General features: G+C 62.9%; 44 protein-coding genes and 2 pseudogenes (2 of these 46 cut by a window edge). 16 read left to right on the top strand and 30 right to left on the bottom strand.

Going from position 1 to position 57,671, the window contains the following annotated elements; translation table 11 throughout:
• The 3 genes from BN3385_RS27525 to BN3385_RS07430 all read right to left on the bottom strand — a co-directional run.
• Positions 1 to 897, bottom strand: partial view of an AAA family ATPase gene (locus tag BN3385_RS27525; RefSeq protein ID WP_082690324.1) — the 5' portion only. Its footprint begins 1,146 nt before the window's first position; only the first 897 of its 2,043 coding nucleotides appear in the window; its start codon is at positions 895 to 897; the stop codon falls past the left edge of the window.
• 3 nt (positions 898 to 900) lie between these two features.
• Positions 901 to 1,338: a T3SS (YopN, CesT) and YbjN peptide-binding chaperone 1 gene (locus tag BN3385_RS07435; protein WP_059015916.1), complete on the bottom strand. Its 438-nt coding sequence runs from the start codon at positions 1,336 to 1,338 to the stop codon at positions 901 to 903.
• 232 nt (positions 1,339 to 1,570) lie between these two features.
• Entirely contained in the window at positions 1,571 to 2,410 is an 840-nt protein-coding gene (locus tag BN3385_RS07430; protein WP_059015915.1) for a hypothetical protein, read from the bottom strand.
• A gap of 1,020 nt (positions 2,411 to 3,430) precedes the next feature.
• Between BN3385_RS07430 and BN3385_RS07425 the strand changes: the two genes are divergently transcribed.
• From BN3385_RS07425 to BN3385_RS07415, 3 genes are read left to right on the top strand one after another with little or no spacing between them, the layout of a single operon-like run.
• Entirely contained in the window at positions 3,431 to 4,501 is a 1,071-nt protein-coding gene (locus BN3385_RS07425) for a hypothetical protein (protein WP_156432627.1), read from the top strand.
• Between the two features lie 19 nt (positions 4,502 to 4,520).
• Entirely contained in the window at positions 4,521 to 5,651 is a 1,131-nt protein-coding gene (locus tag BN3385_RS07420) for an AAA family ATPase (protein ID WP_059015913.1), read from the top strand.
• A 1-nt stretch (position 5,652) separates the two neighbouring features.
• On the top strand, positions 5,653 to 6,918 hold the full coding sequence (locus tag BN3385_RS07415) for a vWA domain-containing protein (protein WP_059015912.1): 1,266 nt from the start codon (positions 5,653 to 5,655) through the stop codon (positions 6,916 to 6,918).
• 26 nt (positions 6,919 to 6,944) lie between these two features.
• Here the strand turns inward: BN3385_RS07415 and BN3385_RS07410 are convergent, their stop codons facing one another.
• From BN3385_RS07410 to BN3385_RS07400, 3 genes are read right to left on the bottom strand one after another with little or no spacing between them, the layout of a single operon-like run.
• Positions 6,945 to 7,649 carry a hypothetical protein gene (locus BN3385_RS07410; protein WP_156432626.1) on the bottom strand — a complete coding sequence of 235 codons (705 nt, stop codon included), beginning with the start codon at positions 7,647 to 7,649 and terminating at the stop codon, positions 6,945 to 6,947.
• 5 nt (positions 7,650 to 7,654) lie between these two features.
• Positions 7,655 to 9,184 carry a hypothetical protein gene (locus BN3385_RS07405; RefSeq protein ID WP_156432625.1) on the bottom strand — a complete coding sequence of 510 codons (1,530 nt, stop codon included), beginning with the start codon at positions 9,182 to 9,184 and terminating at the stop codon, positions 7,655 to 7,657.
• A gap of 54 nt (positions 9,185 to 9,238) precedes the next feature.
• Complete coding sequence (locus BN3385_RS07400; RefSeq protein WP_059015909.1) at positions 9,239 to 11,470, bottom strand: type IV secretory system conjugative DNA transfer family protein; 2,232 nt, start codon at positions 11,468 to 11,470, stop codon at positions 9,239 to 9,241.
• A 1,205-nt stretch (positions 11,471 to 12,675) separates the two neighbouring features.
• Here BN3385_RS07400 and BN3385_RS28060 point away from each other — a divergent pair.
• The 7 genes from BN3385_RS28060 (at position 12,676) to BN3385_RS07365 (ending at position 20,097) form a co-directional block, all read left to right on the top strand.
• Entirely contained in the window at positions 12,676 to 13,359 is a 684-nt protein-coding gene (locus BN3385_RS28060) for a hypothetical protein (RefSeq protein ID WP_156432624.1), read from the top strand.
• Positions 13,356 to 15,170, top strand: coding sequence for an AAA family ATPase (locus tag BN3385_RS07395; RefSeq protein ID WP_059015908.1), 1,815 nt, complete (start codon positions 13,356 to 13,358; stop codon positions 15,168 to 15,170). Before BN3385_RS28060 ends, BN3385_RS07395 begins: the two co-directional genes overlap by 4 nt.
• A complete protein-coding gene (locus tag BN3385_RS07390; RefSeq protein ID WP_059015907.1) occupies positions 15,167 to 15,814 on the top strand; it encodes a 4Fe-4S cluster-binding domain-containing protein in 648 nt (215 codons plus the stop codon). The genes BN3385_RS07395 and BN3385_RS07390 overlap by 4 nt, the downstream gene beginning before the upstream one ends.
• The gene (locus tag BN3385_RS29305) at positions 15,802 to 16,311 is read left to right on the top strand and encodes an FHA domain-containing protein (RefSeq protein WP_082690322.1); all 510 of its coding nucleotides are present in this window, start codon (positions 15,802 to 15,804) and stop codon (positions 16,309 to 16,311) included. Before BN3385_RS07390 ends, BN3385_RS29305 begins: the two co-directional genes overlap by 13 nt.
• Positions 16,308 to 16,742, top strand: a complete 435-nt coding sequence (locus BN3385_RS07380) for a PP2C family protein-serine/threonine phosphatase (protein WP_082690321.1) — start codon at positions 16,308 to 16,310, stop codon at positions 16,740 to 16,742. The genes BN3385_RS29305 and BN3385_RS07380 overlap by 4 nt, the downstream gene beginning before the upstream one ends.
• 292 nt (positions 16,743 to 17,034) lie before the next feature.
• Positions 17,035 to 18,669, top strand: a complete 1,635-nt coding sequence (locus BN3385_RS07370; RefSeq protein WP_059015903.1) for a protein kinase domain-containing protein — start codon at positions 17,035 to 17,037, stop codon at positions 18,667 to 18,669.
• A 519-nt stretch (positions 18,670 to 19,188) separates the two neighbouring features.
• A complete protein-coding gene (locus BN3385_RS07365) occupies positions 19,189 to 20,097 on the top strand; it encodes a hypothetical protein (protein WP_059015902.1) in 909 nt (302 codons plus the stop codon).
• Positions 20,098 to 20,483: 386 nt separating this feature from the next.
• On the opposite strand, the gene BN3385_RS27515 is transcribed toward BN3385_RS07365, so the two are convergent.
• Together BN3385_RS27515 and BN3385_RS28055 are read right to left on the bottom strand one after the other, a co-directional pair.
• The gene (locus BN3385_RS27515) at positions 20,484 to 21,413 is read right to left on the bottom strand and encodes a phosphotransferase (RefSeq protein WP_197415140.1); all 930 of its coding nucleotides are present in this window, start codon (positions 21,411 to 21,413) and stop codon (positions 20,484 to 20,486) included.
• Positions 21,386 to 24,019 carry a hypothetical protein gene (locus tag BN3385_RS28055; protein ID WP_156432623.1) on the bottom strand — a complete coding sequence of 878 codons (2,634 nt, stop codon included), beginning with the start codon at positions 24,017 to 24,019 and terminating at the stop codon, positions 21,386 to 21,388. Before BN3385_RS28055 ends, BN3385_RS27515 begins: the two co-directional genes overlap by 28 nt.
• 1,316 nt (positions 24,020 to 25,335) lie before the next feature.
• Between BN3385_RS28055 and BN3385_RS29180 the strand changes: the two genes are divergently transcribed.
• Positions 25,336 to 25,458: a hypothetical protein gene (locus BN3385_RS29180; RefSeq protein ID WP_286141670.1), complete on the top strand. Its 123-nt coding sequence runs from the start codon at positions 25,336 to 25,338 to the stop codon at positions 25,456 to 25,458.
• Positions 25,455 to 25,811 carry a hypothetical protein gene (locus BN3385_RS29410; RefSeq protein WP_156432622.1) on the top strand — a complete coding sequence of 119 codons (357 nt, stop codon included), beginning with the start codon at positions 25,455 to 25,457 and terminating at the stop codon, positions 25,809 to 25,811. Before BN3385_RS29180 ends, BN3385_RS29410 begins: the two co-directional genes overlap by 4 nt.
• A gap of 480 nt (positions 25,812 to 26,291) precedes the next feature.
• Here the strand turns inward: BN3385_RS29410 and istB are convergent.
• The 5 genes and pseudogenes from istB to BN3385_RS07315 form a co-directional block, all read right to left on the bottom strand.
• A pseudogene (gene istB, locus BN3385_RS07345) lies at positions 26,292 to 27,090 on the bottom strand (IS21-like element helper ATPase IstB).
• The gene (locus BN3385_RS07340) at positions 27,090 to 27,293 is read right to left on the bottom strand and encodes a hypothetical protein (protein WP_082690318.1); all 204 of its coding nucleotides are present in this window, start codon (positions 27,291 to 27,293) and stop codon (positions 27,090 to 27,092) included. The pseudogene istB and the gene BN3385_RS07340 overlap by 1 nt, the downstream one beginning before the upstream one ends.
• Before the next feature lie 9 nt (positions 27,294 to 27,302).
• The gene (locus BN3385_RS07335; RefSeq protein WP_059015898.1) at positions 27,303 to 28,289 is read right to left on the bottom strand and encodes an IS481 family transposase; all 987 of its coding nucleotides are present in this window, start codon (positions 28,287 to 28,289) and stop codon (positions 27,303 to 27,305) included.
• A 106-nt stretch (positions 28,290 to 28,395) separates the two neighbouring features.
• A pseudogene (istA, locus tag BN3385_RS07330) lies at positions 28,396 to 29,415 on the bottom strand (IS21 family transposase); the annotation flags it as partial.
• An 885-nt stretch (positions 29,416 to 30,300) separates the two neighbouring features.
• Entirely contained in the window at positions 30,301 to 31,644 is a 1,344-nt protein-coding gene (locus tag BN3385_RS07315; protein WP_059015894.1) for a hypothetical protein, read from the bottom strand.
• Positions 31,645 to 31,942: 298 nt separating this feature from the next.
• On the opposite strand from BN3385_RS07315, the gene BN3385_RS28050 reads away from it, so the two are divergent.
• Positions 31,943 to 32,752, top strand: coding sequence for a hypothetical protein (locus tag BN3385_RS28050; protein WP_156432621.1), 810 nt, complete (start codon positions 31,943 to 31,945; stop codon positions 32,750 to 32,752).
• A 136-nt stretch (positions 32,753 to 32,888) separates the two neighbouring features.
• Here BN3385_RS28050 and BN3385_RS27510 read toward each other — a convergent pair whose 3' ends face one another.
• Positions 32,889 to 33,944, bottom strand: a complete 1,056-nt coding sequence (locus BN3385_RS27510; protein WP_082690317.1) for a BadF/BadG/BcrA/BcrD ATPase family protein — start codon at positions 33,942 to 33,944, stop codon at positions 32,889 to 32,891.
• Complete coding sequence (locus BN3385_RS28045) at positions 33,926 to 34,408, bottom strand: hypothetical protein (RefSeq protein WP_156432620.1); 483 nt, start codon at positions 34,406 to 34,408, stop codon at positions 33,926 to 33,928. Before BN3385_RS28045 ends, BN3385_RS27510 begins: the two co-directional genes overlap by 19 nt.
• Positions 34,409 to 34,632: 224 nt before the next feature.
• Between BN3385_RS28045 and BN3385_RS07305 the strand changes: the two genes are divergently transcribed.
• Positions 34,633 to 34,971 (top strand): hypothetical protein, encoded by a 339-nt coding sequence (locus tag BN3385_RS07305; protein WP_059015892.1) that lies wholly within the window; start codon positions 34,633 to 34,635, stop codon positions 34,969 to 34,971.
• Between the two features lie 94 nt (positions 34,972 to 35,065).
• On the opposite strand, the gene tuf is transcribed toward BN3385_RS07305, so the two are convergent.
• The 5 genes from tuf to BN3385_RS07280 all read right to left on the bottom strand — a co-directional run bounded on the left by tuf (position 35,066) and on the right by BN3385_RS07280 (position 40,310).
• Positions 35,066 to 36,256, bottom strand: coding sequence for an elongation factor Tu (tuf, locus tag BN3385_RS07300; RefSeq protein WP_059015891.1), 1,191 nt, complete (start codon positions 36,254 to 36,256; stop codon positions 35,066 to 35,068).
• 81 nt (positions 36,257 to 36,337) lie between these two features.
• Positions 36,338 to 38,440 (bottom strand): elongation factor G, encoded by a 2,103-nt coding sequence (gene fusA, locus BN3385_RS07295; RefSeq protein ID WP_059015890.1) that lies wholly within the window; start codon positions 38,438 to 38,440, stop codon positions 36,338 to 36,340.
• 88 nt (positions 38,441 to 38,528) lie between these two features.
• Positions 38,529 to 38,999 carry a 30S ribosomal protein S7 gene (rpsG, locus tag BN3385_RS07290; protein ID WP_059015889.1) on the bottom strand — a complete coding sequence of 157 codons (471 nt, stop codon included), beginning with the start codon at positions 38,997 to 38,999 and terminating at the stop codon, positions 38,529 to 38,531.
• Positions 38,999 to 39,373, bottom strand: a complete 375-nt coding sequence (gene rpsL, locus BN3385_RS07285; RefSeq protein WP_007167812.1) for a 30S ribosomal protein S12 — start codon at positions 39,371 to 39,373, stop codon at positions 38,999 to 39,001. The genes rpsG and rpsL overlap by 1 nt, the downstream gene beginning before the upstream one ends.
• Positions 39,374 to 39,677: 304 nt before the next feature.
• A complete protein-coding gene (locus BN3385_RS07280; protein ID WP_059015888.1) occupies positions 39,678 to 40,310 on the bottom strand; it encodes a TetR/AcrR family transcriptional regulator in 633 nt (210 codons plus the stop codon).
• A gap of 119 nt (positions 40,311 to 40,429) precedes the next feature.
• Here BN3385_RS07280 and BN3385_RS07275 point away from each other — a divergent pair, with 119 nt between their 5' ends.
• Positions 40,430 to 40,843 (top strand): DUF3060 domain-containing protein, encoded by a 414-nt coding sequence (locus BN3385_RS07275; RefSeq protein ID WP_059015887.1) that lies wholly within the window; start codon positions 40,430 to 40,432, stop codon positions 40,841 to 40,843.
• A gap of 12 nt (positions 40,844 to 40,855) precedes the next feature.
• Here the strand turns inward: BN3385_RS07275 and BN3385_RS07270 are convergent, their stop codons facing one another.
• From BN3385_RS07270 to BN3385_RS07255, 4 genes are all read right to left on the bottom strand, one after another.
• Positions 40,856 to 41,647: a crotonase/enoyl-CoA hydratase family protein gene (locus BN3385_RS07270; RefSeq protein WP_059015886.1), complete on the bottom strand. Its 792-nt coding sequence runs from the start codon at positions 41,645 to 41,647 to the stop codon at positions 40,856 to 40,858.
• Positions 41,644 to 42,360, bottom strand: coding sequence for a PaaX family transcriptional regulator C-terminal domain-containing protein (locus BN3385_RS07265; RefSeq protein ID WP_059016482.1), 717 nt, complete (start codon positions 42,358 to 42,360; stop codon positions 41,644 to 41,646). The genes BN3385_RS07270 and BN3385_RS07265 overlap by 4 nt, the downstream gene beginning before the upstream one ends.
• Positions 42,361 to 42,383: 23 nt before the next feature.
• Positions 42,384 to 43,292 (bottom strand): crotonase/enoyl-CoA hydratase family protein, encoded by a 909-nt coding sequence (locus tag BN3385_RS07260; RefSeq protein WP_156432618.1) that lies wholly within the window; start codon positions 43,290 to 43,292, stop codon positions 42,384 to 42,386.
• A gap of 85 nt (positions 43,293 to 43,377) precedes the next feature.
• Entirely contained in the window at positions 43,378 to 45,006 is a 1,629-nt protein-coding gene (locus BN3385_RS07255) for an acyl-CoA dehydrogenase family protein (protein WP_059015885.1), read from the bottom strand.
• A gap of 50 nt (positions 45,007 to 45,056) precedes the next feature.
• On the opposite strand from BN3385_RS07255, the gene BN3385_RS07250 reads away from it, so the two are divergent.
• Positions 45,057 to 45,404: a cupin domain-containing protein gene (locus BN3385_RS07250; RefSeq protein WP_059015884.1), complete on the top strand. Its 348-nt coding sequence runs from the start codon at positions 45,057 to 45,059 to the stop codon at positions 45,402 to 45,404.
• Here BN3385_RS07250 and BN3385_RS07245 read toward each other — a convergent pair.
• The 6 genes from BN3385_RS07245 to BN3385_RS07220 all read right to left on the bottom strand — a co-directional run.
• The gene (locus tag BN3385_RS07245) at positions 45,401 to 46,243 is read right to left on the bottom strand and encodes an extracellular catalytic domain type 1 short-chain-length polyhydroxyalkanoate depolymerase (protein WP_059015883.1); all 843 of its coding nucleotides are present in this window, start codon (positions 46,241 to 46,243) and stop codon (positions 45,401 to 45,403) included. The two genes, BN3385_RS07250 and BN3385_RS07245, sit on opposite strands and share 4 nt — an antisense overlap.
• A gap of 2 nt (positions 46,244 to 46,245) precedes the next feature.
• Entirely contained in the window at positions 46,246 to 47,001 is a 756-nt protein-coding gene (locus tag BN3385_RS07240) for a deoxyribonuclease IV (RefSeq protein ID WP_059016480.1), read from the bottom strand.
• Positions 47,002 to 47,123: 122 nt separating this feature from the next.
• Positions 47,124 to 47,768 (bottom strand): dihydrofolate reductase family protein, encoded by a 645-nt coding sequence (locus BN3385_RS07235; protein WP_059015882.1) that lies wholly within the window; start codon positions 47,766 to 47,768, stop codon positions 47,124 to 47,126.
• An 82-nt stretch (positions 47,769 to 47,850) separates the two neighbouring features.
• On the bottom strand, positions 47,851 to 51,807 hold the full coding sequence (locus tag BN3385_RS07230; RefSeq protein ID WP_059015881.1) for a DNA-directed RNA polymerase subunit beta': 3,957 nt from the start codon (positions 51,805 to 51,807) through the stop codon (positions 47,851 to 47,853).
• Positions 51,808 to 51,867: 60 nt separating this feature from the next.
• Positions 51,868 to 55,365 carry a DNA-directed RNA polymerase subunit beta gene (rpoB, locus tag BN3385_RS07225; protein ID WP_059015880.1) on the bottom strand — a complete coding sequence of 1,166 codons (3,498 nt, stop codon included), beginning with the start codon at positions 55,363 to 55,365 and terminating at the stop codon, positions 51,868 to 51,870.
• A gap of 365 nt (positions 55,366 to 55,730) precedes the next feature.
• Positions 55,731 to 57,671, bottom strand: the 3' portion of a protein-coding gene (locus BN3385_RS07220) for a lipocalin family protein (protein ID WP_059015879.1). The gene runs 1,167 nt beyond the window's last position; the window shows 1,941 of its 3,108 coding nt (coding positions 1,168-3,108); its start codon lies beyond the right edge, outside the window; it ends in the stop codon at positions 55,731 to 55,733.

The raw sequence follows: 57,671 nt of genomic DNA, 5'->3' as shown, positions 1-57,671 counted from the left end.
CAAGGCCTGTGGTGTGAGGGCATCTACGCGGACCTGCACAAGCTTGTCGACAAGGCTCTCCGCATGCATCTCGAAACGACGATAGTAGCGACTGTTGCAGACCAGCACCGATCTAGCATGGGGGTGCGACAGAACGCTGCTCAACGCACGCAACACTCCAAACTCTGGATGTGCACTGTCCAATGCAGCAATGCGGTCGATGTCGTCGATGACGAGAACTGCTGGAGATTCGCAGTCTTCGAAGATGCGCACAAGCGATCCAGTATCTGCGACCAGTGTGTCTGGGTCGACTCGGTAGACGGGCACCGGGTTAACATTCGACGTCATCGCAGTGGCGAGACCACCAAGCAGAGCTGTTCGGCCACTGCCTGGTAGGCCGGTGATCACTGGAATGCGGCGGCGAGTGCGGCCCAGGATGCTTGCCAGTTGCGCGATGGACGCGTCCCGCTCGATCAGATCGATGCGAGATGGCACCAATTCGACAAAGCGCCTTGTTCGCTGGGGCCATTCGTTTCCAGGATCGGCTGACGGGGTGGGATCGACGGAAGCCTTTGGCCGCGTCAATTCAACACCTTGTTGCTCAGCCGTCGCAGCCATCGCCACCGACTGAATCTGATCAAGCAGTCGGCGATGCAACTCGGCAAGTACAGCCTTCTCGTCAGGGCTGCCGGCCAGTAACTCTCGGACATCAGATTCGTTGCCGACGAACTGGCTGCGATTCAAGAGCAACAGGACGCTTCCCGACCCATCATCGCCGAACACCTCTGCGAACTGCTTCTTCCATTTATCGCTGAGCACATAAGCGAGATGTGCGAAAGTCGGACCGGGGCCGCCGAAGCGCTTAACACACGATCGGGTGGCTTCGATCAGGTAGTCGACTTCACTCGCCGCCAGCATCGACTAATCCTCGTGGAAGCGGGAACCGCCGAACTGCGTTTTTAATTCGTCGTCGATCTCATCGGCGACCCCGAGAATCCCTCCAACTGCACGGCCCAATTCGTCTTCGTCAAGGTAGTCACCAAGCAAATTGTGGGTGAGCCCGATCGCGAGCCCACCGTCAACCCGCAGGGCGTGGAGGTGTCCGAAGATGTAGTCATCGGCATGGAGCGCAATGTATTCGAAGACCTCAGGCGTCTCTTTTACCTGGAGAAGGATCGGCGCCCACAGCGACACGTGGGTCCAGTCGACACCCTCCCTTGCGACCACCCTCACGAAGATTCGCGCCGACCCCTGACGAAGCGAGAAGTCACCGTGTTCGTCGATATTGACGTTGCTGAAGTTGCGCGTGAGGTACTGCTGCACCTTGTTGCGCGTCGCAGCCGCCAATTCTGCACTCATCGTTCATCTCCTAATGTCGTTCGAGGGCATTCGCGTAGACAACCAATGCGGTAGGCGATCGCAACTTTAGCGTCGGCACATGATGTTCACATCGAAATCAATCTCGACTCGCGAGACTCTTGCGGACTTGATCAGCGGACTGGGCCCGGATATAGCTGGAAGCGTTTAGGCCGCACGACTCCCGACACGACTCCGAACGCCAAGTCACAGACACTGAGCAAGCACAGATAAATCAAGAGCCGCGACGCAGTCTGGCAAGAGTCAGCCTGCTGACCATTGCGGCGGTAACAAAGTAGCCGAGAACCATCGCGACTGGGACGCTCGAGCCGGGACCATTGCAATCGAGCGGCAGCGGGGTATAGGTCGAGACGACCGTAAGCAGTGCGAGCGCCAGCGCGCAGGTCAGCATGACCAGTTCAGGCATAACCCCGGTTAGCAGGCCGATGCCGGCCACCCCCCAGAAGATGATGGCGACCCCTGTGTCCCCCACTCCCAGACCGACGGGTCCCGCAGCGATGACGATCACGTCCAACGCGCCGAAGAGGGCTAGGCCAGAAGCAGCGTGCCAACGGGAGAACACCCGGCTGAGGGCAACCGACACCAACCTGAGGCTGAGAATTCCAAGCACCAAGCCCAACGCCCAGACGACGACTAGCGCCACGACGACTCCAGTACGCAGGGCAGGATCGACGCTTGAACACAGACCGTCCTCTTGGAACAAGCCTCCTAGCACTATTCCGGAGGCGATGAGCCCCACAACGCTGTACGCGGTCTGAATGAAGAACCGACCTGCCCCCGAAACCAGGCCGGCGACAGCCGCCAGCACAGCTATGACTAGACCAAGGAAAACCGCGGACAATAGGTCGAATCCACGGCCGGCGATCGCCGCGACCGCGAACACAAGAAGCAGCCCCTCGACAGCACCACGCCAAAGGTCGCCCCTCCTAGTGAATTTGGTTCCGAACCTAGTCGGATCGCGGTCGTCGGCAGAGAAGACACGACGACCGAAGAAAAGGGAGTAGATCCCCAAGATCAGGAAGAGCGCCACCAAGATTCCGACGGCTGAACCCACAGCTTCACCCCTCAGCTGGAAACTCGGACCGGACGATCATAGGAAATCCAGATCAGTGATGTCTGCGGAGAGGGCGCACGTGGCTCCCGGCGGGACGAGCAATTGTCTTCCAGCACCATGGGCGAATACTGGTCGTTAATCGGCATTGCCTCAAGACAATAGAACCCTTGGACATCCAATTAGCCTCATAAGCGCGGAATCGGTAGCCATCCGAGTACGCTGCACCGGCCACTTTCACCTTCGACCGGTTTCTGCCCTGATGACACGTCAAACAGGTGACGTGTATCTACAGGCAGGAGCAAATATGTTGGAAGACAACCGGATAGCCTTCGCCCTCGGGCAACTCGAGGGCAGGTTGCACTCGGCGACGGGCGGCAAGCGCTGCGGGTGCGGGCCTTGCGCCCACTGGGTCGCCTTGGCCGCTCGAGCCGCCGGGGTTTCGCGGCGCAGGTTAGTGAGCCACCTTCCGCCACCGGCTAAGGCCGACCTCAAGCCTTCACGCCGGCCCTCGCCGATGAGGGTTCGCATCTCCGACTCCAGCACGGTACGAACCCGAGGCGGGAGTCGCGAGGAGGTCGGCTTAGCCGTCCTGCTCAGCCGCCTCCACCAGGCGAACTGAGCGTTCCTGCTGCGGCGGGTGGCGCCAGAGTTTCCGCCACCCGCCGACCGCGGGACCCAGACCATGACGTCGAAGTAATCCGTTCGACCGACACCCCCCGGCATCGAACAAATGTACGATTAAAGGCGTCTTTGCATCACATCAATCCCGCCGGAAGGGAGGACATCGGGGATGCGAACTCCGGTGGCTGGCGATCGACCTCCGCGCAGCCTGCGAGCGACTCGATGTCAGTGCTCCCGACACCCAGTTGGATTTGGACAAGCCTTCAACCGCGGTATTCCGTCGCTAAACACTGGAGGCCACTGATTACACGTATTGGACCGGGTCCCGGTGGCCAACCCCTCGTACTACGGATGGAGTGCCTCAACGGCACGACAGGCCCGAGAGGTGCGAAACATGAGGTGACCGTCGATCCCGACTGGACCGTCACAACACCGCACGATGAGGAAGCGGAGCGTATCGCTGAGGCGTTCGGCAGCTACGAATCGTGCGTGACGCACATCGAACGCACCGTCAAGGCGTTCCAGGCTTCGCTCAGCATCCTCGTCCGTTCAGAGCGTGTCCCGCTGAGCATCGGGCGGGGCTCTAGCTGGCTGTTGGCCAAAGGCTATTCCATCGCTGGATGTTGCCGTGGCAAGCAGTTCAGGAGTGCCGCCATCGCAGCCCGGCATACGCGGTCACCCGGTCACCTGGCCAGAAAGCACCGGGTGCCCGTCAACGACATCGAGATGTTCCTCGACGCGGCCGCGGCCACCTGGGGGCGTTGGGAAAGCACTCCGAAGGTCTGTCAACGCACCGAACGGCTCGTCCGGGAGCCCGGCGGCGTCGACGAGCTCTGGCAGGCCGGGATACACATCGACGAGATCCCGAACCTGGCAGCCGTAGCGTCAGTTGTCGACGATCCACTACCGATCCGCTTCTACTTGGGCTTGGTCTACGGCAACACGAATCGTCAATGGGTGACCGATACCCTGGCTCACCAACCCGACCCCGACGCCGCAGCGTGGCTGGCGTGGCTTGATGAGCCGCAGAAGCTGGCAAGTCCGCAACAGTGCGGTGCGTGGCTACAGTTCGGAATAAGCAGAGCCGACGTCCTGAAAGCGATCAGCGGCGGGATCGCTGCGGAGTACGTGCACGAGGTCGCGGCTTTGACTGGCTGGCCGATCAACTCAGTGGCGCTCCAATTAGTGAGGTGGGGCAACGCGGGTTGCAAGCTCACCGGTGAGCATTTTCGCGCGCTCGCACGGCACCGCATTGACGCACCTACGCCATCGGTCAGGGCGATCGACGAGTTGTGCGAGCAGGTGAACCACGAATCACGGACGCTGGACGACCGCCCAGGCCGGACCGAACTGGCGCTGATGTTGGAGATCCTGGGAAACCGTCCAGAGGTCCTCAGGGCACTCAAACACGGGGTGCGCACTATCGACGACCTCGACACCTACACCACAAGCTACGAGCAGACGGCGTGATCACAGAAAGGGACGGGGCATGACCATCCGCACCAGGAGCGAGTACGAGAATGCCTTGCAAGCGTTGGGAATCTGCGTGTCGGCACGTATCCCCGTGCTGTTGTGGGGTAACCCAGGGGAGGGTAAAACCGCTGTAGTCGAATCCGCTGCCCAGATGGGCTGGCACGTCGAAACGGTGATCATCACCCACAGCGAGCCCTCCGATTTCGCCGGCCTGCCGATCATTAGTGCCGGCTCGGTGAGTCTGGCACCGCCCGCCTGGGCGAAGCGACTGGCCGAGTACGCTGGCCCCTCCATCGCCTTCTTCGACGAGTTCAGCACCGCGCCACCGTCGCTGCAGGCGGCCGCGTTGAGACCTCTCACCCACTATGAAGTGGGCTCCGTCCAACTGCCGAAGACCGTATCGTTCGTCGCCGCCGCCAACCCTTCCGATGTGGCTGCCGCGGGGTGGGAACTCGCAGCGCCGACGGCTAGTCGCTTCGTGCACCTAGATTGGGCTATGCCATTCGAGGTTTACTCGGAGGGGCTCGTCACCGGAAAGTGGCCCGCCATGCCGGTTTACCAAGATCCCCCCACATACCCGAGCAAGCTTCAGGAAGAGCTCGTGCTGATCTCGGGGTTCTTGCGGGCGCGCGAGTCTCAGCTCAGCGTGACACCAAAGAACGCCGAAGACCGTGGGCGCGCGTTCCCAACTCCACGCACTTGGGACTACGCCGCCAGGCTCTCCGCGTTCGCGCGAGCTGTGGGAGCCAATGCCGACGTGCGCCGCCTTCTGGTGTCCGGTTGTGTCGGCGCGCCGGCCGCCCACGAATACCTCACGTGGGCAAACATCCAGGACCTGCCCGACCCCGAGGCCCTGTTCGCAGACCCCTCGTCAGTCGACTTCAAAGGCATGCGCGCCGACCGCGTGTTCGTCACACTGCAGGCGGTCCTCGGTGCGTATTCGCGGCAGCCTTCAGCTCTTCGCTGGGAGACAGCGATCGACATCTGCGCGCGGGCCGCCGCCAATGTGAGCCTTGACCCAGCCGTCCCGGTCGTACGCGCTCTGATGCGGCCCGATACTCGGCCCAACGGCACAGCTGTTCCCTCGTCAATCAAGGTCTTCGCACCAGCGCTGGCGCTGGCCGGTCTACTCCCGAAGGCTCGTTGAGATGGACCACCACAAGCTCGCTGCTGCGAAGCTGTGGCTGATCAGCTCGCCGCCGCCAACCGCGGCCGGGCGACCCGACGCGCCTCGCGACCTTGTGTACCTCTCCCAGGCGATCTACGCATTGATCCCGATTGTCGACGATGAGGTCGAACGGCTGACCTGCGACGAGTGGTGGCGCATTTACATCAACGAGGAATGGTTTGACTCCGCCAGCGTTGCCGAGATCGGCGCGGAACTCACGCACGTGACATGGCATCTGCTATCGGAACACGCGGAACGCGCAAGAATCCAACACGTCGACCGCACCACTGCCTCCGCATGGGAAAGGGCAGCCGACATCGCCATCTCCCACACTCTTCTCCTCGACAAGTTGAAGCCCCCGCAGTTGCCGACTGCTAGGAGCTTGAAACTGCCAGATGCGTGCTCTGCGGAAGAATACTTCGCACTCATCTCACGATTGCCTCCCCCATGCGCCGATGGCGATGGCACATGGGGGCCGAGGGACGGTTGCGGGAGCGGCGCTGACGGGCTGCGCCGTCCCAATGAATTCGGTCCAGACGCCGACATCGGCACAGTCTCCAAACACGACGCCACCGAAATCCGCCGACGGGTTGCAATCGAATACGAAGGGCATACCGCTAGTCGAGGCGCCACGCCCGGCGACGCCCTGCGTTGGGTCAAAAGGACATTGGAGCCTGAAATCCCCTGGGAACCATTGCTATCCGCAGCAGTCCGTCGAGCCTTCGGCTGGGCGGCCGGGCGCGGGGAGTACACCTATACCAAACCCTCACGCCGCTCCAACGCGCTTCCCGGCGTCGTGCTGCCGGGTCAGCACAGGCCGGTACCTCGGGTCTCGATCATCGTCGACACGTCCGGCAGCGTCGACGACACCCTGCTGGCTCGCGCACTTGGTGAGGTCGATGGCGCCTTGATGGCGCTCGGAGTACCGGGAGCTCAGATGACCATCTACTCCGTCGACGCCGCCATACACACCGCCCAGAGGATACGGAATGCCAAGGACGCCAAGCTCGTCGGTGCCGGCGGTACTGACATGCGCCTTGGATTCGGCGGTGTTCAAGACGAACGCCCTCGCCCGGATGTCGTGATCTGCTTCACTGACGGCGACACGCCCTGGCCAAGTGGCCCGCCACCGGGAGCCGCCGTCATCGCCGCCATCCTTGGGCGCCGTGGCTTCGACTTGCCTCCCACGCCGAAGTGGGTCACCCGTGTGGAGTGCGTAGTCGACGACAAGTGGGCACGCATGTGAGCCCGCCGAAAACCCGACAAACGGAATCACCTGTAGCGCAACACCTGCCAGTCCATCAGGCCTTCGGAGGCGAATGTGGCAGCTTCGCGGTCATCATGAGCGATCAATGCTGCTACCCCGTACTCGAGCCGGCGATCGATAATTCGAGTGCATCCGATATCCAAGGACAATCGGCCAGCCTCAGGTGTTAGGAACGGCGCATCGTCGGACGCCACGAAATCAGCGCCCGGATCCCGTACCTCGGCCGAATCGAGCGGCGGCGCAGCAAGTGCCTGTTGAAGGTATGATTCGACGCCAACGGGCCGGCTTCCGAAGCGTTCCGAATCCCACGACAACCCGTCTTCGACTGCCGTGATCGAGTAGGTGGTCGTGCATGACTCGCCAGCGCGGCCAACTATCGCCACAACCACGATCTCCTCCACCCATCCTCTGGATATCCCATCATGCTGCAGGCGTACCGCGTCAGCCTCGCCGCGCTCCCAGGGCTGCCCGGTCAGCGGATTCACGTCCGCGACGGGAACAACTCCCTCGAACGTCAGAGCCAGGAAGTCAGCGTCATAGCCACGGGCGGCCAACTCCGACTGTGCGAGCAACCCTGAGACATCGGTGGATTCAACCAACGCAGTGAGCCGATCCCCGCGAATCACGATCAGGAGGGGATCGGTGTCCCCGTTCGCGAGTTCCTTGCGGCGCCGAACGAACTGGTCCACGGACGCGAAGACGGGATCCATTGTCGTCACACTCGTTTCGGCTTCGGCGTGACCAGGCCAGGATCATCCGACCACAGCTGCCGGTACCACTTCTCGTCGATCCACCAAAAGCACTGGCCGGTTTCGGGCTCTGGAAGATAACCGAGACGACGAAGTCCCGCTGCGGCTGCAGTCAGTTCATCCGCCGACACTCGCGATACCTCGAGAAGACCGCGAACTCGATCCCATTCCATTGGACAGGGGAAGTGATCACTGATTAATCGGAAGCCAACGTGATCGATGGCCTGGGCCAGGAAGTAAGCCGCCAGCTCGGGCTGATCAAGAGCAATGTACGCATCGGCCGCCATCAAAGCACAGCGGGCTTCGAGTGGTCCGCGGAACTCGTACTTGTCGTAGCCACGCTTGAGCATCAGCACGCGTGAAGCGGGATCTGGCTCCGCGGTAGCCAGAATCCACGCCGCCGCCTTCGGTAGGTACCACGAGTCGACCTCATACCGGTCCGCTCCGGCCGCCCACCGGGAAGAAAGATGCGCACAGACCTGCGCACTGCGCACCGCTTCGTCGCGATCCCCGAGCGCATAATGGATGACCGATGCGAGAGCATGCAGCTCGACGTGCAACCTGCCCCTGAGATTCCATGCCCGGACGTAGTTGTCGTCGGTATCGCGGGGAGGGACCGCGGTGTCGAGTTGGGCCATACCGAGCAATGACCGAGCGATGGCAGCATGCCCGCCGGCCGCGGCGTTGGCCGCCGCATACATCACGGCAGTGTCATCACCGTCAGCCAGAATCTGGTCGCGGTGCGCCTCGAGGGCTGCCATCAATTCCGGCCAGCGCCCTGAGTCGGCGTGCAGCCCTCGCGCCATCTCCAGCAGAAGCCGGCGAGCATCAGTACCGAAGCCAGATGCGAATGTCAGCGCCCGGGCATGATCACCCTTGTCGACAAACCGGTGCACCAATGTCGTGGCGATGCGCAGTTTATGGGGGAACTCATCGCCAGGCCCTTCGGCGGAGATCGACAGAGTTTCGTAGAGCAGCGGCGTGGGCAATAGATGATCGATGCCACGTGCGGCAGCCATCCCGACCCGGTCCGTCCGAAGATCGCCGGGCGAGGCCTGGATGAAATCGACCAACTGCTCTGCCCAATGGCCACAGAAGGCCCGCGCCAATCCCGGATCGGCGCCGGGGTGGCGCGGAAGTTGTAGATCGCCGATCCTGTAGATCTGTGTGTTGAGTACCATCGCCACGAGCACTTCTGCGGCGGCTTGCTCTCGGCTCCACGGGCCGTCACCCCAATGGTCGAACGCTTCGCTGTCCAGCAGCCACCGGTACAGTTCAGCGGTGGTCGTAACCCTCTCGCCGTCATCCAATCTGGTGTCGAACGGGTAGAGCTCACAGACGACGGCTTGATCGCAGAGTTCGTCGGTCGTCAAAACGCCGCGCTTGTACTGCGACAATGAACGAGCCATATCACGCAGATCCATTCCGAATGCCGCGTCAACCAATTCGCCGTCCTTCGCTTTGCCAGATGCTCCCAGGTTAACGTCCAGAGCCATCAACTTGGGGGAGGTCTTTGACGGCGGCCACCATGATTGTGTGAGGCAGAACGATTAGTTGTCGCCGCCCAACGCGGTTTCGCCATCCGTACTGCCACCGTGGTGCCCAGTCGGCCGGCTGGACCCGCTGGCCGCTCGCTCGGCCAACCACTGGTCAAGAAAAGAGGCTGATCGGCCGGCAGCCGGCGTCTTCTTTGCCTTAGGCGCCTTCGCCGGAGAATTCACGTCGCTTGCCACGGCTTCTAAGGGCAGCGGTAGCGCAGTGACGTTGGAAACGCCCGCCGTGGCGGCTTGGGTCAGATCGCGATATGGGTTAACCAATGCCTCCATCGTGCGGCCCATGATCTCGTCTAGGCGAGTGGCAAGTGCGGCACCGTCGAGGGCATCTGCAAAGTCGTTATGGTCGACAACGAGCGTATGCGGTCGGCTAATGTCACAACTGGCGGTACGCATGATGGTCGCCGACAGATCTGGCTGTGTCACAAGCACCGACGCGTCAATGAGGCCAGCGAACCGACGCTGCAGCTCGACCGCGTCCGACACTGCACTACGGAAAGCGATTGTCGTGGCGACATTTCCATCCACGGCGGGCCGCAGATTGCTGTCGAGCTGGTCGAGGAACTGATGGGCCAGAACAACCGAGAGACCGAACTTCCTACCCTCTGACAGCATGTTCGCCAGGGACCCGGAGATCACTGTGTGCGCCTCGTCTACCATCACGGTGAACGGGCGATCGCGCCGGCGGCGGAGGGCGGCGGCCCACACCCTCCCAAGGTATAGGTAGCCGAGCAGACAACTTGCTTGCTCACCGAGTTCGGCCTTAGACAGGTCTACGAGAATAATGCGATCATCATCCATGGCTTGAGTGAAATCCATAGCGTTACAACCGGATCCGAGAACTGCACGAAGCGCGGCAGTGTTGGAGAAGCGTTCGAACTTTGAGTTCACCCAGGCCAGCACTTCACCGAACTCGTTGGACCTCTTGGCCAAACCGTTGACCTTCCACCATGATTTGAGCCTGTCGTCAGATGAATACCGAACCGCTGCAGCCATGAACAACTCATTCTCTGAGGCAATGGGGACATCGAGCAGTGATGCCCGCACACCATGCACGGCGGCCAACGCACGCAACGTCATACCTACACGTTCGTGAAAACGCGGACCAACAATGCCGGTCTCCTTGGGGTCGAAGATGTACTGAAACGTCGCGCACAGGTCGGCGATAGCGATATCGCGGCGAACCGGGTCATCCTCGGCCAGCGGGTTGATGGGTACCGGGTTCTCGACGTCGCCACATCTGATCAGCCATACCCGGTCGATTGCATGATCCGGCAACTCGGCCAGGATCCGGTCGCACAGCGAACCATGGGGATCCATGATGAGCATCCCTTCCCCGCGCTGAGCTATCGCGTGAGCCATACCAGCCAACACGGTTGATTTCCCTGTTCCTGTTCGACCGAGAACATGGATATGCCTGAGTCGCTCTTCCGCCTCGAGTTCCACTGAGATCGGCCGACCGCCGCCGGTGACCGCATGTCCGATGCGGACGCCGCCCGCGGCGGGGCGGCGCGATGGAGTCACTGGGATCGGTGCGGATGGCGCGACATAGGTTCCGGCAAGCGGTTCGACATCGCCCACTGGCACGGCAAACACATCGGCCAGCCCTCTCTCATCTAGCACCAACCGCGCCGCCCGATCTTCCTTCATCAGCGAGATCTGGAGTCCGGGGAACCGGTTCCGGATCATTGACCGTGACCGCAGTGATGGTGCCTGGCCAGCGGTGACGATGCCTAGTTCCGCAGACCATCGCGCCTGCTGCCGACATGTTGGCAGCAACCGGATACGCAGACCATGTCCCGGGAGCGTCGAGAGCTCCTCCAGCAGTTGCGGAGTGGGGACCTCGGCGCCGTGCCATGCCACTGTCGGCGGTGCCGGCTCCGGATCGGGAGCGAATCCGAGTGCCCTCGGTCGGGCGTCGGCGACCAATGGCCACTCTGATAGCACCGGATGCTCGTACTCGTGAACCGACAGCTCGGCAATCGGATGCATTAACTCGGCGATCTCGGAGGCGATCGCATCGGTTTGTTGACCACCTGAGACGACAATGTCGACGTCGACCATGCCGTCCATGTTGGTGAACATGCCGAGCTCGAGTTCTGTTCCGGTGGCTTCGGCGGCAATCGCAGCCAACCGCAACGCCACCGACTTGCGTAGCCGGGCAGCCGACTCGGCTGATTGGGGCCGAAGTGCCGTCAACTCAATGACGCTTCGCCGCTTGGACTCCATCTCGCATCGTTCCATCGAGACCAATGCTGTCTATCCCTCCTGCCGGGTCTTGGCCACTGTTCGAAGGATCTATTCGACACCGAAGTAGAACGGGCAAATTGCCTCTGAACAATCGGCTGGCAAACCGCTGCGGAGAGACCCCCTGATTGTCTGTCTCTGTGTCTCCGCGCGCCAGCCGCTGCAATGCCCAGCTGAGCCCCGTGCTCGGAGCACTTTGTAAACAGAACCATCTCGGCCGAAATCGGCCGTGTTCAGCACATCAACGCGGACTTCGCGCCTGTGCGTTGTCAACGTCGAGTTCAATTTGCTACGGGCGCCCAACCGACATGCAGCGACGAAAACGAGCGCCGGTTCATGGCTTGCATCGGCGCCATTGCATCGGCAATTCCCGTCCGTCACGCGATCGACAGCGGCCGGCGAATTGCAGGTGTATCTTCTCGGCAGGAACACCACGATCTCGCTGGGCTAGTAAGGGGCGCTCCAATGGGCTACAACGATCGGTGCAAAGACTGCCGACATGGCCGCTGTTCAACCTGCAAGGGCGCCGGCAAGGTGCACGGCATGTTCGGTAACTGTACAAAGTGTCATGGCCAAGGTGGCAATCCGTGCGCGCAGCATCGATAGGTCATCGCGCTTCACACACTCCTTTGGGAAACAGCCGTTGCCGACGCTCGGCAAGAAACAACTCATTAGCGCATTGACGGCGGGGTCAAACAGTAAACATGAGCGGCCCAAAGGCTCTCGACTACCGGGCTGTCGAGAGGCACCGTGCTGAGTCAGCTCGGCGCCGGTGGCTTGCCATTGGCGGCCGTGTCGAGGCGTTGAACGAGCAGTGCGTCTCTAGCGGATACCCCGAGTGCGCCGTCGTAATCGGAACGCTTTCCGACACATCCTCGGCCGAACTCGAACGGCTTTGCGACGAACTCGAGGCAGAGTTGACCAGCGCCACCGAAAATCTAGCCCGACGCAAGTTCGCGGATAGGACCCGTCAGGTAGCCGCAAACCTGAAAGATGTTCTGGCAGAACTCGAGAGAAGAGAACAACGGCCCCCGGACCAGGCAAGCCAACGGAGCGAGTCGGCGACGCATCGAAGCCGGACCTCAAGCGAAACAAAGAGAAGAAGTGCTGAACTGGCCGCCAAGGTTGCCAGGCTACTCACATCGTTGCAGTCTCCGTCGGCCGAGTTGGAGCAAGCTGCTCACGCTGTGCTCACCGAGACCGATCCTGACCGTTCACGGTTGCTTTACCAGGACTTGAGCGAACGAATTGCATTGGCTAATGCACGCGATGCCGAACGTGCTCGGTACCTGACCGAGATCGCTGAGTTGCGAGCACAAGCTGAGTCAGTGTCCGACCCTGCCCCACTGCGAGCTCTGCTTGATCACGCCGAACTCATTGCAACGAGTGGCGGTTCGGCCGACATCGACCTACGGCAAGCCAAAGCAGCCATCACCGAACAACTCGATGCGGCCGCAGCGGCTGCAGATCGCGACTATGTGCGCAACGCGGTCGCCGAATCCTTGCTTGAGTTGGGGTATGAGACGGCCGACGTCGATCTCGAGACACCAGAGACGTTGGTCTTTCGACAAAGCAACAGCCACGGTGTACGCGCCGATGTGCGCAATGGACGAATCGACATCCGCGCCGTCCGACTCGGCCCGATAGCACGCGGTGATGCCGGATCCGCGGACCGCGATGCCGAAGACGAGTTCTGTAATCGAATTCCGATCCTGCTCAGCGCACTTCGGGACAGAGGCGTTTCCGCGGACGTTGCGGAACGTAGGTTGCCCGGGCTGTCTACCCCAGAGACCTTGTCGTTGCGCAGCGATCCAGACCGGTCGTCGTCTGCAGGTGAGCGGCCCAATAAGCGTAGTCGAACGGCGCGATGAACCTCGAATACCCGGGCTGGCTCCGCGAGCTTGACATCGCCCTTCCCGCCAATCCGCAAGTCCTGATCACAGGGAATCTGCGCGACACTGTGCTGATTCCGCGCACGGGGGTCGCGCCTCGGCAGGCCTCCGTGGTCGACGCAATACTGCTCGAACTCGAAGGCGCCGGACATCACGACGTGATCGTCTACGACCCGGTCGACGGCGCAAGCGCCGCGCGCAATCAGAACGGGACAGCGGCCGCTCTTATCGAAACACGAGCTAGTGCTGGGGGCACATCGTCTGTTGACGAGCTGACGGCGCTACTTCGGTCAGTGGTGACCTCTGCGGCCCCGTGTGTCCTGTTGCTCAACAACGCATCTCGGCTGGCGCCCAGCGGCAACTTGTCGGCTGAGCACATGCACCGCCTGCTGGCCACCGCAGAGAAATTGATGCTCACGGCACCGACGCGGCACGTGCAGGGACGCCACAAAGCCGCGGTCTACAACACGGTGATCTGGCTTGTTGATCGAGAAAACGACTTACCGTCGTGGCTTGCCTCGTCTGAGTTGGCACGAGTGATATCGGTGCCCGACCCTACGATGGAACATCGGTCCGCCCTCGCTAGCAGCCTAGTGTTGTCCTTGCCCGAGCCGCCGGAACTCGACTCCCCTGAGTTCACAGATATCGTGCACCGGTTCGCAGCGCACACGGACGGGCTGACGTTGCGATCGATGTCAGAGATATGTCGGCTCGCCCAGGACCGCCAGATCGGTGCGAACCGAATCGATGACGCGATACGGACTTTCCGACACGGCATACCCGATAATCCCTGGCAGTCAATGGGACTCAGGCAGAGGGTCGGGGATGGCGTGGGGATTCTGAGCAGAAAGGTCCTTGGCCAGCCCGCAGCAATCCGAAAGGCCGTCGACATTCTGATTCGTTCCTGTATGGGGCTCACCGGCGCGGAGTCACGCAGCTCGAGCGCACGACCGCAAGGCGTCCTGTTCTTCGCCGGCCCAACCGGCGTGGGCAAGACCGAACTCGCCAAGTCGATCGCCGAACTCGTCTTCGGCCAGAAGGATTCGTTTCTGCGCTTCGACATGAGCGAGTTTCGCTTCGACCACACCGAAGCAAGACTGATTGGCGCCCCTCCCGGCTATGAAGGCTTTTCGGGAGGAGGTGAACTCACCAACGCCATTCGCCAACAACCATTCAGGCTCATTCTGTTCGATGAAATCGAGAAAGCCCATCCCCGGATACTCGATAAGTTCCTGCAGATCCTCGATGACGGACGACTTACCGACGGAACCGGCGCCACCGTGTTCTTCAACGAGACGTTGATCGTCTTCACCTCGAACCTAGGTGTCTACGAGTACAGCGACTCAGGGAAGCGGACACCCGTTGTAATGCCCGGCGCACCGTACGAGATCGTCGAGCGGGAGATTCGAACAGCTGTCGAGGAACACTTCAAGACCGAGATCGGTCGGCCGGAGATCCTCAACCGAATCGGCGACAACATCGTGGTTTTCGATTTCATCACTCCGGAGATCGTCGAGCAGCTGATCCCGATGTTCGTCGGCAATGTCGTCGACCGAGTCCGCGAGCAGTTGGGTTTTGATATCACAATCGCGGCCGAAGCAAGTCGCAGCCTGGTGGACGGTGCGCTCTCAGAGATCGAATTCGGTGGGCGCGGCGTACGCAACGCCGTCGAGTCGATGTTCACCAATCCCCTAGCTCGTGCATTGTTCACACAGGATCTCGGGTCCGCCTCGCTGACGGTCACTAGCATTAGGAGGTCGGTTGACGGCTGGACGGTGGTGCTGCAGTGACGTCCGTGCTGTTGTCGCGATTGCACTATCCGGTGCAAAATCTCGGCTACGGAGTGCGCGCCGGCATATGGTTCCAAGGCTGCAGCATTCACTGTCGGGGCTGCATCTCGCGAGATACCTGGCCATTCGACGAAAAGAAGCGAACCGATATCTCGATGATCGTCGACTGGCTGAATCAGCTAGACGGAAGGCTCGACGGGATAACGATCTCCGGTGGGGAACCGACCGATCAGCCTGATGCCCTGCGCGCACTGCTGCATGCTTTGGCGCCAATACGGGCCCACGTGGACGTGCTTGTGTACTCAGGCAGGCCTTCCCAGGAGCTCCGGCGCGACCTGCCGTGGTTGTGGGATCAGGTTGATTTGTTGATCAGCGACCCTTTCAACTCCGACCTTGCCGGGGACTATTCGCTACGCGGGTCCGCTAATCAAGGCGTTCACCGGATCACTCCGCTGGCCGAAGAGCGTTACGCGCAGACAACATTTGAGGAGAGCTACGCCGCGCAGCGACAGAGGATCGCCATTCATGTTGACCAACGCTCGGTGTGGATGGTCGGTATCCCCAAGCCGGGTGATCTTCGACGTTTGGATCAGGCCCTCGAAGAGCGCGGCATCTCGATAGGACGAACATCATGGTTGACATGACTGGGGATAGCCCGATCGGAACCGATGTCGTTACGTGCGTGTGCGGTGCGAATTGGGACCGGAACATCTACTCGCAATGCAACACATGCCTCACCAACCTGTGGGAGCTCAATCGGACCACGGCGGCGCCAGGCCCGCCCGCGACTCCTGGATCAGACCACACCAAATTGGACGACGACCCAGCGCTTCGGCGGAGTGTGGATCTACTGGTCTGTGGGAGGCGCCTCACTCTGACTGAGGGCGACACCTTACGCCTCGGGAGAGACGACGCGCTTGAGACGGCCAGTGTGTTTCGCGAGGCGCCGAACGTGTCGCGGAGTCATGCTTTACTGCGATTTGAGAACGGGCGCTTGAGCATCACCGATATGTGCTCGAGCAACGGCACATTCGTCGATGGACAACGGCTCCCTGCTGACTGTGAATACGAGATTCGGCAAGGCCAGGCACTCCGGCTGGCCTCCAACGTGGATATCGAGATTCTTTGGGAGAGAGGATGAAGGCTCGAATCACCGCTATCACTCATCGCGGCTCGGTGCGCGACCACAACGAGGACTGCGTCGGGTGGGGTGGCTGGGCCTTTACCGGCGAAATCACCAGGCCGATCTCCGTTGTCGTCGACGTCGTCGCCCCGGTGGTCGTGGCGGTCTGTGACGGTATGGGTGGGCACGCCGGCGGGGAAACTGCGAGTCGCCTCGCGGCGACTTTGGTCGGTGGTCTCCCAGCGGAGCCGGCGCCATCCGAGGACTCGCTGCGAGTCCTACTCCAGCGGACCTCCGATGCGATTAATGACGCGGCTGATAAGCAACCGGACTTGGCCGGAATGGGCTCCACTGTGGTTGGTCTGGTGATCTATCCGGATGGGCACGTTCTGGTATTCAACGTCGGGGACTCGCGCTGTTATCGCGTAGAGGGCCGCTATCTGGCCTAACTATCCACCGACCATCGGCATCCGGATTCGGGTTCGCTAACGCAAGCGCTCGGCGGGGGAAGAAGATTGATCCTTGTGCCCGACTTCTTCACCTGCCCCCTCCCTCCGGACCCCGGGTTGATACTGAGCACCGACGGACTCGACGACTACGCGAACTCAGACAAGATCGAGGAACGGGTCCTCATCGGAGGGCCCGGCCTTGTGGCCGACTTACGGGATTTGGCGCTCGCCGGCGGGGGCGGAGACAACGTTTCGGTCGTCCAAGTTTCTTTGACCGACGATGGAGAACCCTATGGCCGATGAGACATTTTTGGAGGACGCCAGCGGAATCCCCCGAGCGGGCGAGACCTTCATTGAGGACTCGAACGCTGGCCCGGCTCAGGGCGCCGGCTACCAACCCCTTCCCCCGACTTTGATCGCCGAGGGTTACCGCGCCATCAAAGAGCTGGGCGCCGGGGCGGAGGCTCGCGTGTGGCTATGCACGTCCAGTAGCGGGCAAGGTTACGCTGTGAAGGTCTACTTTCGGCCGCCCAAGTACACCTTCGAACTTGGTTCTCCCGAGTACCGAAGGCACTTCTCCCCCAAGTGGGCGGTCGAAGTTGTCCGACGCGGCTGTGATTATGTGGCCGGCTCCCCACTGCATTACGAAGTAATGGAGTACTGCGCACACGGGACCCTCGAAGAATTCATCGCTTCGCGTGGCCGCTCCGATGAGCTTGCGACCACCATTCTTGGGCGACTGTCGTGGTGCATCAAGTCGCTACAGGGAGAGCGCGGAAAAGTTGTCCACGGAGACATCAAGCCTCGTAACGTGCTTGTCCGCAACGCGGATGAAACAGAGCTTGTGCTAAGCGATTTCGGGCTTACGCTCGACTTGGGCGAGCGATCTAATCTGAGTAACTTCGGCCATGGCACCACGGCATACAACGCGCCGGAGATCATGCGGGTCAAGGGAGCGCCGGCCGACTGGTGGAGCCTGGGAATGGTGATGTACACCGTGCTCGTTGGCCGAGGGTACTACCAGGTCAGCGAACAAGGTTGGGCCAACCAACGCACGATCGAAGTTGATCTGATCTCCAGGGACATCTCACTTTCCGCTGTCGACCAACTCGACGTGCCCCCAGTTCGGCGCCGCCGCTGGAAAATGCTGCTGGCCGGGCTGCTCACCCGCGACCCCGACCACCGCTGGGGTTCAGGGCAGGTCGAGTCTTGGCTTGCAGGAGGGAACCCCGAGGTACGCCGCGCGATCGACAGTGAGACCGACCTCTCGACAACAGCGGCACCTTCGCCGCCTGTCGAGCCGTTTGCGTTCGCCGGTGTCGCAGAGTTCGACTCGCCAGCGGCGTTGGGTCAGGCCATGGCGGATCGGCCAACCGACGCGGCGCGTCTGCTCAGCGGACGAGGTACCGACCGCCTTATCTCTTGGCTACGTGACGAAGCACGCACGGGCGACGACTATTCCGAAATACGGCAGCACAACTGGGATCCCGACGCGAAGGTCGCCTACTTCGTCAACCGCCTGTCACCGACGGCGAATCTGACCTTCCGCTCGAAGCCGATCGGTTCACCAGCTGATCTTCGCCGCCTCGTCCAGGACGGCGACACGGACGTTATAGATGCCCTCTTTGGCGCCGAAGTAATCGGCGCAGTGGCGAACAATGGCACCCGGTCGGGATATCGAATGATCGAGGCGAATTGGCGAGACCTGGTCGACCGGGCCACCGAAGCTGCACAACAACGGGGTATACCGCTGTCGACGGATGCCTTACTGCACCTCCGGACGTGGGCACTGCTGCTCGCGGCCTCGGACAGCACGGTGGCGGACAGATACATCACCGATGTTCGAAGCCGCGTGGCATCCTCGGCCATGTCGGCTGCGAACGAAGTGGAGTGGTTCGTGAGACTACGGCGCGACGCGGGGCTTTGAATGCCAGCTTCGAACGAAGAGATTGCGTTGGTGTTGCTGGCAGACGCCACCGTTCAGCCCGCGGCCGACTTGGGTAAGAGCACTTTGCTGCGGAGGGAGGGTGAACAGCGCCAAGCAGTTCAGCGCGCGGCGCAGGCCCGGCAGCAGGAGGTTCGAGATGCGTTCAGAAGCGCGCGTACTCGGGCTTTCTTGCTGACACCGCTCTGGTTCATCCTCTCCGTGTCGCTCGGACTCGGGGTTGCCGGTGGTAGTTGGCAGGCAACGACGTTGATATGTGCTGCCCTCGTGATAGGAGCACTAGCGGTCGACGTACGTATTGGGCCTGGCAGGAACGGAGCGCTCTTGGCCGGCGCGGCGTGCGGATGGTTCGCAATGCCACTTGTCTCCTCAATGTGGGGAAGCACGCCGCCGCGCGGACAACTAATCGATCTTTCCTTCGTCTGGCTTCCGTGCTTGTCTGGTCTCATCGGGTACCTAATCTCGTCTCTGCATAACAATCGACATCGGTGATCGACTGTAATGTCTTCAACACAGCAGACTTTGGCGCTCACATTGCTCGTCGACGCTACCGTGGAGTCAGCTTGTGCGCTGGGCCAAGGCGAACGCGACAGGAAAGCCGAGGAGGCTGAACGCCAAACCCAGGCCGCCGCTAGCCTTCTCCGCGCCGGGGATATTCGTGCACTGATGCTGGCTGGTTTCCTCGCCGTCACGGTATTGGCGCCATTCTTGATCGGTCATTTCCTCCTGACGAAGACCTTCCTTCTTAAGCCCGACCCGGGTGTCTACTACCCGGAAGTTCGCGGTGTTCTCGACCACTTTCTACCGACATACTTGGCAGGGCTTGTTCCGATCATGTTCGGTGTTGGCCTGTTTCTAGTGGTTAGACGGCCCTGGCGAGGAAGAGTCTTCACCGTCACTTTGGGGTGGATCAGCATCGTAGGATGCCTGATCGTCCTCATACCTAGCACGCAGTCAAAGTGGCGCGACGCTGAACTGAAGACGATCGCCAAGCTGCGCGAGACGCCTTTCCCCTTCAGCGACAGGTTCTATAACTGCGCAAGCTGGGACTTACACGCAGAGAACGGGATACATGAACCGGAACTCTGGCAGGTGCACCTGGGCCAACGCAAGGGCAGTAACGTCGACGGGTGCAACCGAGTCCTGGTGTATAGAGGCTGGGACTTCGTGGGCAGATACGATCTGCCTGACAGTGACACATTCACCGGTGACGTCGTGATTAATCACGTCGACTGGACTGAGCCGTTCGAAACCAAGGGCTCGGCAGAGATCTGGGCCCAGAACAGCAAGACGGGCATGAGGTATCCGATGAATCCTGTAGCAACCAACATCGACCTATCGACGACAAACGGGCGGAGGCTGAACTTTTCCTTGGATGGCGCCGGAGCCGGCCGATTCGATCTTCAGTGAAGCCCGACTGAGGGAAGATACCAATCCGGCTGCAGGTTCGGCTGATTCAGTTGCAGGACAGGAACTTTCGCGTATCTACACCCCGAAACTCACAACATTCCGCGAGAAACCCTCAGTAGCTTATGGACTAAGCCCAAGCATCACCCCAGGTCAATGCACTGCGCTCGCCGGAAACTGACCAAAGTGACCCAACTCAGATCAAACCGGTGACGGTTCAATCTTCCGCGCGATCCCTGCATAAACGCGACCGCCGACCCTCTCCGGCAACCGACGAACTAAGTCCACCCGCAGTTGGGTTCGGATTGCTTCATCCGGACCCAATTGATTTGCAGACACGTGAAGTGCGGCTACACCTGTCTGCTTGCGCGGTAGAAGCCTGCGCGCGTTCATTCAAGTTCACGAAAGCAATCAGCGGAGTCAAGGCGCTGAGCGAGATCGACCAGACTACGGTAGGAGTCCTTCTTGGCGGGATCAGGATGTCGCACGTTGTGCCGGACAAAGCGGTGAAACGCCAGCATTGCGAGCCCATAGAGTGTGGCATCCTGAAGCATCGCCATTTCGGAGCGCTGCAATGATCGGACCGACTGGTAACCGTTGACTAGTTCCCTCACAGTTAAGGACATCCTATCCGGATAACCCTCGATGTAAGCCACACATGCTATTCCGACATCAAGAATGAACGGTTCGACGGAAGCCGTTTCCCAGTCAAGAAGGATCAGGCCTTCATTAGTCTCAAGTAGGTTGTCCCCGAAGAGATCTCCATGACAGAAGCCGGTCGGCAAAGACCTCCAAGTGTCGTTGTTGACAATCGCGTCTGCACGAGTCATCAAACGACGGAGACCGACGACTTCCGGCGCCCGTCCAATCAGGCTCCACCGATCGTCCGGCAGCCGCCTAGTCCCGATGTGAAGAAAGCTTGGCGGAGAGACTTGATGGACTTTGGCCAGAGTTGCTCCGATACTGTGGATCTGACTCGCCGTCGGGTTGCAGAGATCATGACCGCGGAAAAATTCTTTGACGAGCACAGGCACGCCGCTTTTCGTCATACTTACGCGAGCGCCCTCACGAGTAGAGATGAGTCGGTCCACCGCGAGACCGTTTCGAGCCGCGTACTCAATAGTCGAAGCCAACGCGATTGCAGACTCGAAGTCATGGTTGTCGAGAAGCGTGAGTACGTAGTCCCTTTCGGCATCATGGACTACAAATGAGGAATTTGCCGCACCACCCGAAAGCGGCGTGATTGAGTCGGGAGCTACCGCGAAGGGTTCCAGCAATTCCTTCGCTTCCACTAATGTGAGCTCGCTGTAACGGGCCAATCCAAGTTCCTCCTCTGAGCCGGCAACTCTTTCCATCGCGACAGCGCTTCAGGGTCGATCCATTGCGCCCGAGGAGTATCCACTTCCCCTCCCGTCCACGTGTCGATCACCTCAACTAGGTAATCGAACTGACCATTCTGGCCGCATTTATCAATAAGATCCCGCCGCGCCGAAAGTATCAAATCCTTGTCACCTCGCACCGCGCCACTAAAGGCACGAGCTAGGCCCGCGTAGGCGAGAAGCGAAAGTTGTTGCAGTCTAGCGGTTTCAAAACGGATATGTGCGTAAATCTGCTCAGATAGATCATGATTTTCTACTGATGCCAACAACTGAGCAACATCACAGAGGCTATGAGAGAAACTATGAAAGCGCGAGCCCAGCGTTGCTCGGACACCTTCCACGACCTCGGGTACGGACCCCGGATTAAGCCAGGCCCTAACGAAGGCTATCGATGCCAGGCTCGTCACCTGCTCCGAAACGGAACCGCTCGATGTGCCCGCGTTCACCGCCATTTCATAGTGCTCTTCGGCCTTTACCAACTGTCCCTGAGTCCAGGCCAGGTCACCTCGGAGGCGATGGACGTGCACGAGCTGTTCAGAATTGGTGTTCAAAAGCTCTGCGACATCACGAAACCTCCCGAGCCTCCGTAACAAATGGGCCGTGCCATGAATTGCCTGTAATCGTAACGGTCCGTCCGTTGCGCGAATCCGGGCGAGCAACTGCATCGATTGCTCGATGTCCCCCATATCTCTTGCAGCTTCGGCTTGGTAGTAGCGGAGGATGTCGAGCTCGCTGAAGCTGGGGGCGCATTCCGCCAGGGCACTAAGTCGTCGATTGACCTCTTCGCGCGGAATCCGCTGCCGTTGCATGACGACACCGGTTCCACGGCATAGCGGTGACAGCCACGGCGACTCGGGCGCTTCCGGCTCCCGCAGACCTGGCAGGAGCTTGGGGTCCCAATCGAGTTTGACGCTGCCACCACCGGTTAGCGAGATAGCAACGCGGGGAAGTTGGTTGTCCGCGATACCGAAAGTCCAGGCGATCTGGAATAGCTGAAGTGCCAGGAATTCTCGCCGTTGAGTGTCGGCGGTGGCGATATGACTGTTCAAAACGTCCATCGCCTGTCGCGCTATGCGACGCCAATCGGCCCTTGTCCATTGATCGACCCCCAAGTCTTCCGATGTTAGAAGAGTCTGACGCAGTGTTCTGTGAATACTCCACCGATAGAGTTGGCATGGGTTCGCCTGTACGAGTGGCTTCTCGAAAAGCATTTCGATAGGGCCGCTGTGGCGCAGTCCAAGCGTGTCGCGAATTAGATCAACGTCGAATGCGTCGAAAAGGCAGCAAGCGAGTAGGGCATGTCGTTCATCCGGAGAGAGATCCCGCAAGACACGGCTGGCCAATTGAGAGAAAGTCGCTACAAAATCTGCAGCTTTGGGCGGCCGAGAAACCGCAATCTGGCGGAATCGTTGAACGGACAGGTCTAAGTGAAGCGGATACCCACCTGAAGAGACGACGATCGAGTCAACCGACTGCAAATCTATTGCCGTGCCAAGCGACGCAAGAAGATAGGACCGCGCATCGACGTCGGACAAATTGCCTACGAGATGCTGACGGGGTTCCTCCGTCGCAAGGTGGTCAAGAGAGGACCAATTTAGCGTCCTGCCTGTGATTACCGGCACGCCACCAGCGTCGCCATCCCATGCCAGTCGATTTCGCCCCGCAACGACAAATAAAACGTTGGGTAGTAGCCAAACCACGCGTTCAAGCAGTGCAGATGTCGCCGGCGAGGCCTCCTCAAACGTATCAATGAAGACAATAATCAGTCGTGGTGCAGCAGATTGAATGCGCTCCAAGTCCCACGCGAGCAGGTAGGGGCTGTAGGAGAGTGATTCCTCGTCCTTCGGGGCATCTAGCAAACTCTCAAGCAAGGCACACTCGCTCAGCGCTGTCTTTCGCAACCTCCGCTCTGCGACTTGCCGACCAAGTTCGGTTGCCAAGCGAACTGCAGACATCCCTGCTGTTGAAGCCCCCGTGAGAACGCCAACTACATCGCCTACCGCTGATTCGACGTGCTCCTGCAAACCCAATCTTCTCACGGCCCGCCTCAGTGCACCACTTCTTTGAGCAAATTCGTTCAGTGGTTCATTAGGATGATTGTCAACCCAATAAAGAGCCAAATAGAGATCGAAGGCGGTTGTCCGGAATCCATGAAAGGAAAGCTCAGCACGAATAGTGATGAGTAACTGTTCGATACCGCGGGTATCTCCATGCCGCATGTCAAAGCGGACAACGATAGGGGCAACACTTAGTTGAGGCGGCGGCCCCCAGTGTGCCGGCTGGCGAATCGCTTTCTCCAGTCGATCAGCCAAACGGTCTAGGAGCGTGGATTTGCCGATTCCCCCGACTCCGTAGTAGCTAAGGACGTTACGTCGTGGACGATCTAGATCTTGCGAGCTCCACCCACCAGATCCTAGAAGCGCAACATCCGCCAGGTGGTTAGCTACTGCAGCGTCGAAAGCTTCCTGTTCGTCCATCCGATCGGTGAAAACGTCCTGCGCGCTGACTGTCGCCAGTTTGGGCGCAAATAGATCGCCAATGCCCATCGGCCTAACCTCCACTAAACCGCAGCAACACTCGTGCCCAAATACGCGATGCTCAGCCGCAGACTATAGCGCTAATGCGGTAGCTGAGCGATCCCGGCAAAACATGGCGGCCAAACGCCCGTGCTCAGGCCCGACCCTGCCAGCCCGGCCCGACTTGTAGCAAATGCTGAGGATAGGGCTCCCTTGCGTGCGCTGCGCCGACTGCAAAGGTTCTGCCCTTCCCAATTGGTTGCTAATCAGAAGACTATGTCTTCTGGGGAACTCGGCCGGCACCAACGGTAAAGCCGCCCGGGAAGGAGATCGCTGTTAACACCGGACATCATTATCATGGCGGGGACTCGGCAGGCCCACTTTCTTCGAGGCCACCGACAAGCGCGAGCGTGCCCGATCGGGACTGGGTGAACACTTCTCCGTTCCTGTCCGACCGCGCTAGGCCTTTCGAGGCCAGCCCCACAGCCGCATGTCGGCGTCGCCTGAGAGGTGAACGGAACTCGGGCTATCGACGTTTTGGGGCTTGGTGCGCGTGCAATCTCTTGGACCGCATCCGCTCGCGAATGCCCACCACGAGGATGACAACTCCCAACACTGTTTGTATAGCTGGCAACAGGAACGGCCAAAGACTAGCGCCGCTTAGCTCTAGGAATGGCAAGTACAACCCGATAACAGCCGCGCCCAACGTTGCGAGCACGGATCCCAACACGATGCCAACGACGCCGGCCGGAACGCGACCCATCAACGCCCCAATAGACCGACGACATTTTCGCCACCTCGCAGATCGCAATAGGAGGCGGCTGGCTGGTTTGACCAGCATCCCCGCGGCGAAGCCCATCGGAATGATGCAATACCACCTCCACGGCAAGAATCCGACCGCGAAACCTGCCAATCCAGCGAAAAACAGTCGCATCATGTCCAACCAATCCAGAAGCACGGTGGTCAAAAGCTCCATCTGCAAGACAACTTTGCCACGGTGTGAGTGCGACTCTGAGCCGCAGATTCTTTTGACATTGGGTTCTGCTGGACCATCAGGCGACAGTTTTGCCTTGCCCTACCGTTTGGTTCCAAGATTCGGGGACTAAAAAGACGGCCTGTAAGAAACGCTGACTGTCATGCCAAGCCCAGTCCGGAAGTGCTAGTAGATTGCCACGAATACAGGTCGTGTCGATGAGCTGAAACGGGCCCCCGGTCGGCAGAGGATGCAGGTGCGCGGCCCCACATCGATATACCTGCCGGGGAGCCCTGCGCCTAACTCTACGTCACTCTACGTCCTAGCAAACTGCTGTTGTCGCCGATACGGTCGTGCCGATTGTCGGATTGGGGTGACCATCACCGACGCCGCCGTCGACGACGATGTCACGGCGGCGTTCTGCGATCTGCTCGACGACGGGAACAAGGACTGTTCCGGGTGCCGGTCCCGAGCGGCCGCTACCGCGACGGCGTGATCCGCCGGGTCACTGATGTGCCGGTGGTCGGGCACCCGTTGCGGCTGAATATTAAGGTCACGGACTGCCGGTGTGTCAGCATCGAGTGTGATCGAGAGGTGTTCGCCCACAACACTGATCGCCTCGCGCGCCGCGGCGCCTCAACCACCCGCCGGTGTGCCCGCGGCATCTGCCGGCGACTGATGATCGTGCCCACCGACACCACCCGGCTGGATGCAGGCCGCATCCTCGATGTTGATGAGCACCGCTGCACACACACCCGCCGCCGCGTGGATAATGGCTACGTCGCCGTCATCGTCGACCTGACCCTGGTGCTCGACGGCACCGGACCCGCCCGACACTGGACCGGGTAGCGGGCCGTTCAGCGGCAGTGTCACCTGGCTCGCTCAGAGAGCCCGGCACTGCCGACCTAACCTGCGGTCACCGCGGCCGCCACTTCTCAGCGCTCGCCGAAAAGCCAAGCTGGAAGACGTGTCCGCCGATGGGAACCGCCTAGCCGGACTGCCACCACCCACCAGGCAAGACCACACTTGCAGATCAGCAAGCCTGCGGGAAGCCGAATCAGTCTGAGTTTCAATTTGGGCGTGCGTATGGTTTCGAGGGCCTCATACCCTCTCGATGACCAGACGGCTCGGCCGCCGATGTGGTACCGCACTCCTCCAGCCGAGACTCGCAAACCGTATTCCGAACAGATGAAATCCGGAATGCCGCCATGGGACAAGTGATGTCTGCTGCCGGTTGGTCGCGTATCGGCGGCACGCATCCTTGCCACTGTCAACGGCAACTGAAAACTGATCAGCTGTCGGCAAGTGAAAATTGACCAGCTTGGCTCGTCATTGGTCCTCGGCGGCGGCTGTGGGGACGCGGCCGAGGTCCCGGTCTTTGATTCGGTAGCTGTCTCCTTTGAGTGCGATGACTTCGGCGTGGTGCACGAGACGGTCGATCATGGCGGCGGCGACCACGTCGTCACCGAAGACCTCGCCCCAGCGGCCGAACGGTTTGTTGGAGGTCACGATGAGACTGGCACGTTCGTAGAATGAGGACACCAGCTGGAAGAACAGGGTTGGCAGCTTCGGGCTCGAAGGGGATGTAGCGGACTTCGTCAATGACGAGCAGCGGGTAGCGGGCCAGCCGAGCCAGTTAGGCTTGCAGGGTGCCGCCGTGGTGGGCTGCAGCGAGCCGGTCGACCCATTGGGAGGCGGTGGCGAACAGGACGCGGTGGCCAGCTTGGCAGGCGCGGATCGCGATGCCGATGGCCAAGTGGGTCTTGCCGGTTCCGGGCGGGCCCAGGAAAACCACGTTGTCTTTGGCGGTAACGAAGTCCAGGGTGCCCAGGTGAGCGATGGTGTCACGTTTGAGGCCGCGGGCGTGTTCGAAGTCGAACTCCTCCAACGACTTCCGTGACGGGAACTTGGAGGCACGGATGCGCCCTTCCCCACCGGGGGATTCGCGGGCAGAGACCTCACGTTGCAGACAGGCCGCCAGGAACTCCTCATAGCTCCAAGTCTCGGTGCGGGCCCGCTCCGCGAGACGCTCGACGGCCTCGCGCATCGTCGGCGCCTTCAGTGCCCGGGTCAGGTAAGCCAACTCGGCGGTCACGTCGCGGCGGGCGGCGGTGGCTCGGGCGGCCATCACGCCACCGGCCCATCGAGGCCGAGCAGGGTGTCATAGTCGCTGAGGGCCCGTTGCTCGACCTCGACATGGGCTGGGGCGCCGATCACGTCGAAGCGGCTGCGCCGCAACACCGCCGCAGCGGCCACATGCTCGGGGTCACTGATGGTCTGGTGTTTGGCCCAGATGCGGTCGTGGTCGGCCACCACCGCACCGCCGCACACGAACGCGGTCTAGATGTACTGACCCGAGAGGTTAGGTACGCGGCTGGCGGGGGGTTGTCCTCCGAGTGCGGTGTGGCCGCGGTGGTGATTGTAGGTGTGCAGCCAGATGGCGAACTCCGAGCAGCGTTCGGCGTCTGTGCGATAGAGCCTGACGTAAGCCCATTCGTCGGCCAGAGTGCGGTGAAATCTTTCGACTTTGCCGTTGGTCTGCGGTCGATAGGGGCGTGTGCGACGGTGCTCGATGTCACCGAGTGCGTCATGGAAAGCGTGGGAACGGTAGCAGGAACCGTTGTCGGTGAGGACTTTTCGCACGGTGATCCCGTGGTGGGAGAACCAGCTGTTGGCGCGCCGCCAAAACCCGGCGGCGGTCTCTTTGCGTTCGTCAGCCAGGATCTCGCTGTAGGCCAATCGGGAATGTCCATCCAAAGCGGTGTGCAGAAAGTGGTATCCGCGCACTGGGTTGCGGTGGTTGTTGGTCAGACCGGTCTTGTCGGCTTGGGAGTTGCGGTGGCCCATTGATCGGCCGACCATGCGCCATCCTCCGCCGGCGGGGATCTTGCCAAGCTTCTTGACGTCGATGTGCACCAGGTCCCCGCAGCGGGCCGGTTCCATGCGCCGGATCACCCGGCCGGTGGGCCGATCCAGCCAGCTCAGCTTGGCCAGGCCGTAGCGGGTCAGTACTCGGTGCACGGTAGACGGATGGATTCCGAGCAGATAGCCGATCCGCGCCGGCCCCCACCGGCGGATAACCCGCACCTTGATGATGCGGCGCTCGGTACGAGTAGGAGTCTGGTGGGGGCTGTGATGCGGACGTGAACTGCGATCAGCCATGCCAGCTTCACCCAGTGCGCGGTAGCGGCCAGCCCACCGCGACGCGGTGGTCACCGCCACCTGGAATCGTTCAGCCGCTCGCCGAAGCGGCCAGCCGTCCTCGACGACGCAGCGGGCCAGACGCAGACGCCCAGTTTCCGACAAAGGGGCATTACGGTGGGACACGAAGACCTCCGAGGTGAGTTGGTGCGTTCCTAGACAGCTCGCACTTCACTCGGAGGTCTTCGTCATGTCACCACGCCACGCCGTCACCAACGTCCGTGGTCAGTACATCTAGATCAGCGACGATCTCGATACGCCGCCCAACCGCGGCCGGGTGCACCGAGTAGTCGTTGGCATCCAGGCGGATGTAGTGATCCCGCGGCAGCCGCGAGGAGCTTCGCCACCCGGTGCTCGGCGCCACCGGCGGCAGTGCCAGCATCGCCGCGGTATCGGCCCCTACCCGATCGGCCGGCCGGCACCCCAGAACCCGATGCTGGCGGTGGTTGGCCCGCACCAGCCAGTCCTGCAGTTGGGCGTTGAAGTCCTCTGGCGAGGCGAAGACCCGGCTTAATAGGAACGCCCGCTCCAGGTAATCATGAAAACGCTCCACCAAACCCTTGGCCTCGGGGTCAGCGGGCTTGCAGATCAGCACCTTGGCCGCCAGGGTTCTCCGGAAGCTGTGACAGGCCGCGGTCAGCTCCGGTTGGCGGGCCCGCCACCGGCCGATCGCACCTTCGCCGTCCCACACCAGCACCCGGGGCACCGCACCCAACGCCGAAAGCAGTTGCCACCAGCCGGCATACAGATCCTCCGCACCTCGGGTGGGAATCAGCACCGCCGAGGCCCACCGCGAATACCCGCACACCGTGGTCAACACCGGCAGTGCGGTGGCAGTGCGAACCTGGCCGTAGCCCACAGGCACCACCACGTTTGGGAACCAGAAGTCGCACTGGGCGATCTCCCCAGCCGTATAGGTGGTGCGTGAGGCCGGATCCGGCGGGATATACAGCGGCCGTAACTCCGCCACCTTCGCACTCAGTGTGCGGATCGAATACGACTACCCGATCCGCTCGGCGATCACCGTCGCCTGCATCCGCGGATACACCTGGAGCAACTCCCGAATCCGAGGCTCAACGACATCGGCCACCGACCCCTTGACCGCCCGCTGGTATTTAGGTGGCCCATCGCACGCCAGCGCCGACTTCACAGTGTTCCGGGAAATCCCCATTACTCGCGCGATCTCCGAAATCGGTAACTTCTCCGACCGCCGCAACCGCCGGATCTCTGCCCAATCCTCCACGCTCAACACCCGCTTCCTCCTTGGCCCATAGGCCAAGGCTCTCTAGGAAGCTGGTCAATTTTCAGTTGCCGCGCACTGGTCAGTATTCAGTTGCCGCCGACAACCATCTCGAACGACACCTGCCTAAATCTTCTGGAGTCTCTGCCCAGTAATGCTTGCCATAGTTTGACCTAGCGCCAAGCCGGTTTTGTCGGGGTCGTCTCCATCGAAGACGATCGGAGGTGCGTAAGGGAACAGCGTCTGCCACCGAGGAGCGGTCGTGATTCCCTTGCCTGGAACCAAGAGGAAAACCTCGCTAATTCCCGCCTCCTTGAACTCGGCTCGACCAACCGCCTCACTGGATGGAAGGTCCCCGAATACCCCGTCTGACAGCAGCACCAACGAGACGGTGCAATTTGTGGGAACCATGGCACGCACCGCTCCGATCAATGCAGCTAAAGAGGTACCGTCCGTCGGCCCTGGCGTGACACCCATTGTCGGCCGGCCAGAGACCGCAGTAGGTGGCATCGCCGCGAAAGCATCCCCGCTGAAAACTAAAACCGCTAGCTCGTCGTCTCCGCGCAGATTCCGCGGAGCCCACGTCAACAACTGGACCAGAGCCTGATCTCTCGGTCGGACGAACTTTCGCATGGAGCCGGATTCGTCGCTCGCGATGATTACACGCACGCATCCAGGCCCCCGTTCACCAACGAGGACAGTGTCGTTCAACGACTTTGGAGCGTCACGTCCGACAATCCACCATGCCAGGCCACCAACCAGCAGCAGACAGGCCAATAGCGCGGAAAGACGCCACCAGGAGAGCTTTTGAGATCCGCCCAGCGGACGCAAATCGCGTGCAGGCTTAAGGCTGTGAACCACCGACCGACTCTCTATCCGGATCTACTGGGCTGACATTCAACCCGAGAGGACATTCGGGCGTACGTCAGTTGCGGCAGCCTTACCATTTGCTTGAGGCGACACCTTATCCAGCCGAGACATGTCGTGCGGTTGCGGGGCACTCGCTCCGCCAAGTGCTTCTGCAGTCGCGAGCCCGCGATGAACAGTTCTGACGAGGTCGGCACTGTGGTCACGGCGCTCTTGCTTCGGGTCCTCCGGGGGACGAATGACTTCCAATCGCGCAATCGCGAGACGCAGCAGTCGGTGTGGCAGGAAAACGTGGGAGTTCTCCTCGTCAAGCTGTTCGTCCGGCGCGCCAGCGTTGCGAAGCACGTCGCCTGCCCACTGGCCCTCTGCTTCTGGCCGCTCGCCGGCGTATGGCTGGGTTAGTCGGGAAGCGCGCAGCTTGCTGCCGGGTCTACCCGCATCACCGCGGCCGATGAGAATGGCGACGGTCGCGCTCAGCAACTCCTGATCCGCGTCGTTCTTCAACCTCTCGACCAAAGCCTTGGCTGCGAACCACTTCTTCTGCCACCGTGCCAGCGCATGGGACTCCCGCAGCAACAACCACCAGTCAATCGTTCGGGTATAGCGGGCCTTCCAGCGACGACCGATGCTCGTGCTCTCGGCCGGATCAAACATGAACGCTCGTGTCAAAGCGTCCACGAGAAGGAATACAGCAAATACGACTGCCATGATGGTGCCCGGCGGGTGATCCGCGGCTCCAAACGATGCTGCATCTTCGGCCCGATATCGCCACTCCACGAGGCGAACCGTCGCGAAACAAGCGGCGAGCAACAGAGCAGTGGAGACGACCACAAACAGCCACGCCCAACGCGGCGACTCATTTCCATCGGCCGGCGACCGCAGATAGTGGATCGAGCCCGCGAAGAATCGAGCGGTCATGATGCCGACAACCGGCACCAGCAATGCCATCACCGCCGTGAGTATTCGTGTGACGAACGGCGCGTCGTCCTGTTGGGAACGTCCGAAGATATCGAAGTAGAAGGCGAACTCCGCAACCAGGAGGATGAATTCGGCAAGTAAGACCGTTACGGGACGCACGCGTGGAGTGCTCCGGTCAATCTCGTGAGCTGCCTTCGACTGAGCGCGAGCAGCCTCCTGCTCCTCGTAGGCCAGCAGCGCCCGCACCGAAGCGCCCGTCTTGAATCTGTCGACCCGAGCATTGGCGATCCGGTAGCGGCGTTCCGCATTCTCTACGCGATTGACAGCGCGGATGAGCTTCCTTCGGCTCTGTGAATCGACACGCTGCGACGCACCGAGTTGAAGCGCTAGCGCCGCTCTCTCGAAGTCGTGCGTCTCTGCGACCGACCGGTCAATCGTGTTGAGCTTAACCACCATCGCCTTGGTGGTTGCGTCATCACCGAGAATCTCCCGCCGACTTTCCAGCCACCGTGGTACCCACCGAGTCAATAGTCTCGCCCCTCCTTAACCACAAGCAGCCTCGCAAACCAAAGACCCGGATCGCGTCTCCACCACCAGCCTGGACACGAGTCCACCGCTATCATGTGGTGCTGGTCCTGATTACGCAACCGTTTGGCGTGTAATTCAGCCGAATGTTCGATACAGCGTGCTAAACAGCCAGACCAGCAACTAAGCTGGCTCGATCCTCTAGCTTAGTGGGAAGGACGCCAATCCTATGGGTCGTGTCGCCAGAACTAGTGGGTTTGATGACCGATCGAATTGGCGCACCGTCATCGCATTCGTAATGTGTTTTGTTGCGCTTGCCGTATCCGGATGTGGCAGCAGCAGTGGCGGCGGCCAGGGGGCTACTCACTCAGGGGAAGCAAATCCAGATGACGCAATATGCGCTGCCGCCAAGAAGGAAGCTGCAAAACCGGACGCGTTGCTCGTGTCGCTCGTCGTAGATCGGACCGCTTCTGCCAGAACCGACCTGAAGCAGCCACCCGACCTGGCCGCGACCGTCGCCAAAGTTCAGGAGAAGGGACTCACCGAACACAAGGGTTCGCAAATTCAGACCGTCGCGGTCAGCGGAAGTTCCGAATTTCCGCCGATCAGCCCACCACTCAACCTGGATCCACGGCCGACGGACACAAGCCAGAACGCCGACAGCGTTAGGGCAAAAATCCTAAATGACTGCGTTCCGGGCCTGTTGGCGTCTGATGGAGAGTCACCGAAGGGCAGCAACACCGATCTGATCGGGGCATTGCTTGCAGCACAGCAACAGAAGCCCGCAGAAATCCTCGTTATCTCGAGCGGCCTAAACAGCTCCCCGGTTATCGACCTCCGGACGCCGCCTACTGACCCGTCAACTGCCGCGACCTCGGTGAAGGCTCAGGTACCCGACTTTGCCAACTGGTCCATCCCCGTTATCTGGTACAACCTCGGCGAGCCGAATCCGCCGTTGAGCGCCGAAGACCGAGATAGAACCATCGCATTCTGGAAGGAACTCCTAGGCGACAAGTTGACGATCGATACACGGGAATAGCTCGACGCCAGCACAGATAGTCTGTCGGCCGCTGACTGGCGCATCTGGCTATATCGATACCCGGTGTCAATCACGCCGAAAACAATCCGTCGGGTCTGGCTTGAAATCCACTCTGCTGCAAGCAACCTCGGCCCTTCTACAGCTGAATCACAGAAGGCCGAAACTCCACTGGCAACCGCAGCATGTCCAGATGGGGTTTCGTTAGACGTTGGGCTAAGGCGACGCATGCCCCACTGCCTGTTAGTGCTCTATCCCATGTGATTGATACCGGCTTTTCTTGGCCAGAGCGGAGTCGCATCTCAATCTGTGCTTCAAAAGCTGAACGGTAGAAGAGATTGTTGAGCAAGCTGCCACATTCGACAAGCCGCACACCGCTCGCCAACTCGTCAGAACTCAGGCGCCGACGAACCGCAACGGCAGCCACGTCGGCAAGGTCCTCTGCGGCACCTTTAACTAAGTTCTGGGCCGCGAGATCGCCCCTCTCGGCAGCGCCACAGACACTTACGGTGAAGCGGGCAATCTCAGCCTTCATCTCGGGGTCCGCGATAGCCAGGTCCCGCATCTTCGCAATGAGACCGCGATGGTCGCTTGGGCGCACACCATAGGCCTCACGAAGCCGTTGCAGCAGCACCGAGTCGGTTCCGGCCTCATAGTCACGGAAAGCGCAGCGGATCGCATCTAGACCGATCCAAAAGCCACTACCGTAGTCACACGCGACCCACTCGTGCCCGCCAGCCTGATGCATCACGCCGTCCGATGAACGCACGATGACGCTTGATCCGGTCCCAGCGATGATAATGCCGTTAGCTTCACTACCAAGCAGTAGCGAGACCGCGTCATTTCCTGCACCCACAGCGACAACACAATTCGCGAGTGTGGGACCCACTTCTAGAATCGCAGTGTTGAATTCATCGCGGGTCCACGGTGTATAACCTGCCGCGCTAATCCACACATAGGTCGGCAGTTCTTCAGCGCCGATCTCGTCAAGCTTAATGGCAAGAGGAGCCAGCACTCTGCCTACTACCTTTGGAATCAAGCCGGGATCAAGGGCTCCCGATAGGCTCTCGCCCGCCTCATAGCTCGAACGACGTTCATGGCCGTTCTCGCCCCTTACTAAAACCTCGACATTGGTTCGAGTACCGCCGGAATCTACACCTACGAAAACACCAGGAATCACTTGATCACCAGCCACTTGCCGTTGGCTATGAGATCGCCCCGATCACAGAGTTCACCAATAGCGTCATCCACATCCTTCGCCGAGTAGCCCTGCGCGCAGAAGTGTGACCTGAGTTGAAGTCGGCTTGTTTGGCCGTCGACCCCTTGGATGTTGCGAGCACGCCGATGGACTAGACCCACCAAAGCCTCGTCGAATGACGTCTTCGAATCTGGCAATCGCTCTTCCCCGCCAATATTGTAGATCGAGCTTCTCAGGGAAGCGAGCTCGCGTTCGAGTTCCGCATTGTGGGCTTGAGCAGATTTCGTATTACGGCGTTCAAAATAGAAGCCGGACAGCAATCCAAAGACGACGCCCAACACAGTGGTGACCACGTCGTGCCACAATTTTCCGCCTCCAACCGACTGAGTTGCACCCGTGCTCAACAATCCTGCCCCCACATCAGCGTAATCGCGATCCGAGTTGAAGGTCTTCAATTCCAAGTCCCCCAGGCGGATTCCTACGAACAAGACCATCGATCCGCCAGCAAGCGCCCTCTCAACTCCAGGAGGCACCGGTGTCGTTACCCCCTATCAACACCAAGTCAGTACGAGGTATCGATCGACCAGCGCGGTTGCCGCAAGGCAATGAGCCACCGGTTCTCGATGGTCTAGTAGTCCACATCGCAGGAGTCTCGACGGCTCCGGAACTCAACCAAGGAGATCGCATGAAGAAGAAGATGATCACCGCCGCCATCGTGCCGGCAGTACTCGCAGGAAGCTTGGCGCTGGCAACTCCCGCTGAAGCCACCACGGGGGGATGTAAAGACGGCCGCTGCAACATCTACCTATCGAAAGCCGAGACGAGGCAGATGGCGAACGGGATGCAGTTCATGGACATCGCAATGGCGGCAAAAGGAAACCCCGTGCTGATCGCGGCAATCACGACGATGATATTCGGACACCAATTGATTGCGTCTCAGTACGCCAATCGCGGGTGGTGCTCGAAGTTCTCGGTTTCCATCTATCCCTGGGAGAACCAGGGTTACCAAGGTTACCGATGCTGACGGACGATAGCCGGTAGACCTGCCATGCCCGACAACGAAAACGGCGCCCACCCGAAGGTGAGCGCCGTTCTCGTGTTGGTACTAGGTACTCAGATCACTTGATGATCTTGGTAACCCGGCCGGCGCCGACGGTACGGCCGCCCTCGCGGATCGCGAAGCGCAGGCCCTCGTCCATGGCGACGGGCTGGATCAGCTTGACGGAGATGTCGGTGTTGTCACCGGGCATCACCATCTCGGTGCCCTCGGGGAGGGTCACCACGCCGGTCACGTCCGTGGTCCGGAAGTAGAACTGCGGACGGTAGTTGTTGAAGAACGGCGTGTGCCGGCCGCCCTCATCCTTGGACAGGATGTAGACGCTGCCCTCGAACTCGGTGTGCGGGGTGGTGGTGCCGGGCTTCACGATGACCTGGCCGCGCTCGACGTCCTCGCGCTTGACACCACGAACCAGCAGACCGACGTTGTCGCCGGCCTGGCCCTGGTCGAGCAGCTTGCGGAACATCTCGACACCGGTGACGGTGGTCTTGGTGACGCCTGGGCGGATGCCGACGATCTCGACCTCTTCGTTCACGTTGATCACGCCACGCTCGACGCGACCGGTGACCACGGTGCCGCGGCCGGTGATGGTGAAGACGTCCTCGACGGGCATCAGGAACGGCTTGTCGGTCTCGCGGACCGGGTCCGGGATCGACTCGTCAACGGCGTCCATCAGCTCTTCGACGCTCTTGACCCACTTCGGGTCGCCTTCGAGCGCCTTCAGCGCCGACACCCGGATGACCGGGGCGTCCTCGTCGAACTCCTGGGCGGCCAGCAGTTCGCGGACCTCCATCTCGACGAGCTCGAGGAGCTCTTCGTCGTCGACCATGTCGGACTTGTTCAGCGCCACCAGGATGTAGGGCACACCGACCTGACGGGCCAGCAGCACGTGCTCACGGGTCTGCGGCATCGGGCCGTCAGTGGCGGCGACCACCAGGATCGCGCCGTCCATCTGGGCGGCACCGGTGATCATGTTCTTGATGTAGTCAGCGTGACCGGGGGCGTCCACGTGGGCGTAGTGCCGCTTGTCGGTCTGGTACTCGACGTGCGAGATGTTGATGGTGATACCACGCTGACGCTCTTCGGGCGCATTGTCGATCTGGTCGAATGCGCGCGACTCGTTCAAATCGGGGTACTTGTCATGCAGAACCTTGGTGATTGCTGCAGTCAGCGTGGTCTTGCCGTGGTCAACGTGACCGATGGTCCCGATGTTGACGTGCGGCTTCGTCCGCTCGAACTTCGCCTTCGCCACTTCTGTGTCCTCCTGGACTGTGTTGGTGCTTTTAAAGCAGGTTGTTGTTTTTCAGTTGTGTGGTCTGCCAACGCGGCCGGGCTACTGCCCGGTCGCCTTGGCGATGATCTCCTTCGACACGTTCGCCGGAACTTCGGCGTACGAGTCGAACACCATGGAGTAGTTCGCCCGGCCCTGGGTCTTCGACCGAAGGTCGCCGACATAGCCGAACATCTCCGACAGCGGCACCTGCGCCTTGACGACGCGCGCACCGCTGCGCTCCTCCATGGCCTGGATCTGACCACGGCGGGAGTTCAGGTCGCCGATCACATCACCCATGTAGTCCTCGGGCGTGGTGACCTCGACGGCCATGATGGGCTCCAGGATCACCGGCTGGGCCGCGCTGGCGGCCTTCTTCAGCGCCTGCGAACCTGCGATCTTGAACGCCATCTCCGAGGAGTCGACGTCGTGGTACGCGCCGTCGAGCAGGGTGACCTTCATGTTCACCAGCGGGTAGCCGGCCAGCACGCCGTACTGCATGGCGTCCTGGGCGCCGGCGTCCACCGACGGGATGTACTCACGCGGGATGCGACCACCGGTGACCTTGTTCTCGAACTCGTAGGTCGCACCGTCCTCGCCGACGAACGGCTCGAGGCTGATGATGACCTTCGCGAACTGGCCGGAACCACCGGTCTGCTTCTTGTGGGTGAACTCGACGTTCTCGACGGCCTTGCGGATGGTCTCCTTGTAGGCCACCTGCGGCTTGCCGACGTTGGCCTCGACCTTGAACTCGCGGCGCATCCGGTCCACCAGGATGTCCAGGTGAAGCTCGCCCATACCGCCGATGACGGTCTGGCCGGTCTCCTGATCCAGGTGCACCTTGAAGGTCGGATCCTCTTCGGCGAGCTTCTGGATCGAGAGGCTCAGCTTCTCCTGGTCGCTCTTGGTCTTGGGCTCGATGGCGACCTCGATGACCGGATCCGGGAACGTCATGGACTCCAGGACGACCTGATCGTTCGGGTCACACAGGGTGTCGCCGGTGGTGGTGTCCTTCAGACCGATGACGGCGTAGATGTGGCCGGCACTGGCGCTTTCGACCGGGTTCTCCTTGTTGGAGTGCATCTGGAACAGCTTGCCTAGCCGCTCCTTCTTGCCCTTGGTCGAGTTGATCACCTGAGCGCCGGAGTCGACCTTGCCCGAGTACACCCGGACGTAGGTGAGCTTGCCGAAGAACGGGTGGGTGGCCACCTTGAAGGCCAGCGCGCTGAAGGGCTCGTCGACGGCCGGCTTACGGCTGATCTCGACGTCCTCGTTGCCGGGCTTGTGCCCGACGGCCGGCGGCACGTCCAGCGGCGACGGCAGGTAGTCGATGACCGCGTCCAGCATGGGCTGCACGCCCTTGTTCTTGAACGCACTGCCGCACAGCACGAGGTAGGCCGAGCTGCTGATGGTCAGCTTGCGCAGGGCACCCTTGATCTCCTCGACGGAGAGCTCCTCGCCACCGAAGTACTTCTCGAGCAGCGCCTCGTCGGTCTCGGCGACGGCCTCGAGCAGCTTGGTGCGGTACTCGTCGGCCTTCTCCTGCAGATCGGCCGGGATGTCGACGACGTCGTACTTCTCGCCCAGCTTGGTCTCGGCGCTCCAGACCTTGGCCTTCATCTCGACCAGGTCGACGACGCCGGCGAAGTCACCCTCCGAACCGATCGGGATCTGGATCGGGATGACGTTGGCGCCGAGGCGGTCCTCCATGGTCTTCACGGAGAAGTAGAAGTCCGCGCCGATCTTGTCCATCTTGTTGACGAAGCAGATGCGCGGGACGTCGTACTTGTCGGCCTGCCGCCAGACCTGCTCGGACTGGGGCTCGACGCCCTCCTTGCCGTCGAAGACGGCGACCGCGCCATCGAGGACACGAAGGCTGCGCTCCACCTCCACGGTGAAGTCGACGTGGCCGGGGGTGTCGATGATGTTGATCTGGTTTTCGTTCCAGAAGCACGTGGTGGCAGCCGAGGTGATGGTGATACCCCGCTCCTGCTCCTGCTCCATCCAGTCCATCGTGGCGGCGCCGTCGTGGACCTCGCCGATCTTGTAGCTGATCCCGGTGTAGTAGAGGATGCGCTCAGTCGTCGTGGTCTTGCCGGCGTCGATGTGCGCCATGATCCCGATGTTGCGGACCTTGTTCAGGTCAGTCAGCACGTCCTGTGCCACAGAAGTCTTCCCACTCTTTCGCTTGCGTGATTGCTGTCAGTTGCGCCCGTGCGCCGAGGCGTCCAGCCCTAGGGCCGGGCGCCCGGTGTCACCAGCGGTAGTGCGCGAAGGCCCGGTTCGCCTCGGCCATCTTGTGGGTATCCTCGCGTCGCTTGACGGCGGCACCCAGGCCATTGCTGGCGTCCAGGATCTCGTTGGCCAGCCGCTCGATCATGGTCTTCTCGCGGCGCTGCTTGGAGAAGCTCACCAGCCAGCGCAGGGCCAGCGTGGTCGACCGGTCCGGACGGACCTCGACGGGCACCTGGTAGGTGGCACCACCGACGCGGCGGCTGCGAACCTCGAGGGCCGGCTTGACGTTGTCCATGGCGCGCTTGAGGGTGACGACCGGATCGGTGCCGGTCTTCTCGCGGGCCTGCTCGAGCGCACCGTAGACGATGCGCTCGGCCAGCGACTTCTTGCCGTCCAGCAGCACCTTGTTGACCAGCTGGGTCACCAGCTGCGACCCGTACACCGGGTCATTGACGAGGGGACGCTTGGGAGCGGGGCCCTTGCGCGGCATTAGCTCTTCTCCTTCTTGGCGCCATAACGGCTGCGGGCCTGCTTGCGGTTCTTGACACCCTGGGTGTCCAGCGAGCCGCGGATGATCTTGTAGCGGACACCGGGGAGGTCCTTCACACGACCACCACGCACCAGCACCATCGAGTGCTCCTGCAGGTTGTGGCCCTCACCGGGGATGTAAGCGGTGACCTCGACCTGGCTGGTCAGCTTCACGCGAGCGACCTTGCGAAGCGCCGAGTTCGGCTTCTTCGGGGTGGTGGTGTACACGCGGGTGCACACACCACGGCGCTGCGGGCTGCCCTTGAGGGCCGCGGTCTTCACCTTGGCGATCTTGTCGCGGCGACCCTTGCGGACCAGCTGCTGAATGGTTGGCATCTACCGGCTTTCTGTCTCTCGTCGTCTTTCGGCGTTCTTCAAGTCTCTGTACTGCAGTTTTCGCCCCGCCGCGTACCCCGCGACCGGGCGTGTCGCACGCACTGTGCACCGGTCGAATCCGATGCATACTGGACATGCGAATTTGCCCGGCGTGCGCGCACGCGTCTCCGCGAGCGCCCCTATCGGCCAGGCACGAGCCTCCACAATACCAGGCTCCGCACGCCCCTCCAAACTCGGTGTACGGGGCCTTACCGCAGGTCAACGGGTGAATGGCGGCATTGGTTCCCGCGACCCCTGAACTGCGTCAGCCGCCGGAGCCGTTGCGGTGGGCCATCCCGACGGCCAGCCTCAGGACCATATCGGTGAACACGGCGTCGGTGTCCACCTCGTTCATCACCCCGGTCATTTCCAGCAGGACGAAGCCGTGCAGCGCTGCCCAGAACTCCAGCGACGCGTAATAGGCGTCCTCACCGTCCAGGCCGTAGGAGGCCAGCACCTCGATCACCGGGGCGGCCGCCGCGTGGGAGGCGGCGGTGAATTCCGGGTCGTCGCCCTCCAGCGGCATCCGGGTGAACGCCGAGTAGCGACCCGGGTGGTGGTGGGCGTAGCTGCGGTAGGCGCTGGCCATCGCCATCACCGCATCGTCGCGGGTGCGGCCCTGCCCGACCGTGCTGAGCATCTGCAGGATGTCGTCGATGACGTGCATGCGCACCGTGCGGCGCAGATCCTCGAGGCTGTGGACGTGGTTGTACAGCGACGGCCCCTTGGTGCCGAGCTGGGTGGCCAGCGCGTTGATGGTCAACGCGTCCCAGCCCTCCCGGTCCAGGAAGGTCAGCGCGGCATTGACGATGACCTCGCGGCTGAGTTTGGCCGAACGCGCCGACGACCGGGCCCCGGCGCGCGACCGACCGCCCGCCGATTCCGGTTGTGAACTCATCCGCTCGCCCTTCAGTTCTGCGATCAGCGAAGAACTCTAGTTGACGTCGGCACTCACACGTAGGCTCCAACCGTCGAGCCGTCACCGCGAATCACTGAGTCAGTAAGGAAGTAGCGCCGATGCAGACCCCCACTTTGGCCGCTGGAATCGGAGCCCTCGGCGCTGCACTCGTGGCCATCACCGTGGCCGGTTGCGGCTCCAACAGCACGGACACCAACTCGCCGACGGCGACGGCGGGCAAATCAGGCGCGCAGGTCGAGGTGGGCAACACCATCAACTACGGATCGTTCGGCACCACCACCGAGATCGACTGCGCCGACGGCAAGTCCCTCAACGTCGGCGGCTCGAACAACACCCTGACGGTGAAAGGCTCGTGTGCGTCGGTGAACATCGGCGGCGCGGACAACAAGATCGTGTTCGAGAAGATCGCCAACGAGCTGTCGGTGGTCGGCCTGAACAACACCGTCACCTACAAGGGTGGCGAGCCGAAGGTGAACAACCTCGGCACCGGGAACACGATCAACAAGGGCTGAGCCCGCCGGGCGTCAGGCCTTGGCGCCGTGCCGTCCCGCGCCCGACGCGAAGCGCGCAGCGCCGGCCAGCGACTCCTCGGCCACCCGCGAGAGACTGCCGAACTCGACGTCCATCGCCTCGGCTTCGGACTGGCCCCACTGATGGATCGCCGACAGCCGATCCGAGCGCAGGCAGCCCTGCGGCAGCGCTGCGAGTTCGGCGGCCAACTCCTCGGCGGCATGCCGGGCATGCCCCTTCGGCACCACCCGGTTGGCCAGGCCGATCGCCAGCGCCTCCTCGGCATGTACCTCACGGCCGGTGAGGATCAGGTCCATCGCCCGGCCGTGCCCGATCAGCCGGGGCAGCCGAACCGTGCCGCCGTCGATCAGCGGCACCCCCCACCGTCGGCAGAACACCCCGAACACCGCGTCCTCCTCGGCGACCCGCATGTCACACCACAGAGCCAGTTCCAGACCGCCGGCCACCGCGTAGCCGCTGACCGCGGCGATCACGGGTTTGGAGAGAACCATCCGGCTCGGGCCCATCGGCCCCGGAGCCGCTGGGCCGGCGACATCGGATCCAGTCCCTGGCCTATGCAGCGGGTTCGAGTTCGCCGTACCCATCGCCTTGAGATCGGCTCCGGCGCAGAAGGTTCCGTGATCACCCCACAACACCGCGACCGATGCCGAATCGTCCTTGTCGAACTCGTCGAATGCCGCGTAGAGCGCCATCGCCGTCGGCCCGTCGACCGCATTGCGCGCGTGCGGCCGGTCCAGGATCACGGTGGTGACCGCGCCATCACGCTCGATTCGTATTCCGCTCATCTCGTCGCCTCCATCAGTCGTTCGTCGTCTCGCCGTGCCACCAGCTCGGCGGCAAAGTCCACATAGGCCCGCCGCACCTGTGCGCCGGGCCAGCCCCACGGCAGCAGTTCGTCGGGCAGCACCGGGTCGGCGAGCAGGTGGCGCACCATGCCCGCGGCGACCGCGAACCGACCGGGGATATCGGACGCCGAGGCCATCTCGGCCAGCAGGCGGTGGCCGGTGGCCGACCACCCGTCGAGGTCCCAGAGCTGGGCGGCGAGCTGGCCGGGATTGTCGTCGCGGGCGTGCAGTACCCGTACCCGTCCCTCGACTTCGGCGGGCAGCGCGTCGTCGAGATTGTCCGGCCGCAACCACACCGCTTCGCGCAGCTCACCGAATCTGCTGTTCTGCAACGCATTCCGCATAGCCGCCCGCACCCTCGGATCCATCCCGACAGAGGTGATCACAACGGTGGTCCAGGTTCCGTCCCAGTCGCGGGTGCGCGGGTCCAGCGCATCGTCCTGCCGGCGCTGACGGGCCAGCAGCCGATCAGAGAGCCGGTACCCGTCCTCCGAACGAACCAGGTCACCGGCGCTGACCATCCGCGTCAGAGCCACCCGCAACGTTTGCTCGCGGATACCGAAATCCGCTGTCAGACGGATCAATTCAGCCGGCGTGGCCCAGGCTGGGTGGGCGCCCAGCAGCACCGACAGCACCACCGACCTGGCGGTCATCCGGGTCAGCGACTCAGACACCGTCACACCCCGGAGGCGCGGCGGCCGTGGTCACCGAACGGCTCGTCACGGTGACGGACCGCTTCACGGAACCCGTGCTCGCGGGCGTCGGCCACAAAGGCGTGGCCCTCGGGAGTGTGCCGGGCGATGCCGTCGAACACGGTGCTGACCATGCGACTGGTGGCCACGCCCTGCTGGTAGAGCGCGGCGTTCATGGCGAGCTTGACCATGATGAGCTGGTTGACCGGAACCGCGGCGATCCGTTCGACCAGCCGTTCGGTGCGCTCGTCGAGGTCCTTGGCGTCGGGCGCCTCGACGGCAAGTCCCCATTCGGCGGCCTGCGCGCCGGTGAGGCAATCACCGGTCAGCAGAAGACGTTTGGCGCGCTGGTCGCCGAGCCGATGCGCCCACAGGCCGGCGGCGGGCACGCCCCACACCCTGGTCGGCGGGTAGCCGATCTTGGCGTCGGCGGCCGCGATCACCTGGTCGGCGTGCAGCGCGATGTCGGTGCCGCCCGCCACGCAATAGCCGTGGACCTTGACCACCGTGGGCTTGTCGGCGTGCATGAGGCTGGCGAAGCCCCGCACGAACCTGCTCATCATCTGGTAGTCGATCATCGGATCCCACGGCTGATTCGGCAGGTGGTTGACGGCCTGGGTTTTGCCGTCGAGCACGGTACCTGCGCGCTCGGACCCGCCCGCCGAACCGGTGCCGTCGGCGTACGCGCTCAGATCGAAGCCCGCACAGAATCCGTCGCCGCGACCGGACACCAGGATCACGTGAACGTCGGGGTCCATGTCCGCCCGCTCCACCAACGCCGCCAATTCCAGCGGGGTGTCGGCGACAATGGCATTGCCTTTCTCCGGACGGTTGAACGTGATTCGGGCGATGCGATCGGTGACCTCGTAGGTCATCGTCTTCAACGTCTCCACGCCACACCCTTCCGCGACAGTGCGGTTTCATCCGCGACACGCCGTGCGAAGCGGATCAGATCGCACACTCGAGGCGCGACCGCGGTCATCCCTTCACCAGGCAGCGCTCGATGATCGGCCCGAGATCCAGCCCAGCGGGCAGGGTGCCGAACGCGCCGCCCCAGTTGCCGCCCATCCGGGTGGCCAGGAATGCCTCCGCGACCGCGGGGTGGCCGTGTCGCACCAGCAGCGAACCCTGCAACGCCAGGCAGATGTCCTCGGCGACCTTGCGGGCCCGGTACTCGACGGCCTCGGTGTCTGCGAGTTCGGCCCGCAGCGTGGCCACGTGGACATCCAGCCGGGCGTCCTGCCCCGCGGTGGTGCCCAGTTCGTCGAACAGGACGTCGACGCATTCCGGCCGGGTTGCCATGGCGCGCAAGGTATCCAGCGCGCTGACGTTCCCCGAGCCCTCCCAGATACCCATCAGCGGCGCCTCGCGGTAGAGCCGGGGCATACCTGACTCCTCGGCGTAGCCGTTACCGCCCAGGCATTCCATCGCCTCGCCGGCATGCGGGGTGGCCCGCTTGCACACCCAGTACTTGGATGCCGCCAGTCCGATCCGGCGCAACAGCGTCTCGCGCTCGTCACCGCGCACCGCGCTGTCGGTGGCGCCGGCCATCCGCATCGCGACAATGGTGGCCGCCTCGGCCTCGACGGCGAGATCGGCGAGCACATTACGCATCAGCGGCTGGTCGATCAGATAGGCGCCGAACGCTTTTCGATGCTGGGCATGGTGCACCGCCCGGGTCAGGCCATTGCGCATGCTGGTGGCGCTGCCCAGCGTGCAGTCCAGCCGGGTGAGGTTGACCATCTCGATGATGGTCGGCACTCCGCGGCCCTCCTCGCCGACCAGCCACGCGATGGCGCCGTCGTACTCCACCTCACTGGAGGCGTTGGCGTGGTTACCCAGCTTGTTCTTGAGGCGCTGGATGAACATCCGGTTGCGGCTGCCGTCGGGCAGCACCCGGGGCAGCATGAAGCAGCTCAGCCCGCCCGGCGCCTGGGCGAGCACCAGGAAGATGTCGCTCATCGCCGCCGAGGTGAACCACTTGTGCCCGGTCAGCGAGTAGCTGCCGTCGCCGTTGGGGACGGCCTGGGTCGTGCCGGCGCGGACGTCGGAGCCGCCCTGCTTCTCGGTCATCGACATGCCGGCGGTGATCCCGGCCTTGGTGGCGGGCACCGTCAGCTCGGGATCGTAGTCGCGGCTGGTGAGCAGCGGCTCGTACACGGCGGCCAGCTCCGGGTTGTGGCGCAGCGCGGGGACGACGGCGTAGGTCATCGAGATCGGGCAGACGTGGCCGGGCTCGGGCGTCCAGACCGACATCTTCGCCGCGCGGACCACGTGGGCACCCGGGCGCTCGTCGGCCCACGGCGCGGCGTGCACACCGTGGGCAATCGCCGTGCGCATCAGCTCGTGATAGGCGGGGTCGTACTCGATCTCGTCGACCCGGTAGCCGTAACGGTCATGGGTGTGCAGGATCGGCTGGTTGCGGTCGGCAAGATCGCCCCAGCGCTGGGCCTGGGCGCTGCCCGAAAGCGCACCGAGTTCGGTGACCTCGTCCAGCCCCCACTGTCCGCCCTCGCGGATCAGGGCCTCGATGAGCACCGGCGACGTGGCCGGATTGTGGTCCACCAGCGGCGGGACCTGGTTGGTGACGACGTGCGTGTCCGACATCCCTCCACTGTTACATTTTTCTGATAGCCGCACAAGAACCGTAATATGGCATGCTGCTGGGCGTGAAGCCGAACTCCGTGGTCCACGCATCCAGCCAGTGGCTCGAACACGAGCCGGTGCCCGGCGACCAGTCGCTGGGTGGCAGCCCGCACACCGGCATCGCCGAACTCGGCCAGTTCGGCGGACTCGACGTCGGGGTGTGGGAGATGACCCCGGGTGTGATGAGCGACGTGGAAGCCGACGAGGTGTTCGTCGTGCTGTCCGGGGCCGCCACGGTGGAGTTCGACGACGGCACTCCCCCGCTGACGCTGGGCCCGGGCGATGTGGTCCGGCTGGCCGAGGGAGCGCGCACGGTGTGGACGGTCACCGAGACGCTACGCAAGGTGTATCTGAGCTAGCGCGGATGCGCGGCGAAGAAATCCCAGATCGCCTCGGTGGCGAATGACGGCCACTCATGACCGCCACCGGCCACGGTGATCAGCTCGACGCTTCGCCCGGCCGGGCAGTCGGCGATCGATGTCGTGAGCGCTCCATTGACCGTCGTGGCCGGTGGCGCGCACTGATCGACGTCGCGCCAGAATCCATTCACGTCAGGCACCGGTGGGCCGTCGATGTTCGCGACACCCTCACCGGGCTGCCCGTCGTAGCGGATCATCCGGTCAGCGGTGCCGTGGATGTGTACCACCGAAGTGGGTGACGGCGCCGGGCAGCTGTCGAGCTGGGTCGCCGAATCCGGCCCGACGGCCGCGAAAACCGCTGTGTTGCAGGCCAGTTTGTAGGCCATCATGCCGCCGTTGCTGATACCGGTGGCGTAGATCCGGGTGGGATCGATGCCGATATTGCCGGCGATATCGCGTACCGCGGCGGTGATGAACGCGACGTCGTCGACATTGTCGCGCCCGGAGCGACCGCAGCAGCCGCCACCGGAATTCCAGGCCCGGCCCAGCCCGTCGGGGTAGGCGACGACGAACTTGGCCGACTCGGCGAGCTGATTCCAGCCGTAGGCCCGCTCGGCCTGCGCGGCGCTGCCGAACCCACCGTGCAACATGACCACCAGCGGCGCAGCCGGGGGCAGACCGGCGGGCAGATACAGCCGGTAGATGCGGTCGACGCCGCCGACGGCGATCGTGTGTGCGGTGGCACCCGGGGTGAAGGGGGCCGGTGCGGCCGAGCCCGACGGTGCACAGGCCGAGACGAGTAGGAGGACCCCTAGTAGCGCGACGACCCGGGTCCGCATGCTCACCCCGATACGTTGTCGCGGAGGAAGGCGATGTCGTTCTTGCGGCCCTCGTCGGCCGTCTCACAGATCACCGGCGCACCCGCTGCCGTGACCACCGCGACCAGCAGCTGCGGATCGATCTGTCCGGCGCCGAAATTGGCATGCCGGTCAGCACCGGAGCCCTTGGCGTCGCGGGAGTCGTTACAGTGCACCAGGTCGATCCGGCCGGTGATGCCCTTGATCCGCTCGACCGCGTCGATCAACTCCTCGCCAGCCGCCCAGGCGTGGCAGGTGTCCAGGCAGAACCCGATGCCGGTGTCGCCGATCCGCTCCCACAGCCGGCCGATGGTGTCGAAGTGCCGCGCCATGGCGTGGTCACCGCCGGCGGTGTTCTCCAGGTAGACCGGCACCTCGGTCTCCAGCTGGGCCAGGGCTTTGACCCAGCGCTCGAAGCCGGCCTCCATGTCATTGTCATCGGCGTGGCCGCCGTGCACGATCACCGCCGTCGCGCCGATCTCGGTTGCGGCATCGCAGGTGTCCTGCAGGATCTTGCGCGACGGGATGCGCACCCGGTTGTTCGCCGAGGCCACGTTGATCAGGTAGGGCGCGTGCACGTAGAGCGGGATCGGGGATTTGCGCAGCAGGTCGGCATCCTCACGCGGCTTGGGTTTCTTCCAGCTCTGCGGATCACCGAGGAAGAACTGCACCGCGTCGGCCTCGTCATCCAACGCCCCGGCCAGCGGATTGTCGGAGCGGACATGGGAACCGATCAGCACGTCGGCCAGTTTAGGCGCGGCGGCGACCGCGCGCTTCCCAGCCCGACCGTCAGCTCCCGCGAGCAGGCCCACAATCGCACGAAAATCGCTCTGCCAGTGCGATTTTGCGTGTGCTCGAAAGGTCAGCGCCAGAACAGGTGGTGGATCACACCGCTGGGGCTGGGCACCACTTCGTGGTGGAAGCGATCGTCCAAGTCGTCGGGTGACTCCCAGAGCCGGGAACCGGCGCCGATCTCGACGTCGGCGACGGCCACATGCAGGGTGTCGACCAGACCCGCGTCAAGGAACTGACGGACGGTGCTCGCGCCACCGCCGAGCCGGACATCCTTGCCACCGGCCGCCCCCTTGGCCTGGTCCAGGACGCTCGCGGGATCACCGTTGACGAAGTGGAACGTGGTATCCGACAGCGTCAACGACGGCCGGTGATGGTGCGTCATCACGAACACCGGGGTCCGGAACGGTGGCTCGTCGCCCCACCAGCCCTGCCAGTCGGCATGGTCCTGCCACGGACCGCGATAGGGGCTGAACTTGTTGCGGCCCATGATCTCCGCACCGATGTTGTTGGTGAAGTCGCGGGTGAAGTAGTCGTCGAGGCCGCGGCTGCCGCCGGGGTCGGTGCGATTCACCCAACTGGCCGTCGCGCCGACCCAGGCGAACAGGGCCTGCTGGTCGGCGTCGCCGAACGGACGCTCGAAGCATTGGTTGAGCCCGGCGCCGAAGCCGTCGCGCGAGAGAATGAAGTTCTGGACTCTGAGCAGTTGGGTCATACCAGGGTAGACCGCGGCAATCAGCCCAATTCATCGCAACGAAAAAGCCCCCGGGCGAACCCGGGGGCCTTTTCGTACTCGACTAGCGGTAGTCGCTGTAGCCGTAGTCGTCCAGCGGCACCGCAGCACCGGTCGCCTGGCCGAAGTCCGGGCTGTAGTACTGATCCTCGTAGGACGGGATCGTGTACGCCGCAGCGCGGGCTTCCTCGGTCGGCTGCACCTGGATGTTGCGGTAGCGGTTGATACCGGTACCGGCCGGGATCAGCTTGCCGATGATCACGTTCTCCTTCAGACCCTGCAGCTTGTCGCTGCGGCAGTTGATCGCCGCATCGGTCAGCACGCGAGTGGTCTCCTGGAACGACGCCGCCGACAGCCACGAATCGGTGGCCAGCGACGCCTTGGTGATACCCATCAGCACCGGACGGCCGGCCGCGGGCTCGGCGCCCTCGGCAACCACCCGACGGTTCTCGGCCTCGAACTCGCCGCGCTCGGTCAGCGAGCCGGGCAGGAACTCCGTGGCACCCGAATCGATGATCGTGACGCGCCGCAGCATCTGCCGGACGATGACCTCGATGTGCTTGTCGTGGATCGACACACCCTGCGCCCGGTAGACCTCCTGGACCTCCTTGACCAGGTGGATCTGGACCTTGCGCGGGCCTTCGACACGGAGCACCTCGTGCGGGTCGGCCGAGCCCTCCATGAGCTGCTGGCCCACCTCGACGTGGTCACCGTCGGCCAGCAGCCGCTCGGTCCCGTCGTCGTGCTTGAACACGCGCAGACGCTGACGCTTGGACAGCTTGTCGTACACGACCTCCTCGCCCCCGTCGTCGGGAACGATGGTGATCTTGTAGAACTTGTCGCTCTCCTCCAGGCGAACCCGCCCGGCGACGTCGGCGATCGGGGCACGGTTACGCGGAACGCGCGCCTCGAACAGCTCCTGCACACGCGGCAGACCACCGACGATGTCGGCGCCACCGGTAACACCACCCTGGTGGAAGGTACGCATGGTCAGCTGCGTGCCGGGCTCACCGATGGACTGCGCGGCCACGATGCCGACGGCCTCGCCGATGTCGACCAGCTTGCCGGTGGCCATCGAACGGCCGTAGCACATCGCACACACACCCGAGGCACTGCCGCAGGTGAGCACGGAGCGCACCTTGACCTGCGAGATACCGGCCTCGAGCAGCGCGTCGATCGCCGGGTCGCCCAGGTCGTGGCCGGCCTCGACGATGACGTTGCCCTTCTCGTCGACCGCGTCAGCGGCCAGCGTGCGGGCGTACGCCGAGGTCTCGACGTGCGGGTCGCGGATGAGGCTGCCGTCGGCCTGGCGCTCGGCCAGGTCCACCAGGATGCCCCGTTCGGTGCCGCAGTCGTGCTCGCGGACGATGACGTCCTGCGACACGTCGACCAGACGACGGGTCAGGTAACCCGAGTCAGCGGTACGCAGAGCGGTGTCCGCCAGACCCTTTCGGGCGCCGTGGGTGTTGATGAAGTACTCCAGCACCGTCAGGCCCTCGCGGAACGAGGACTTGATCGGACGCGGGATGAACTCACCCTTCGGGTTGGTCACCAGACCCTTCATGCCGGCCAGGGTGCGCGTCTGGGTGAAGTTACCCGTCGCACCGGACTTCACGATCGTGATGATCGGGTTGTCATCCGGATAGTGCGCCTCGAGAGCCTTACCGACCTCTTCGGTGGCTTCCTTCCACAGCTCCACCAGAGCGTCGTTGCGCTCCTGGTGGTTCAGGGCACCGCGCTGGTACTTCTTCTCGATCCCGTCGGCTTCGGACTCGTAGCGCTCGAGGATCTCCTGCTTCTCCGGCGGCACGATGACGTCGGCCATCGACACGGTGACACCCGACCGGGTGGCCCAGTAGAAACCGGCGTCCTTGAGCTTGTCGACGGTCTGCGCCACCACGATCATCGGGTAGCGCTCGGCCAGATCGTTGATGATCCGGGCCTGGACCTTCTTGTGCATCTGCTCGTTGACGAACGGATACCCCTGCGGCAGGAGCTCATTGAAGAGCACCCGGCCCAGCGTGGTCTCGGCGGTCCAGGCATTGCCCGGGCGCCAGCCGTTCTCGCCGAACAGCTCGGTCTCGACCTCGTGCGGCGGACGCAGCTGCGTCAGGCGCACCTTGATCTGCGCACGAACACTGAGCACACCGCGGTCCATCGCCATGATGGCCTCGGCCGGGCTGCTGTACACACCGGTTTCCGGGGTGTCCTTGCCTGCCGGGGTGTACTCGCCTTCGCTGCCGGCGACATGGGTGGTCAGGAAGTACAGACCGGTGACCATGTCCAGACGCGGCATGGCCAGCGGCTTACCCGAGGCCGGCGACAGGATGTTGTTCGACGACAGCATCAGCACGCGGGCCTCGGCCTGCGCCTCGGCGCTCAGCGGCAGGTGGACTGCCATCTGGTCGCCGTCGAAGTCGGCGTTGAACGCCTCACAGACCAGCGGGTGCAGCTGGATGGCCTTACCTTCCACCAGCTGCGGCTCGAAGGCCTGGATACCGAGGCGGTGCAGCGTGGGTGCACGGTTCAGCAGAACCGGGTGCTCGGCGATGACCTCTTCGAGGACATCCCACACCTGCGGACGCTGACGCTCGACCATGCGCTTGGCGCTCTTGATGTTCTGCGCGTGGTTCAGGTCGACCAGTCGCTTCATCACGAACGGCTTGAACAGCTCCAGCGCCATCAGCTTGGGCAGACCGCACTGGTGCAGCTTGAGCTGCGGGCCGACCACGATGACCGAACGGCCCGAGTAATCGACGCGCTTGCCGAGCAGGTTCTGGCGGAACCGGCCCTGCTTGCCCTTGAGCAGATCGGACAGCGACTTGAGCGGACGGTTGCCCGGCCCGGTGACCGGCCGGCCGCGCCGGCCGTTGTCGAACAGCGCGTCCACCGACTCCTGAAGCATGCGCTTCTCGTTGTTGACGATGATCTCGGGCGCACCGAGGTCGATCAGTCGCTTGAGCCGGTTGTTGCGGTTGATCACACGGCGGTACAGGTCGTTGAGGTCCGAGGTGGCGAAGCGGCCACCGTCGAGCTGGACCATCGGCCGCAGCTCCGGCGGGATCACCGGAACCGCGTCGAGCACCATGCCCATCGGCGAGTTGCCGGACTGCTGGAAGGCCGCGACGACCTTCAGTCGCTTGAGGGCGCGCAGCTTCTTCTGCCCCTTGCCGCTGCGGATGACCTCGCGCAGCGACTCGGCCTCGGCGTCGATGTCGAAGTTCTGGATGAGCTTCTGGATCGACTCTGCGCCCATCGAGCCTTCGAAGTACTCGCCGTAGCGGTCGACGAGCTCGCGGTAGAGGTTCTCGTCGACGATCAGCTGCTTGGGAGCCAGCTTGGTGAAGGTGCTCCAGATCTCGTCGAGCCGGTCCAGCTCGCGCTGGGCACGGTCACGCAGCTGACGCATCTCGCGCTCGCCGCCGTCGCGCACCTTGCGGCGCACGTCGGACTTGGCACCCTCGGCCTCGAGCTCGGCCAGGTCGGCCTCGAGCTTCTGGGCGCGGGCCTCCAGGTCGGAATCACGCTGGTCGGCGACGGCCTTCTTCTCGACCTCCATCTCGGCTTCGAGGGTGGAGAGCTCGTTGTGGCGCATCTCGTCGTCGACCGCGGTGATCACGTAGGCCGCGAAGTAGATGATCTTCTCGAGATCCTTCGGGGCCAGGTCGAGCAGGTAGCCGAGGCGCGACGGGACGCCCTTGAAGTACCAGATGTGCGTGACGGGAGCGGCCAGCTCGATGTGGCCCATCCGCTCGCGACGCACCTTGGCGCGAGTGACCTCGACGCCGCAGCGCTCGCAGATGATGCCCTTGAAGCGGACGCGCTTGTACTTGCCGCAGTAGCACTCCCAGTCGCGAGTCGGTCCGAAGATCTTCTCGCAGAACAGGCCATCCTTCTCCGGCTTGAGCGTGCGGTAGTTGATGGTCTCCGGCTTCTTGACCTCGCCGTACGACCAGTTGCGGATGTCGTCCGCGGTCGCCAGACCGATGCGGAGTTCATCGAAGAAGTTGACGTCTAGCACGTAACTCCCTTTCCCCTTTCGGGACTAGAAACACTAATTAGCGCCGCGGCTCCGCCGCGATCAGGCCAGATCTTCGACAGAGGCAGATTCGTTGCGGGACAGGTTGATTCCGAGGTTGGCAGCAGCGCGCTCCAAGTCCTCGTCATCGCCGTCACGCATTTCGATTGCCGCGCCGTCCGAAGACAGCACCTCAACGTTCAGGCACAGCGACTGCAGCTCCTTGAGCAGCACCTTGAACGACTCCGGAATGCCCGGCTCGGGGATGTTCTCGCCCTTGACGATCGCCTCGTAGACCTTGACCCGGCCGACGGTGTCGTCGGACTTGATGGTCAAGAGCTCCTGCAGCGTGTACGCCGCGCCGTAGGCCTGCATGGCCCAGCACTCCATCTCACCGAACCGCTGACCACCGAACTGCGCCTTACCGCCCAGCGGCTGCTGGGTGATCATCGAGTACGGACCGGTCGAGCGGGCGTGGATCTTGTCGTCGACCAGGTGGTGCAGCTTCAGGATGTACATGTAGCCGACCGTGACCGGGTACGGGAACGGTTCGCCGCTGCGGCCGTCGTAGAGCACGGCCTTGCCGTCACCGTCGACGAGAACCTCGCCGTCGCGGTTGGGCAGCGTCGAGCTCAGCAGACCCTGCAGCTCCTCCTCGCGGGCACCGTCGAACACCGGGGTGGCGGTCTTGGTGTCGGCCGGAGCGCTCAGCATCTGCTCGGGCAGGTTCGCCGCCCACTCCGGTGCGCCGTCGATCTGCCAGCCCGTCTTGGCCACCCACCCGAGGTGGGTTTCCAGGATCTGGCCGATGTTCATCCGTCGCGGCACACCGTGGGTGTTCAGGATGATGTCCACCGGGGTGCCGTCCGGAAGGAACGGCATGTCCTCGACCGGCAGGATCTTTCCGATGACGCCCTTGTTGCCGTGGCGGCCGGCGAGCTTGTCACCGTCGGAGATCTTGCGCTTCTGGGCCACGTAGACGCGGACCAGCTCGTTGACACCGGCGGGCAGCTCGTCGTCGTCCTCGCGGGAGAACACCCGGATGCCGATGACCTTGCCGGACTCGCCGTGCGGCACCTTCAGGGAGGTGTCGCGAACCTCGCGGGCCTTCTCACCGAAGATGGCACGCAGCAGGCGCTCTTCCGGGGTCAGCTCGGTCTCACCCTTCGGGGTGACCTTGCCGACCAGGATGTCGCCGTCGCGGACCTCGGCACCGATGCGGATGATGCCGCGCTCGTCGAGATCGGCCAGCACCTCATCAGAGACGTTCGGGATGTCCCGGGTGATCTCCTCGGCGCCCAGCTTGGTGTCGCGGGCATCGATCTCGTGCTCTTCGATGTGAATCGAGGTGAGCACGTCCTCCTCCACCAGGCGGTTGGAGAGGATGATCGCGTCCTCGTAGTTGTGACCCTCCCACGGCATGATCGCGACGAGCAGGTTCTTGCCCAGCGCCATCTCACCGTTCTCGGTGCACGGCCCGTCGGCCAGCACCTGGCCGGACTCGACCCGCTGACCGGCGTCCACGATCGGACGCTGGTTGGCGCAGGTGCCGTGGTTGGAGCGGGCGAACTTGCGCATCCGGTAGGTGTGCCGGGTGCCGTCGTCAGCCATCACGGTGATGTAGTCGGCCGAAACCTCTTCCACCACACCGGACTTCTCGGTCACCACCACGTCGCCGGCGTCGATAGCCGCACGCAGCTCCATGCCGGTACCCACCAGCGGTGCCTCGCTGCGCACCAGCGGAACCGCCTGGCGCTGCATGTTGGCACCCATCAGGGCACGGTTGGCGTCGTCGTGCTCGAGGAACGGGATCATCGCCGTCGCGACCGACACCATCTGGCGCGGCGAGACGTCCATGAAGTCCACCTCGGTGGCGCTGACGTACTCGACCTCGCCACCCTTACGACGCACCAGGACGCGGTCCTCGAGGAACTTGCCATTGGCGTCGGTCGGCGAGTTGGCCTGCGCCACGACGTGGCGGTCCTCCTCGTCGGCGGTCAGGTAGTGGATCTCGTCGGTGACCACACCGTCGACGACCTTGCGATAGGGCGTCTCGATGAAGCCGAACGGGTTCACCCGCGCGTACACCGACAGCGAGCCGATCAGACCGATGTTCGGACCCTCAGGGGTCTCGATCGGGCACATCCGGCCGTAGTGGCTGGAGTGCACGTCGCGGACCTCCAGGCCGGCACGCTCACGGGACAGACCACCGGGGCCCAGCGCCGACAGGCGGCGCTTGTGGGTCAGGCCCGACAGCGGGTTGTTCTGGTCCATGAACTGCGACAGCTGGCTGGTGCCGAAGAACTCCTTGATCGCCGCCACGACGGGACGGATGTTGATCAGGGTCTGCGGCGTGATCGCCTCGACGTCCTGGGTGGTCATCCGCTCGCGGACGACGCGCTCCATGCGGGACAGGCCGACCCGGATCTGGTTCTGGATCAGCTCACCGACGGTGCGCAGACGACGGTTGCCGAAGTGGTCGATGTCATCAACTTCGACCGGCACCTCGACGCCGCCCGGGGCGGTCATCGACGGCTGACCCTCGTGCAGGCGCACCAGGTACTCGATGGTGGCGACGATGTCCTCTTCGGTCAGCGTCGAGCTGGTGATCGGCTGGCCGGCGTTCAGGCCCAGCTTCTTGTTCACCTTGTAGCGGCCCACCCGGGCCAGGTCGTAGCGCTTGTCCTTGAAGAACAGGTTCTCCAGCAGGGTCTGCGCGGACTCCTTGGTCGGCGGTTCGCCCGGGCGCAGCTTGCGGTAGATGTCCAGCAGCGCCTCGTCGGTGCCGGCGGTGTTGTCCTTCTCCAGCGTCGACATCATGATCTCGGAGAAGCCGAAGCGCTCGCGGATCTGCTCGCTGGTCCAGCCCAGCGCCTTGAGCAGCACGGTGACCGGCTGACGGCGCTTGCGGTCGATACGCACACCGACGGTGTCGCGCTTGTCGACGTCGAACTCGAGCCACGCGCCGCGGCCCGGGATCACCTTGACGCTGTGCAGCGTCTTCTCGGTGGACTTGTCGATGGTCTCGTCGAAGTACACACCCGGCGAGCGGACCAGCTGGCTCACCACGACACGCTCGGTGCCGTTGATGATGAAGGTGCCCTTCTCGGTCATCATCGGGAAGTCACCCATGAAGACCGTCTGGCTCTTGATCTCGCCGGTGTTGTTGTTGATGAACTCGGCCGTGACGAACAGCGGGGCCGCGTACGTCATGTCCTTGTCTTTGCACTCGTCGACCGGAGCCTTGACCTCGTCGAAGCGCGGGTCGGAGAAGCTCAGGGACATCGAGCCGGAGAAGTCCTCGATGGGCGACAGCTCGGCAAGCACCTCTTCGAGGCCGCCAACCGGGCTCGGGTCACCCTCGGCAATCGCCTTCTGACGCCACTCGTCGGCACCGATCAGCCATTTGAAGGAATCGGTTTGGACGTCAAGCAGGCCGGGAACCTCTAGAGGCTCACGCAGCTTGGCGAAGGAAATTCGGGTCGGTGCTCCGGGAACGGAGTTAGAAGTAGTAGTTGATTTGCTCTGGCTAGAGACTGCCAAGATGCATCCTTCCAGCACCTAAAGCGACTACCCGGAGAACCTCCGGTACGCCGCGAGATCTGCGTCGGTTCAGGCTGGCGTCCTCAAGGACCGGGCCTGTCCCCGACGCACGCGGCACGCAAATAGGTCTCTGAGCTGGAATGTCTTGGCTCAGACGTGGACCACGGTGTCAGGTGCGGGTTGAGGTGGGCAGGAGGCAGCCAGCGCAACGTCCAACAATAGCGCAGAACGGCGCATTCCTCAACAATCGCATGCCGGGTTGGCTGGCGCTGGCTGGCGAACTAGCTACCCACGCACACATGCTGGTCAACAGACTGGACCGTTTGTGCCTTTCCGTCAAGGGATAACGCCGTGTTTGGTGTGGAAAACTTCCCCTGCCGCGCTCAGGGCCAGACCGGGTCCGGGTATTGCTGAGTCCGGGTGATCGGCCCCCACACACCGAGCTGGCGGGCCCGCGTGACGAGGCTGTCGTACTGCGCCTCGGTGATCGTCTTGCTCCGGGTCAGGATGTAGCCGGAGAAGCTGGTGGGATCGCTGACGATCACCCACTGGTAGTTGGGTTCGTAGTCCAGGATCCAGTAGTTGCCGGGTTCGGCGCCGCTCGGTGTGCTGCCGAAGAAGCCCACATCAAGCCGGGTGTTGAAGGCCGGGTTCACCGACACCGCGGTGCCGGTGATCTGGGTCGCCGGACCGTTCGGGCCGAAGTAGTTGCCCGAGTTCTGCACCTTCACCGTGCCGTCCGGGTTGAGGGTATAGACGGCGGTGGTGTTGACCAGACCCCACGCGAACGGCAGCTTCACACTGCCCTGCTCGTACCAGGGCTGGCCGTTGGCGTACTCGGTGACGTCCACCGGCGGCGGGGCGGGCAGCGTGGTGGCCCCGGCCGGGCCCAGCACGATGGGCTGGTTCACGCCGGTGTAGGCACCCGAGGGTCCATAGGTGCCGTACAGCGGATCGGTCGGGCCCTTGCCGGCGTAGATGTCGTTGATCCAGCCGGAGGCGAAGGTGCGCACCGCGTCCTTGGCTCCCGGCGGCGACGGCCGGACGATGATCGCGCTGGCGATCTCCCCGAGCCAGGCGAACAGGTTGTTGCCCTGGATGACGTCGGTGTGCGAGCCGTTGTCGATCTGGACGCCGTAGAACTGGTCGCCGTAGAACAGCTGCATCAGTTCGGTGGCCACGCCGAAGGCGTTCCAGCGCTGCGGCGGTGCGGCGATCTGGTAGTCCGGGATGCCGGCGGCCTCCAGCGCGGTCAGCGAGTCGGTGAACAGCGGGTTGCGCGAGACGCCGTCGAACATCACCACGCCGAGGAGGTTGTCGACCTGGTCGGTCTCGGTGATCAGGGCGCCGACGGCGGTGGCGAAGTTACCGCCTGCCGAATGCCCGGTGAGCAGGAACTTCTCCGGCAGCACGCCCTGGAAGCCGGCGGCGTTGGCGCTGACGTTCAGCGCCGAGCGGCTGTCCTGGAACATCGAGGCGACGGCTTCGCGCATCACGGCGCCGCCGAGGTAGCAACCGGGGCACAGCGGGGTGTCGAACCAGAAGATGTTCGGCACCACCACGATGCTGTTGGTCTGCTGCGCCAGGTCCTGGGCCATGTCGGCGTACCAGTCCTTGAAGCCCAGGAAGCCGTGCTGGAGCCAGATGACACCGTTGGCCTGCACGGTGCCGTCGGCCTGGGTCGGGAAATACCAGTCGGCCGGTGCGGCGTACCCGTTCTCCCCCGCGGGGATGTCGAGCACGGACGACCCGGTGCGCACGCCGGTGACACCGTTGCCGACGGTGGCGACAGGCGTGTTGGGGTCCAGCCCGTTGTCGCCGCTGTTGACCGGCGTCGGCAGCTGGAACCCGAAGATTCCGCCGACAGTGTCGATGAGCGCCTTGACGATGTAGTCGCCGAACGACAGCTGGTTGGCCTCGGCGGCGGGCAGACCGATGGCTGCGGTCGGGCCCATGATGATCTGCTGGTTCGACGCGGCGTACAGGCCGTACTGCGGGGCCTCCGGGGTGGCGCCGACATACATGTCGTTGATCCAGCCGTCGGTGAGCGTGTAGACGGCCTCGGTGTTACCGGCCGGCACCGCCTTGGTCACCAGTTGCAGGACGAAGTCGAACAGCGGGTTGACGCCGAGCATGGAGTCGACATGCGAGCCGCCCTGCAGGACGACGCCGATGAACTGGTCGGTGACCGTGGCCGCCAGCACGTTTGTCGTTGCGCCGAACAGGTTCCAGCTCTGCGCCGGGGCGGCGATCTGGTAGACCGGCTTGTTCGCCGCTGCCAGCGCGGCCACCTGGTTGGCGAACGACCCGTCAAGTGAGCCGTT

The sequence above is a fragment of the Mycobacterium sp. M26 genome (assembly GCF_001494595.1).
GTDB lineage: Bacteria > Actinomycetota > Actinomycetes > Mycobacteriales > Mycobacteriaceae > Mycobacterium.
The sequence above is the reverse complement of the archived record's forward strand: the minus strand, read 5'-3'. Positions and strand labels throughout refer to the sequence as shown.

Coding starts and splice junctions, on each gene's coding strand:
- BN3385_RS07435 (WP_059015916.1), bottom strand. CDS start 1,338: ATGAGTGCAGAATTGGCGGCTGCGACGCGCAACAAGGTGCAGCAGTAC.
- BN3385_RS07420 (WP_059015913.1), top strand. CDS start 4,521: ATGACCATCCGCACCAGGAGCGAGTACGAGAATGCCTTGCAAGCGTTG.
- BN3385_RS07415 (WP_059015912.1), top strand. CDS start 5,653: ATGGACCACCACAAGCTCGCTGCTGCGAAGCTGTGGCTGATCAGCTCG.
- BN3385_RS07410 (WP_156432626.1), bottom strand. CDS start 7,649: ATGGATCCCGTCTTCGCGTCCGTGGACCAGTTCGTTCGGCGCCGCAAG.
- BN3385_RS07405 (WP_156432625.1), bottom strand. CDS start 9,184: ATGGCTCTGGACGTTAACCTGGGAGCATCTGGCAAAGCGAAGGACGGC.
- BN3385_RS07400 (WP_059015909.1), bottom strand. CDS start 11,470: ATGGAGTCCAAGCGGCGAAGCGTCATTGAGTTGACGGCACTTCGGCCC.
- BN3385_RS07395 (WP_059015908.1), top strand. CDS start 13,356: ATGAACCTCGAATACCCGGGCTGGCTCCGCGAGCTTGACATCGCCCTT.
- BN3385_RS29305 (WP_082690322.1), top strand. CDS start 15,802: ATGGTTGACATGACTGGGGATAGCCCGATCGGAACCGATGTCGTTACG.
- BN3385_RS07380 (WP_082690321.1), top strand. CDS start 16,308: ATGAAGGCTCGAATCACCGCTATCACTCATCGCGGCTCGGTGCGCGAC.
- BN3385_RS07370 (WP_059015903.1), top strand. CDS start 17,035: ATGGCCGATGAGACATTTTTGGAGGACGCCAGCGGAATCCCCCGAGCG.
- BN3385_RS07365 (WP_059015902.1), top strand. CDS start 19,189: ATGTCTTCAACACAGCAGACTTTGGCGCTCACATTGCTCGTCGACGCT.
- BN3385_RS28055 (WP_156432623.1), bottom strand. CDS start 24,019: ATGGGCATTGGCGATCTATTTGCGCCCAAACTGGCGACAGTCAGCGCG.
- BN3385_RS07315 (WP_059015894.1), bottom strand. CDS start 31,644: ATGGTGGTTAAGCTCAACACGATTGACCGGTCGGTCGCAGAGACGCAC.
- BN3385_RS28050 (WP_156432621.1), top strand. CDS start 31,943: ATGGGTCGTGTCGCCAGAACTAGTGGGTTTGATGACCGATCGAATTGG.
- BN3385_RS07305 (WP_059015892.1), top strand. CDS start 34,633: ATGAAGAAGAAGATGATCACCGCCGCCATCGTGCCGGCAGTACTCGCA.
- rpsG (WP_059015889.1), bottom strand. CDS start 38,999: ATGCCGCGCAAGGGCCCCGCTCCCAAGCGTCCCCTCGTCAATGACCCG.
- rpsL (WP_007167812.1), bottom strand. CDS start 39,373: ATGCCAACCATTCAGCAGCTGGTCCGCAAGGGTCGCCGCGACAAGATC.
- BN3385_RS07280 (WP_059015888.1), bottom strand. CDS start 40,310: ATGAGTTCACAACCGGAATCGGCGGGCGGTCGGTCGCGCGCCGGGGCC.
- BN3385_RS07275 (WP_059015887.1), top strand. CDS start 40,430: ATGCAGACCCCCACTTTGGCCGCTGGAATCGGAGCCCTCGGCGCTGCA.
- BN3385_RS07270 (WP_059015886.1), bottom strand. CDS start 41,647: ATGAGCGGAATACGAATCGAGCGTGATGGCGCGGTCACCACCGTGATC.
- BN3385_RS07265 (WP_059016482.1), bottom strand. CDS start 42,360: ATGACCGCCAGGTCGGTGGTGCTGTCGGTGCTGCTGGGCGCCCACCCA.
- BN3385_RS07255 (WP_059015885.1), bottom strand. CDS start 45,006: ATGTCGGACACGCACGTCGTCACCAACCAGGTCCCGCCGCTGGTGGAC.
- BN3385_RS07250 (WP_059015884.1), top strand. CDS start 45,057: ATGCTGCTGGGCGTGAAGCCGAACTCCGTGGTCCACGCATCCAGCCAG.
- BN3385_RS07245 (WP_059015883.1), bottom strand. CDS start 46,243: ATGCGGACCCGGGTCGTCGCGCTACTAGGGGTCCTCCTACTCGTCTCG.
- BN3385_RS07235 (WP_059015882.1), bottom strand. CDS start 47,768: ATGACCCAACTGCTCAGAGTCCAGAACTTCATTCTCTCGCGCGACGGC.